This is a genomic window from bacterium (assembly GCA_035691305.1).
In the GTDB taxonomy this organism is placed as follows: Bacteria; Sysuimicrobiota; Sysuimicrobiia; order Sysuimicrobiales; family Segetimicrobiaceae; genus DASSJF01.
Window position 1 is genome coordinate 1 of the sequence record DASSJF010000019.1, and the last position, 53,920, is coordinate 53,920.

The 53,920-nt window shown below is 70.9% G+C and carries 46 protein-coding genes and 1 pseudogene; 25 read left to right on the plus strand and 22 right to left on the minus strand.

The features are described 5' to 3' along the window. The 16 genes and pseudogenes from VFL28_03460 to VFL28_03535 all read right to left on the minus strand — a co-directional run. The coding region (locus VFL28_03460) for a MazG family protein (GenBank protein HET7263701.1) at positions 1-607 on the minus strand (607 nt) is incomplete at its 3' end. Beyond that, entirely contained in the window at positions 604-4,020 is a 3,417-nt protein-coding gene (gene mfd, locus VFL28_03465) for a transcription-repair coupling factor (GenBank protein ID HET7263702.1), read from the minus strand. The genes VFL28_03460 and mfd, both read right to left, overlap by 4 nt. 73 nt (positions 4,021-4,093) lie before the next feature. Next, entirely contained in the window at positions 4,094-5,869 is a 1,776-nt protein-coding gene (locus VFL28_03470) for an NAD+ synthase (GenBank protein ID HET7263703.1), read from the minus strand. A 24-nt stretch (positions 5,870-5,893) separates the two neighbouring features. Beyond that, on the minus strand, positions 5,894-6,556 hold the full coding sequence (locus VFL28_03475; protein HET7263704.1) for a LysE family translocator: 663 nt from the start codon (positions 6,554-6,556) through the stop codon (positions 5,894-5,896). Continuing rightward, on the minus strand, positions 6,553-7,344 hold the full coding sequence (locus tag VFL28_03480; GenBank protein HET7263705.1) for a serine hydrolase: 792 nt from the start codon (positions 7,342-7,344) through the stop codon (positions 6,553-6,555). Before VFL28_03480 ends, VFL28_03475 begins: the two co-directional genes overlap by 4 nt. A gap of 12 nt (positions 7,345-7,356) precedes the next feature. Next, on the minus strand, positions 7,357-8,181 hold the full coding sequence (locus VFL28_03485; GenBank protein HET7263706.1) for an ABC transporter permease: 825 nt from the start codon (positions 8,179-8,181) through the stop codon (positions 7,357-7,359). Beyond that, the gene (locus VFL28_03490; protein ID HET7263707.1) at positions 8,178-9,122 is read right to left on the minus strand and encodes an ABC transporter permease; all 945 of its coding nucleotides are present in this window, start codon (positions 9,120-9,122) and stop codon (positions 8,178-8,180) included. Before VFL28_03490 ends, VFL28_03485 begins: the two co-directional genes overlap by 4 nt. Before the next feature lie 52 nt (positions 9,123-9,174). Further along, positions 9,175-10,749 carry an ABC transporter substrate-binding protein gene (locus VFL28_03495; protein HET7263708.1) on the minus strand — a complete coding sequence of 525 codons (1,575 nt, stop codon included), beginning with the start codon at positions 10,747-10,749 and terminating at the stop codon, positions 9,175-9,177. A 159-nt stretch (positions 10,750-10,908) separates the two neighbouring features. Continuing rightward, the gene (glnA, locus tag VFL28_03500; protein HET7263709.1) at positions 10,909-12,348 is read right to left on the minus strand and encodes a type I glutamate--ammonia ligase; all 1,440 of its coding nucleotides are present in this window, start codon (positions 12,346-12,348) and stop codon (positions 10,909-10,911) included. A 235-nt stretch (positions 12,349-12,583) separates the two neighbouring features. Continuing rightward, the gene (locus VFL28_03505) at positions 12,584-12,913 is read right to left on the minus strand and encodes a VOC family protein (GenBank protein HET7263710.1); all 330 of its coding nucleotides are present in this window, start codon (positions 12,911-12,913) and stop codon (positions 12,584-12,586) included. 196 nt (positions 12,914-13,109) lie between these two features. After that, positions 13,110-13,574, minus strand: coding sequence for an SRPBCC domain-containing protein (locus tag VFL28_03510; GenBank protein HET7263711.1), 465 nt, complete (start codon positions 13,572-13,574; stop codon positions 13,110-13,112). Positions 13,575-14,817: 1,243 nt separating this feature from the next. Further along, positions 14,818-15,384: pseudogene (locus VFL28_03515) on the minus strand (response regulator). A 1-nt stretch (position 15,385) separates the two neighbouring features. Next, on the minus strand, positions 15,386-17,038 hold the full coding sequence (locus VFL28_03520) for a GAF domain-containing protein (protein ID HET7263712.1): 1,653 nt from the start codon (positions 17,036-17,038) through the stop codon (positions 15,386-15,388). Continuing rightward, positions 17,035-19,401, minus strand: coding sequence for a sodium-translocating pyrophosphatase (locus tag VFL28_03525; protein ID HET7263713.1), 2,367 nt, complete (start codon positions 19,399-19,401; stop codon positions 17,035-17,037). The genes VFL28_03520 and VFL28_03525 overlap by 4 nt, the downstream gene beginning before the upstream one ends. A 142-nt stretch (positions 19,402-19,543) precedes the next feature. Further along, positions 19,544-20,062, minus strand: a complete 519-nt coding sequence (locus VFL28_03530; protein HET7263714.1) for a DUF192 domain-containing protein — start codon at positions 20,060-20,062, stop codon at positions 19,544-19,546. A 40-nt stretch (positions 20,063-20,102) separates the two neighbouring features. Then, positions 20,103-21,728, minus strand: a complete 1,626-nt coding sequence (locus VFL28_03535) for a hypothetical protein (protein ID HET7263715.1) — start codon at positions 21,726-21,728, stop codon at positions 20,103-20,105. Positions 21,729-21,794: 66 nt separating this feature from the next. Here VFL28_03535 and VFL28_03540 point away from each other — a divergent pair, with 66 nt between their 5' ends. The 7 genes from VFL28_03540 (at position 21,795) to holB (ending at position 29,486) form a co-directional block, all read left to right on the plus strand. Next, positions 21,795-23,033 (plus strand): NAD(P)/FAD-dependent oxidoreductase, encoded by a 1,239-nt coding sequence (locus VFL28_03540; GenBank protein ID HET7263716.1) that lies wholly within the window; start codon positions 21,795-21,797, stop codon positions 23,031-23,033. Positions 23,034-23,052: 19 nt separating this feature from the next. Then, the gene (locus tag VFL28_03545; GenBank protein HET7263717.1) at positions 23,053-24,336 is read left to right on the plus strand and encodes an endonuclease Q family protein; all 1,284 of its coding nucleotides are present in this window, start codon (positions 23,053-23,055) and stop codon (positions 24,334-24,336) included. Between the two features lie 58 nt (positions 24,337-24,394). Further along, positions 24,395-25,591, plus strand: coding sequence for a class I SAM-dependent rRNA methyltransferase (locus tag VFL28_03550; GenBank protein ID HET7263718.1), 1,197 nt, complete (start codon positions 24,395-24,397; stop codon positions 25,589-25,591). 209 nt (positions 25,592-25,800) lie between these two features. Next, entirely contained in the window at positions 25,801-27,348 is a 1,548-nt protein-coding gene (locus VFL28_03555; GenBank protein HET7263719.1) for a R3H domain-containing nucleic acid-binding protein, read from the plus strand. Positions 27,349-27,370: 22 nt separating this feature from the next. Next, positions 27,371-28,051 (plus strand): dTMP kinase, encoded by a 681-nt coding sequence (tmk, locus tag VFL28_03560; GenBank protein ID HET7263720.1) that lies wholly within the window; start codon positions 27,371-27,373, stop codon positions 28,049-28,051. Next, positions 28,048-28,377 carry a cyclic-di-AMP receptor gene (locus VFL28_03565; GenBank protein HET7263721.1) on the plus strand — a complete coding sequence of 110 codons (330 nt, stop codon included), beginning with the start codon at positions 28,048-28,050 and terminating at the stop codon, positions 28,375-28,377. Before tmk ends, VFL28_03565 begins: the two co-directional genes overlap by 4 nt. 29 nt (positions 28,378-28,406) lie before the next feature. After that, positions 28,407-29,486 carry a DNA polymerase III subunit delta' gene (gene holB / locus VFL28_03570; protein HET7263722.1) on the plus strand — a complete coding sequence of 360 codons (1,080 nt, stop codon included), beginning with the start codon at positions 28,407-28,409 and terminating at the stop codon, positions 29,484-29,486. Here the strand turns inward: holB and VFL28_03575 are convergent. Together VFL28_03575 and VFL28_03580 are read right to left on the minus strand one after the other, a co-directional pair. Continuing rightward, the gene (locus VFL28_03575) at positions 29,431-29,652 is read right to left on the minus strand and encodes a B-box zinc finger protein (GenBank protein HET7263723.1); all 222 of its coding nucleotides are present in this window, start codon (positions 29,650-29,652) and stop codon (positions 29,431-29,433) included. The two genes, holB and VFL28_03575, sit on opposite strands and share 56 nt — an antisense overlap. Then, positions 29,649-30,590: a deoxyribonuclease IV gene (locus VFL28_03580; GenBank protein HET7263724.1), complete on the minus strand. Its 942-nt coding sequence runs from the start codon at positions 30,588-30,590 to the stop codon at positions 29,649-29,651. Before VFL28_03580 ends, VFL28_03575 begins: the two co-directional genes overlap by 4 nt. Before the next feature lie 51 nt (positions 30,591-30,641). On the opposite strand from VFL28_03580, the gene VFL28_03585 reads away from it, so the two are divergent. After that, positions 30,642-31,571, plus strand: coding sequence for a DMT family transporter (locus VFL28_03585; protein ID HET7263725.1), 930 nt, complete (start codon positions 30,642-30,644; stop codon positions 31,569-31,571). After that, on the plus strand, positions 31,558-32,742 hold the full coding sequence (locus VFL28_03590; protein ID HET7263726.1) for a PLP-dependent aspartate aminotransferase family protein: 1,185 nt from the start codon (positions 31,558-31,560) through the stop codon (positions 32,740-32,742). Before VFL28_03585 ends, VFL28_03590 begins: the two co-directional genes overlap by 14 nt. Here VFL28_03590 and VFL28_03595 read toward each other — a convergent pair. After that, positions 32,739-33,488 (minus strand): HAD family hydrolase, encoded by a 750-nt coding sequence (locus VFL28_03595; GenBank protein HET7263727.1) that lies wholly within the window; start codon positions 33,486-33,488, stop codon positions 32,739-32,741. The two genes, VFL28_03590 and VFL28_03595, sit on opposite strands and share 4 nt — an antisense overlap. Positions 33,489-33,554: 66 nt before the next feature. Here VFL28_03595 and VFL28_03600 point away from each other — a divergent pair, with 66 nt between their 5' ends. From VFL28_03600 to VFL28_03610, 3 genes are read left to right on the plus strand one after another with little or no spacing between them, the layout of a single operon-like run. Continuing rightward, the gene (locus tag VFL28_03600; protein ID HET7263728.1) at positions 33,555-34,727 is read left to right on the plus strand and encodes a D-alanine--D-alanine ligase; all 1,173 of its coding nucleotides are present in this window, start codon (positions 33,555-33,557) and stop codon (positions 34,725-34,727) included. Between the two features lie 2 nt (positions 34,728-34,729). After that, a complete protein-coding gene (gene dapF / locus VFL28_03605; protein ID HET7263729.1) occupies positions 34,730-35,605 on the plus strand; it encodes a diaminopimelate epimerase in 876 nt (291 codons plus the stop codon). A 41-nt stretch (positions 35,606-35,646) separates the two neighbouring features. Next, a complete protein-coding gene (locus VFL28_03610; protein ID HET7263730.1) occupies positions 35,647-36,927 on the plus strand; it encodes an alkaline phosphatase family protein in 1,281 nt (426 codons plus the stop codon). Here the strand turns inward: VFL28_03610 and rlmD are convergent, their stop codons facing one another. Beyond that, entirely contained in the window at positions 36,928-38,325 is a 1,398-nt protein-coding gene (gene rlmD, locus VFL28_03615; GenBank protein HET7263731.1) for a 23S rRNA (uracil(1939)-C(5))-methyltransferase RlmD, read from the minus strand. A gap of 57 nt (positions 38,326-38,382) precedes the next feature. Here rlmD and VFL28_03620 point away from each other — a divergent pair, with 57 nt between their 5' ends. The 13 genes from VFL28_03620 (at position 38,383) to VFL28_03680 (ending at position 51,447) form a co-directional block, all read left to right on the plus strand. After that, the gene (locus VFL28_03620; GenBank protein ID HET7263732.1) at positions 38,383-39,678 is read left to right on the plus strand and encodes an ABC transporter substrate-binding protein; all 1,296 of its coding nucleotides are present in this window, start codon (positions 38,383-38,385) and stop codon (positions 39,676-39,678) included. 3 nt (positions 39,679-39,681) lie between these two features. Then, positions 39,682-40,656, plus strand: coding sequence for a sugar ABC transporter permease (locus VFL28_03625; protein ID HET7263733.1), 975 nt, complete (start codon positions 39,682-39,684; stop codon positions 40,654-40,656). Beyond that, the gene (locus VFL28_03630; GenBank protein HET7263734.1) at positions 40,653-41,531 is read left to right on the plus strand and encodes a carbohydrate ABC transporter permease; all 879 of its coding nucleotides are present in this window, start codon (positions 40,653-40,655) and stop codon (positions 41,529-41,531) included. Before VFL28_03625 ends, VFL28_03630 begins: the two co-directional genes overlap by 4 nt. A 261-nt stretch (positions 41,532-41,792) precedes the next feature. After that, positions 41,793-42,554 (plus strand): FadR/GntR family transcriptional regulator, encoded by a 762-nt coding sequence (locus VFL28_03635; GenBank protein ID HET7263735.1) that lies wholly within the window; start codon positions 41,793-41,795, stop codon positions 42,552-42,554. 56 nt (positions 42,555-42,610) lie between these two features. Beyond that, positions 42,611-43,801, plus strand: coding sequence for a 4Fe-4S dicluster-binding protein (locus tag VFL28_03640; protein ID HET7263736.1), 1,191 nt, complete (start codon positions 42,611-42,613; stop codon positions 43,799-43,801). Next, positions 43,801-45,033: a pyruvate ferredoxin oxidoreductase gene (locus VFL28_03645; protein ID HET7263737.1), complete on the plus strand. Its 1,233-nt coding sequence runs from the start codon at positions 43,801-43,803 to the stop codon at positions 45,031-45,033. Before VFL28_03640 ends, VFL28_03645 begins: the two co-directional genes overlap by 1 nt. 18 nt (positions 45,034-45,051) lie before the next feature. Next, entirely contained in the window at positions 45,052-46,080 is a 1,029-nt protein-coding gene (locus VFL28_03650; protein ID HET7263738.1) for a thiamine pyrophosphate-dependent enzyme, read from the plus strand. Between the two features lie 566 nt (positions 46,081-46,646). Further along, positions 46,647-47,507: a sulfurtransferase gene (locus VFL28_03655; protein ID HET7263739.1), complete on the plus strand. Its 861-nt coding sequence runs from the start codon at positions 46,647-46,649 to the stop codon at positions 47,505-47,507. Between the two features lie 83 nt (positions 47,508-47,590). Next, positions 47,591-48,028: a large conductance mechanosensitive channel protein MscL gene (mscL, locus tag VFL28_03660; GenBank protein HET7263740.1), complete on the plus strand. Its 438-nt coding sequence runs from the start codon at positions 47,591-47,593 to the stop codon at positions 48,026-48,028. 88 nt (positions 48,029-48,116) lie between these two features. After that, entirely contained in the window at positions 48,117-49,577 is a 1,461-nt protein-coding gene (gene proS / locus VFL28_03665) for a proline--tRNA ligase (GenBank protein ID HET7263741.1), read from the plus strand. A gap of 37 nt (positions 49,578-49,614) precedes the next feature. Further along, a complete protein-coding gene (locus VFL28_03670) occupies positions 49,615-50,274 on the plus strand; it encodes a TlpA disulfide reductase family protein (protein HET7263742.1) in 660 nt (219 codons plus the stop codon). A 112-nt stretch (positions 50,275-50,386) separates the two neighbouring features. Continuing rightward, on the plus strand, positions 50,387-50,941 hold the full coding sequence (locus VFL28_03675; protein ID HET7263743.1) for a cytochrome c: 555 nt from the start codon (positions 50,387-50,389) through the stop codon (positions 50,939-50,941). Next, complete coding sequence (locus VFL28_03680; protein ID HET7263744.1) at positions 50,938-51,447, plus strand: YbaK/EbsC family protein; 510 nt, start codon at positions 50,938-50,940, stop codon at positions 51,445-51,447. Before VFL28_03675 ends, VFL28_03680 begins: the two co-directional genes overlap by 4 nt. Positions 51,448-51,457: 10 nt before the next feature. On the opposite strand, the gene VFL28_03685 is transcribed toward VFL28_03680, so the two are convergent. Further along, positions 51,458-52,654 (minus strand): MFS transporter, encoded by a 1,197-nt coding sequence (locus VFL28_03685; protein HET7263745.1) that lies wholly within the window; start codon positions 52,652-52,654, stop codon positions 51,458-51,460. Between the two features lie 37 nt (positions 52,655-52,691). Then, positions 52,692-53,579 carry a serine hydrolase gene (locus VFL28_03690; GenBank protein ID HET7263746.1) on the minus strand — a complete coding sequence of 296 codons (888 nt, stop codon included), beginning with the start codon at positions 53,577-53,579 and terminating at the stop codon, positions 52,692-52,694. Positions 53,580-53,920: the final 341 nt, after the last annotated feature.

Here is a 53,920-nt window from a genome sequence, read left to right on the forward strand (position 1 = left end):
CCGCGGCGCGCGCGCCGGCGTCCTTCGGCCCGCCGCCGTCCGCGCCCGCGGCGTCGCGGGTGAGGCCGTCGGGCGGGCTGAGGCCGGCGCGTCCGGCGCGCACCAGGATCTGCTGCACGAGCATCAGCGCGGGGAGCGTTCGAGCCAGTCCGGCCAGAGCGCCGGGCTCCACGTCCCCGGATTCCCCCGCCGTGTCCGCGTCGGGCTCGCCGGCCGCGCGCGCGCCGGCGCGCTCCGCCTGCTTGATCGCCTCCCACCGCGTCACGACGGCGTCGGGTGTGGCCGCGGTCGCGCCGCCGAAAACGTGGGGATGGCGGCGGATCAACTTCTCGACCAGCCCGGCGACGATGTCGTCGATCGTGAAGGCCCCGCGCTCCGCGGCGATTTCGGCGTGGAAGACCACCTGCAGCAGCAAGTCGCCGAGTTCTTCTTTCAACCGCGCGGGCGCGCCGCTGTCGATCGCCTCGAGCGTCTCGTAGGCTTCCTCGAGAAGAAACGGCCGGAGCGACGCCGGCGTCTGCGCGCGGTCCCACGGGCAGCCGCCGGGGGCCCGCAGCCGCGCCATCGTCGCAACCAGATCCGAGAAATCGGGGCGCCGCGCGCTCATTGCCTCACCCCGCGCACCGCCGCCGCGGGCGCCGGAGACGAGCCGACGGGTTCCGCCGGCGCGTCCGAGCCGTGCCGCGTCTCCGCGGCCAGCCACTCCACGAAGCGCGCGACCGTCTGGAGCAGGGTTGCATCGTCGCGGCCCGCCGTGGGAATGACGATGCCTTCCGCGGTCCACCGCAGGCGGCCGCGTGACTGCGCGATCCGCGTGTGCACGCGCGGGCCGGCGGCGGCCGGGTTCAGGAGGCGCAGGAGGACTCCGCCCGCGCCGCGCGAGACCGCCGCGACTCCCGCGCCGCGTGCGAGCGCCCGCAGGCGGATGATGTCGCCGAGGCGCTGCGCGGGCTCCGGCGGCGGGCCGTAGCGGTCGCGCAGCTCGTCCATCGCCGCCGCGGCGTCCTCGGGGGTGCGCGCCTCCGCGAGTCGCCGGTACGCCGCGATGCGCTGCGCCGGCACGTCCACGTACGGCTCCGGGAGGTAGGCCGGGACGCCGAGGTCGACGGTCGGGTCGGGCGTCTCCTCGACGATCTCGCCGCGCAGCTCGCGGATCGCCTCGTCCAAGAGTCGCATGTACAGATCGAACCCGACCGCGGCGAGGTGCCCGTGCTGCTCGGAACCGAGGATGTTGCCGGCGCCGCGGATCTCGAGATCCCGCATCGCGAGCCGCATCCCGGAACCGAGCTCCACGAACTCCCGCATCGCAACGAGGCGCTGCTCGGCCTCGGGCGTGAGACGCGCCTCGCGGGGATGCAGCAGGTACGCGTAGGCCTGGCGGTCCGCGCGGCCGACGCGGCCCCGCAGCTGGTAGAGTTGCGCGAGCCCCAGGAGGTGGGCGTTCTCGATCAAGATCGTGTTGACCCGCGGGATGTCGAGGCCGATTTCGACGATCGTCGTGCACACGAGCACGTCCGCCCGGCCGCCGAGGAACTCGAGCATGATCCGCTCGAGCTGCGTCTCCGGCATCTGGCCGTGCGCCACCACCACCCGCGCCTCCGGCACCAGCCGGCGGATCCGCTCTGCGGCGCGGTCGATCGTCTCGACCCGGTTGTGCACGACGTAGACTTGGCCGTCGCGGGCCAGTTCGCGCCGGATCGCGTCGGCGACGACCGCGGGATCGTCCTCGTGGATGAAGGTGCGGATCGGCTGCCGGGCCTCCGGCGGAGTCTCCATCACGGACAGGTCCCGCAGACCGGCGAGCGACATGTGCAGCGTGCGCGGGATCGGCGTCGCGGTCAGCGTCAGCACGTCGACCTGGGTGCGCAGCTGCTTGAGGCGCTCCTTATGGCGGACGCCGAACCGCTGCTCCTCGTCGACCACGACGAGCCCGAGGGAGCGGAACATCACGTTCTTGTTGAGCAGCGCGTGCGTCCCGATGACGACGTCGATCGTTCCGTCGCGAAGGCCCTCCAGCACCGCCTTCCGCTCCGCCGGCGACCGGAAGCGGCTCAGCATCTCGACGCGAACGGGGAAGGGCGCGAAGCGCTCGTGGAACACCGAGTGGTGCTGCTGTGCGAGCAGCGTCGTCGGAACGAGCACCACGACCTGGCGGCCGTCCATCACCGCCTTGAAGGCGGCGCGCAGCGCCACTTCCGTCTTGCCGTAGCCGACGTCGCCCGCGACCAGGCGGTCCATCGGGCGCCCGGACTCCATGTCCCGCTTCACGTCCTCGATCGCCCTGCGCTGGTCCGGCGTTTCCTCGTAGAGGAACGTTTCCTCCATCTCGCGCTGCCACGGCGTGTCGGAGCCGAAGGCGTGGCCGCCGGCGCGCTCGCGCGCCGCGTAGAGGTCCAACAGCTCGCGGGCCATTTCGCGGGTCCGCTCGCGGACGCGGCGCTTCTCGCGCTCCCATTCCGTGCCGCCGAGGCGGTTGATCTGCGGCGCCTGTCCGTCGACGCCGACGTAGCGCTGGACGAGGGCGATCTGGTCGGTCGGCACGTACAGCGCGTCGCCCTGCGCGTATTCGAGGTGCAGGTAGTCGCGCGCGCCGCCGTCCATCGCGAGCCGCTCGAAGCCGCGGTAGACGCCGATGCCGTGGTGCACGTGGACGACCAGGTCGCCGGGGACGAGCTCGGTCCAGCTGGCGAGGCGCGCGCCGTCCCGGAACCACCGCGGCCGGCTGCGCCGCCGGCGCCACCCCAGGATCTCGCTGTCGCTCACGACGACGAGATCGCCGATCGTAAAGCCCTGCGTCAGCGGCCGCCCGACGACGGCCGCCGTGCCGGGCTCCGGCGGGACGTCGAGCGTGTCGCGTTCGGCGGCGACGACGCCGTGTTCGGCCAGCAGCTCGCGCACCCGGTAGGCCTGGCGGCTGGCGACGACGATCCGCTGGCGCGCGGCGATCCACCGCTGCGCCTGCTCGGCAAAGCCTTCTACCTGTCCGGCGAACGACTCCACCGTGCCGAACGGCACGGGCGCCGCGACGTAGCGGCTCGGGTCCGGCGGCGTCCGCAGCGTGGAGATCGCCGCTCCCCGGCGGGTCTCGAGCGCCGCGGCGACGTCCTCCCACGCAAAGACCGCGAGCGGCGTGCCTTCCGGGATCTGCTCGGTCTCGACCGCGTGGTCGCGCGCCGCCTGCGCCTGCTTGACCAGCGCCGCGCCCTGTCGCGCCACTTCATCCGGTTCGTCGAGCACGACGACGGCCTCGTCGTCGAAGAGCGCCGGCAGCAGCGTCCCGCCGGGCGCGCCGTCCCGGCCCGCCGGGGCGGGCCCCGTGTCCCCGCGTGCCGGGAGGATCATGGCCGCCTCGATCGTCTGGGTCGTGCGCTGGGTCTCGGGGTCGAAGAGCCGTACGGATTCGATCTCGTCTCCGACCCACTCCGCGCGCACCGGATGATCGTAGGCCGGAGGGTACACGTCGAGGATGCCGCCGCGGACGCTCATCTCGCCGGGCACGTGGACGAGGTCCACGCGTTCGTAGCCGCCTCCGGCGAGTCGCGCCGTTGCGGTCTCGAACCGGAGGTGCGCCCCGGCGCGGAGATCGACCCGGACGGCGTCGAGCCACCGGGGATCCGGCATCGGCACCGCGAGCCCGGCGGCCGACGCGACCGCGATGACCGGATCGGCGCGGCTCAGGGACTCGAGGAGACGATGGCGCGTGCGCTCGGCGTCGAGCGACAGCGGCTCGCCGGGGAGCGGGGGATCCCACACCTCGACGACGTGCACCGGCGGCGCGTCCGCCGGGAGGAAGGCGGCGAGATCGTCGGCGAGGCGCTCGGCGTGATCGCGGTCCGGGGCGACGGCGAGCCAGGCGGGGACACGCGGGCCGAGGCGCGTGATCAACGCGGCAAGCAGGCATGCCTTTCCCGCGCCGGCCGGGCCCGTGACCCACGGGCGGCGGCCGGCCTCGACGGCCTCGCCAACGACAATAAACTCCCGTCTGCGTTGCAGGACCGGGAGCACACCGGACAGGGACATCACGCGGCCTCCGCCCGCCATTGTACGAGAGGGCGGCAAAACGCGTCAAATAAGATGCGGTCGGCGCGGGAACTTACGAGCGCGTCGGTCGGGGGCGAGCCTCCTCCGTTACTCGGCGGCCCCGGTACCAATTCGTGATCGGCAGTCGGCGGTCGCGGCCGAAGGCCTTCGGCGTGATCTTGATTCCGGGCGGCGCCTGCCGGCGCTTGTATTCGCTCGCGTCCACCATGCGGATCACGCGCGCCACGGTGGCCGGATCGAAGCCGCGCGCCGCGATCTCCTCGGCGGAGCGATCGTCCTCGACGTAGAGGCGCAGGATCGGATCGAGGACCTCGTACGGAGGCAGCGTGTCCTGGTCGGTCTGCTGCGCCCGCAGTTCGGCGGTTGGCGCGCGCGCGATGACGCCGGCCGGGATCACCTCGCTCGGTCCGCGCCCGTTCCGCCAGCGCGCCAGCCGCCAGAGGAGCGTCTTGGGCACGTCTTTGACGACCGCGAACCCGCCCGCCATGTCTCCGTACAACGTCGCGTAGCCGACGCTCATCTCGCTCTTGTTGCCGGTCGTGAGCACGAGCCACCCGAACTTGTTCGACAGCGCCATGAGGAGCGTGCCGCGGATTCGCGCCTGGACATTCTCTTCGGTCTCGTCGGGCGCCCGGCCGGCGAACGGGTCCGCGAGCGCGGCTCCGTACGCGTCGACGATCGGTTCGATCGGCAGTTCGACGGTCCGGATGCCGAGCGCCTGGGTGAGCGCCGCGGTGTACCGCCGGCTTTCGTCGGAGGTGAATCGCGACGGCATCGGCACGCCGGTCACGGCCTCGGGGCCGAGCGCGTCGACCGCGATCGCGGCGACCAGCGACGAGTCGACGCCGCCGCTGAGCGCAACGACGACGCCGCGGAACCGGTTCTTCCGGACGTAGTCGCGTGTCCCGAGCACGAGCGCGCGGTAGACTTCCTCCACCTCATCGGGCGGCGTGTTCTCGGCCGCGGCGGGCAGCGCCGGGCGCGCGGGGTCGGACGGTTCGGTGGAGAGCGTGTACACCGGCGCCCGCAGGCCCTCGTCCGCCGGCGCGTCGGCCGTGCGGATTGGATTGTAGCGGCGCAGCGTGCGGATCGCCTCGACGTCGATGTCGGTGACGATCAGGCTCTCCTCGAAGGCCGGACCCCGCGCCGGGATGTTGCCGGCCGCGTCGACGACGAAGCCCAGGCCGTCGAAGACAAGTTCGTCCTGTCCGCCGACCATGTTGTTGTAGGCGATCGCGATCGCGTAGTCGCGCGCGCGGATCCGCAGCATCTCCTCGCGCTGCCGCCATTTGCCCATGTGGTAGGGCGACCCGTTGATGTTGACGGCGACGAGGGCGCCCGCCAGCGCCTGGGCAAGCAGCGGGCCGCCGGGCGACCAGACATCTTCGCACACCGTCACGCCCACCGGTACCCCGCGGACGACGAAGACCGGCGCGTCGGCGCCGGGTTGGAAGTAGCGCTTCTCGTCGAAGACGCCGTAGTTCGGGAGCCGCATCTTACGGTACATCCCGGCGATCCGGCCGCCGGCGAGAACCGCGGCGGCGTTGTACAGGTGCTCGCCCGAATCCACGCAACCCACGACCGCGGCGCTGCGGGTCGCGTGCCGGGCGATCTCCTGGAGGCACGCGGAGCTTTCTTCGATGAAGTCGGCTTTGATCAGCAGGTCTTCGGGCGGATAGCCGGGGACGGCCAGTTCCGGGAACGACACCACGTCGGCCCCGAGGGCCTGCGCCTCGTCGAGGCGCTCGATGATCTTGCGCGTGTTGCCCTCGAAGTCCCCGACGGTGGGGTTGATCTGGGCCATCGCGATCCGAAATCGCGGCGTCATGGCGCCTTCAATTATAACACGGGCCTACCGGCCCTCCTCCGCGGCGAGCCGCAGGCCCGCGCCGATCAGCACCGCGCCGGTGACGCGGTCGAGCGCGCGGGCGACCGCCGGACGGCGCAGCAGCCGGCCCACCGAGCGGGTGGCGACGATCAGGAGGCCGAGCCAGAGCACGCTGAGCCCGACATGCACGGCCACGAGCAGCGCGATCCACGGCGCCACGGCGACGCCGGCCGGTACGAACTGGGGCAGGAAGCTGATGAAGAAGACACCGACCTTCGGGTTGGTCACGTTGGACAAGAGGCCCCGCCAGAACCAGACGCGGTCGTGGTCATCGCCGCCCCCGGTCGGGCCCGCGGCGCGCGGAGAGACCGCGGCCGCGCCGGGGTCCGCCGGCATCCGCGGGCGGCGCACGAAGACGGTGAGGCCGAGCCAGACGAGCCAGGCCGCGCCGGCCGCGCGCAGCGCCGCGTACGCGGTGTGCGAAGCGGCCAGTACCGCGCTGATGCCGAGCGCCGCCGCGAGGCCCCACACCAGCAGTCCGGTGCAGATGCCCGCGGAGGTATAGGCTCCGCGACGCGCGCCCTCGACGGCGGCGGTGCGCAGGACGAGCGCGGTGTCGGGGCCGGGCGTCGCGATCAGGACGCCGCCCGCGGCGACGAATGCCATCAGCGCGATCAGCGGGGTCACGACGCGCCGCCCGCCGCACAAAACTCCACGATCGCCCGCCCGATACGCTGGATCGCCAGCCATCCGAGGGGCGGCGCGCCGATCTCGTTGATGTACACCGACGCCACCACGGGGCCGGAGGGCAGGTACAGGATGCCGCTGTCGTTCTCGACGCCGGTCATGTTGCCGGTCTTGTTCGCCGCGGGGGTATCGGGCGGCAGCCACGCCGGGAGCTTGTAGAGCAGCTGCTGTCGGCGCAGCATCGTCAGCGCCACCTCGGTGGAGGCCGCCGACAGCAGCGTCCCGGCCTGGAGCCGCGCGAGCAGATCGGCGGTTTCGCGGGGCGTCGAAACGTTGTCGCGGCCGCGGGTGCGGGCCTCGAAATCGAACATCCGCCGGCCGAGAATCGTTCCCGGCCACCCGGACGTCCGGCAGTACTCGGTGATGCGGTCCAATCCCAGCAGGTCGATGATCATGTTCGTCGCGCGGTTGTCGCTCACGATGATCATGAGCGTCGCGGCGTCGCGCAGCGTGTACCCGCGCGGCGAGAGGTACTGGATCACGCCGCTCCCGGCGGCACGGTCGCCGGCATTGACCCGTACCGCCTCGTTCCAGCCGTGCTCGCCGCGGTCGACCGCCGCCGCGAGCGCGGCGAGGATCGGGACCTTGATCACGCTGGCGGTCGAAAAGCGCTCGTCGGCCCTGTGGGACGCGAACACCCGCCCGCCGGGGTCGCAGATGTGGCACCCGAGCCGTCCCGGCGTCTCCTCCGCGACCTGGCGCACGACGTCGATCAGGGCCGGCTTCATCGGTCTGCCTCCCTAAAGTCGGGGGTCGAGGATGTCCCGCAGTCCATCCCCGAGCAGATTGAATCCCAACACGGCGAGCGAGATCGCGAGCCCCGGGAACACGGCGACGTGCGGGGCCGAGACCATGAACTCCCGCGCTTCGTTCAGCATCGTGCCCCAGTCCGGCGCCGGCGGCGGCGTGCCCGCCCCGAGAAACGAGAGGCCGGCGTCGATCACGATCGCGCTTGCGAACCCCAGGGTCGCCTGCACCAGCACCGGCGCCACGCAGTTCGGCAGCACGTGCCGGCGCAGGATCGCGGCGTCCGTCTGGCCGAGCGCGCGGGCCGCCTCGACGTACTCTTCCTGGCGGCGCACGAGCACCGCGCCGCGGGTCACGCGCGCGAACACCGGCACGTAGACCACGCCGATCGCGATGATGCCGCTCACCGTGCCCAACCCGAGTGCCGCGACCAGCCCGATCGCCAGCAGCAGGCCGGGAAACGCGAGGATCGCGTCCATGCAGCGCATCACGAGGGCGTCGAAGGCCCCGCCGATATATCCCGCGGCCGCACCGAGCGGCACGCCCGACGCGGTGGCCAGGAGCATCGAGGCGAGGCCGACCGTGATCGAGAGCCGCGTGCCGTAGACGACCCGCGACCAGACGTCGCGCCCGAACTCGTCGGTGCCAAACCAGTGCTGCGCCGTTGGGGGCTGGAGCGCCTGGGACATCTGCATGCCGAGCGGGTCCTGGGTCCGCCACCAGGGCGCCCCCGCGGCGGCTGCGAGCATTACCGCCACCACGACCGCGCCGGCGATCCCGAGGCGGTGGCGGAGGAAGCGGGCCCGCCGCCGCTTCATCCGAAGCGGATCCGGGGGTTCATCACGGCGTACACCAGATCCACGAGCAGCTGGACGGCGGCCGCGAGTACGGCGACGACGAGAATGCCGCCCTGCAGCACGGGGTAGTCGCGGCTCTGCACCGACTGGACGATGAGCTGGCCGACCCCGGGCCAAGCGAAGATCTGTTCGGTGATGACTGCGCCGCCGAGCAGCACGCTCACCTGGACCCCAAGCACCGTAAGCGTCGGCAGGAGCGCGTTGCGGAGGATGTGGCGGGCGATGACGCGCGCGAACCGCAGGCCCTTGGCCCGCGCGGTGCGCACGTACTCGCGCCCGAGCTCTTCGAGGATGTCCGAGCGTACCATCCGCGTCAGCGCCCCGGCGAGGCCGAGCCCGAGCGTCACCGCGGGCAGCACCATGTGCCGCAGCGCGTCGCCGGGGTCGCGGCCGACCGGCACGTACCCGATCGACGGGAAGACGCGCCAGTGCAGCGAGAACAGCAAGATCAGCATCACGCCGAGCCAGAACGACGGAATCGACACGCCGCCGAGGGCGATCGCCATGGCGCCAAGGTCGAGGGCCGAGTTGCGGCGGACGGCGGCCAGAACGCCCGCCGGCAGCGCGATGCAGAGCCCGACGATGATCGCCGCCGCGGTGAGTTCGAGCGTGACCGGCAGCTTCTGGCCCAGAATAACCGACACCGGCTGGTGCGTTCGCACCGACTCGCCGAGGTTGCCGCGCAGGGCCCCGCCGACCCACCCCGCGTACTGCTCGAGCAGCGGGCGGTCGAGGCCCATGGCGTGGCGCAGGCTCCGCTGCGTCGTCTGGTCTACCTCCGTGCCGAGGATCGCGACGACCGGATCGCCCGGGATGAGATGGACGAACGAAAAGACGATCACGGACATCAAGGCGAGGACCAGGGCGAGGGCGAGCAGGCGGCCCCGCAGGTAGCGGATCACGGGTCAGCGTGACGGGGAGCCGCGACGCGGCTCCCCCGGTCACACGGGCGCGTTACTTCGCCAGCCATGCCTCCTGCAGGCCGCCCCCGGCGTAGGACAGGGCGCCGATCAACTGCGGCGCGTAGCCCTGCACGTTCGAGCGCCAACCGGACGCGGAGTGGCCGCTGCCGAAGATCAGCATGGACGCCTGGTCCTGGAGAATCTCGACGACCCGCGTGTACGTGGTTTTGGCCTTCGCGACGTCGGCCTCCGTCCGGCCCTCATCCAGCAGCCGGTCGAGCTCGGAGTCGTTCAAGTAGCCGCTCAGCTGCCAGACGCCGCCGTTGGAATGCGAGTAGCGGTAGTACGCGTCATCCGGATCGACCTTGGCGAAGAAGCCGGTGAGGTCGATATCGAAGTTGCCGGTGTTGATGCGGTTGGCCCAGGACGGTACGTCGTAGACTTCGATCGACACGTCGACGCCGATCCGCCGCATCTGGGCCTGGAAGACCTGGGCCACGGCCGGTTGACCGTAGCCGTTCGCGATCGAGATCGTGATCTTGAAGCCGTTCGGCATGCCGGCCTCGGCCAGAAGCGACTTGGCGTGCGCCACGTCGAACGGGCGGTCCTTGACCGGGAGGTACCACGGCGAGGTCGGGGAGAAGTTCTGGTTGTCGGTGACGCCCCAGCCGCGGTACGACGCGTCCACCATCTCGCGCTTGTTCATCCCGTAGGCGACCGCCTGGCGAATCTTCACGTTGTCGAACGGCTTGTGGCGCGTGTTCAGCACGATCACGCCCTGGCCGCCGCCGCCGCGCACGAGCCGGACGACGTAGTCGCGCGACGGTTGGGCGAACAGCCCCTGCAGGCGCGCCTGCGGCACCGAGTCGATGAGCTGCACGTCGCCGGTCTGCAGCGCCGTGAGCCGCACCGTCTCGTCCGGAATCGGCTTGAGCGCCACCTCGTCGAGGTACGGTTTGCCGGCGTCCCAGTAGCCGTCGAAGCGGCGCATCGTCAGATGGTCGTTCGTCACCCACTCCACGAACTGAAAGGGCCCGGTGCCGATGGGTTTTGTGACGTTGTTGCCCGTGTCGACGGCTTCCTGCGGAATGATCGCCTGGTACGACGTAGCCAGTTTGTTCGGGAAGAAACCGAACGGCGACTTCAGCCGGAAGACGACCGTGTTCGGGTTCGGCGTGGCGATCGACGTGATGGCGCTCAGGTCGCCGCGGCCGCGGGCGCCGGTCTTGGGGTCGAGGATCCGTTCGATGCTGAACTGTACGTCGCGCGACGTAAGCGCCTTCCCGTTGTGGAATTTGACGCCGCGCCGCAGGTTGAACGTCCAGGACAGTCCGTCCCCCGAGACCTGCCACGACGTCGCGAGCCGTGGACGGAGTTCGAGGTTGGGGCCCAGCTCCGTCAGCGCCTGGTACATCGGCGAGAGCGCCACGTAGGAAATCGTGAGCGCAGAGCGGTGCGGGTCGAGGTGCGGAATCTCGGCCTGCACGCCCGCCACGAGCCGTCCGCCGCGGACCGGGGCCGCCGCCCCCTCCGCCGCGCCGGCGAGCCAAGGGGCGGCCGCGAGGCCGGCGCCGGCCGCCGCCGCGCCGCACACGAAGTCCCTCCGTGTCAGCCTGCCTTGCGCCATGCAATCATCCCCCTCTCACGCCGCCGATCGTATCGTCGATCGAAGCGACGAAACCTTTCTGTTCGGTCCCGCGCCGCGAGGCCCTTGTCGCCGGCTAAAGGCCGAGGCCCGGGGCGCGCGCCCCGGGCCTCGTGCCGCGCCCGGTCATGCCGCTACCGGTTAGACGTCGTAGTAGAGGAAGAACTCGTACGGCACCGGCCGGATGTTGACCTCGTGCACTTCCTTGGTGCGCTTATAGTCCAGCCACGTATCGACGAGGTCGCGCGTGAAGACGTCGCCCTCCAGCAGGAACTCATGGTCGTTCTCGAGCGCGTCGAGCGCGGCGGCGAGCGAGCCGGGCACGCTCTTGATCTTCGCGGCCTCGTCCGGCGGCAGTTCGTACGTGTTCTTGTCGAGCGGACCGAAGCCGGCCTTTACGGGGTCGATCTTCCGCTTGACGCCGTCGAGGCCCGCCAGCAGCATCGCCGAAAACGCGAGGTACGGGTTGCAGGTCGCGTCCGGGCAGCGGAACTCGATGCGCTTCGCCGACGCGCCGGCCGGACCGCTGTGGTACATCGGGATCCGGATTGCCGCGCTCCGGTTGCGCTTGCTGAACGCGATGTTGACCGGCGCCTCGTAGTGCGGCACGAGGCGCCGGTAGGAGTTGGTCGTGCACGCGCAGAGCCCGAGCAGCGCGTCGACGTGGGTCAGCACGCCGCCGATGTAGTAGAGCGCCTCCTGGCTGAGCTCGGCGTAGCCGCCCTCGCTGTAGAACAGGTTCTGGCCGCCCTTCCAAATGCTCTGGTGGCAGTGCATGCCGGTGCCGTTGTCGCCGAAGAGCGGCTTCGGCATGAACGTCGCGGTCATGCCGTGGCGGCGTGCGACGTTCTTCACGATGTACTTGTAGGCGAGCAGGCTATCGGCCATCCGGGTCAGCGTGTTGTACTTCATGTCGATCTCGCCCTGGGAGCTCGCGACCTCGTGGTGCTGCATCTCGACCTCGATGCCCCACTTCTCCATCTCGAGCGACATCTCGCTGCGGATGTCGAGCTGCGTGTCGGCGGGCGGAACCGGGAAGTACCCTTCCTTCGTGCGGATGCGGTGTGCCATGCCCGGCTGGCCGGAGTTCCAAATCCCCTCCGGCGAGTCGATGCTGTAGCCCATGCGGTACGGGTGGACGTCGTACTGGACGTTGCTGAAGAGGAAGAACTCCGCTTCGGGCCCCCAGTAGCTCACGTCGCCGACGCCGGACGCCTTGAGGTAGTCCTCGGCCTTCTGGGCGACGTAGCGCGGGTCACGCGTGTACGGCTTGCCGTTGATCGGGTCGAAGATGTTGCAGATCACCGACAGCGTCGGGATCTCGGCGAAGGGATCGGGCCGGGCGGTCGCCGCGTCGGGCATGAGGAGCATGTCGCTCTCTTCAATCGCCTGGAAGCCGCGGATGCTGCTGCCGTCGAACCCGATGCCGCGTTTGAACGTCTTCTCGTCCACCTGGCTCGCGGGGATCGTGGCGTGCTGCCACGTGCCGGGCACGTCGACGAACTTGAAGTCGACCATCTTGACCCCGCGATCCTTGATGTACGCGACGACGTCCTGCGCCGTCATCTCCTTGCCCGCCATGCCTCACCTCCCGGGAGGATGCGGTGCCGCCCAAAAACAAAGACGCCCTCTGGAAATCCCAGAGGGCGTCCCGGCCCGCGGTACCTCTTGGTACCGCCTCAAGATATACCACGGGGGCAGAGCGCCGTCAACGTCATCTCTACCGAGATTTTTGGCCGTTTCCTGTCGTTCGGCCTACCCGATCAACCTCGGCTTGCCAGCAGCGCGCGCAGCGTAGCGATCTTGTCGACGGCGGTCACTTGATGATCCCGATGCGGTTGCCCTCCGGATCCGTGAACACGGCGAACGTGACCATGTTGGGAATCTCCGTCGGCGGCACGACCGTGCTGGCGCCCAACTGCCCCGCTTTCCGCAGCGTGGCGTCGAGGTCGGCGACCCGCACGTAGAAGGTCACGTGCGACGGGCCGCCCTGGGCGGGACCGATCCCGCCGTTGATCCCGTCTCCGCCGGCCGTGACGAGTCCGTAGCCCATCGGGTTGTCCGCGTTGATCTTCCAGCCGAAGAGATCCCCGTAGAACGCGTGCAGCGCCTTCGGGTCCTGGGCGTTGATCTCCCAGTGCACCACCGGATGGCCCGCGGCGCCGCGGCGTCCCTTCGGCGGGCGCCGCGAGGCCCGGGTGCGCGATCGGGTGCCTGTCGCCCGCTTGGGTGTCCTTCGTGCCGGTCGAGAGCGGCGCTGAGCCATCTACATCACGCTCCTGTTGAAAACGATTTGGGCGGATCTGTCGAGCGGAGGCTGCGTTGAGTCTCCCTCCAGTGTGTCACGAATCTGTCGCGTCCGCACCCCAGGGATCCGGACCCGGATCGCGCCCGGCGGCCGCCGTCGCGAGCCGCGGCAGGTAGTGATCCCAGACCTCGGCGTGGCCTTCGCGCGCGGCGTCGGGCAGCCCCGCGTGGGCCACCGACAGCAGCGTCCCGCCGTCTTGGGCGGCCAGGTCGAATTCGACGGCGCTGGACCCGGGCGGGATTCGCGGGCTGTCGACCCAGCCCCACGTGCAGACCACCCTGCGGTTGGGGAGCACCTCGACGTACGCGCCGCTCACGACGTGGCCCGCGTTGATCACGGTGCGGTGCGCGCCCCCCGGACGGGGGTCGCTTTCGGTCTGCGCGCCGGCCCAGCGGATTCGCCTTAGGGGGTCGGTCAGGAATGCGAAGACGACGTCGGGAGGCGCGGCGATCCACGCTTCGCGGCGGACGGCCGGGGGTGCCCCGGGCGTTGATTGCATCGCGGCGCCGCGGTCCACGGTGACCTTACCGGCGGCGGGCGGTGCGGCGGCCGGGGGCGCGCGCCCGCGCGGGGGCGCGGCGTGTCGCCGCTTTCTTGCGAGCGCGGCCCGAAGAGCGCTTGGCGGGATTCCGGGATGGCTTTGCCGCCTTCGCCCGCGCCTTCTTGCGCCGCGACTCGGCGCGGCGGCCCTTTGCGGCGACCGTGCGCGCCGCCGGCGCGGGCGGCACGCCGCCCACCGGCACCAACTCGAACCGCGCCGTCGGCGCGGGCACCCCGGCCCCTTTCACGGTTCCCGGCAGGATCCGGAAGACGGGGCAGAGCACGACGTCGATGCGCCCGCCCCCCGGCGCAAACAGCGCCGGAATCTGCAGCGTGCGCTGTCCGACGAGCGTCATCGGTCCGGTCGGCGGGGCCGACAGCCACCGGCGCACCATATCGTAGGCCGGCGTGTCGGGGACGGCGACCGCGGTGACTCGAGTACGCCCGGGCGCGTCGCCGAAGGCGAACAAGAACGGACGGCCCTCGACGAACTGGCTGCGCCCGCCGTAGAAGCGTCCCGTCATGTAGACGTAGGCGGTCTCCTCGGCGGGCGCGTGCCGGAACGTCAGCGCCGCGCCGGTGATCGCGAGGCGCGTCGGCGACTGGAAGTCCGGGAACGGCATCGGGTGGACCGTCTCGATCTGCGTCCACTCCTCGCCGCCGGGCGCGTCCAGGGCGATCGGCGGGAAGACGAGCCCTCGCTCCGTCGTCACGCTGCGCACCGGGTGGATTTCCAAGAGGTGCGGCAGGTCGGGATGGTCCGCCGACGCGTGGTCGGGCAGAATGCGGAGAAAACCGCTGACGGTGACGCGCTGCTGGGTCGTGATGATCTCGTCGAGCAGTTGCGCGTAGGCGCTGTGCGCCGTTCCGCCCGCCTCGAGCGCGCCCGGCCGCACGGCGTTCTGGATGACGGCCGCGACGATGCCCTCACGCTCGCCCGGCGACGGCGCGAGACCGAATATGATGCCGAGCCCGTACGCGCCTTCGGCCGTCCGGCCGGTGACGTACCCTTCGACGGTCACTTCCGCTCCCGGCCCCAGGCGCAGGTACCCGAGCGGCTCGAGTCCGGAGCCCATGATATCGGTCTCGGCCGAGCCGCCCGGCACGATCCGGATGCCGGACAGGACCCGCAGGAGGTCGGCGGGCGTGCGGATGACGATGCGGGTCGCGGGCTGCGAGGGCACCGTGCGCCGCAGCTCGTCGGAGACCAGGATCGCGCGCGCGATCTCCCGCATCGGCGTCCGGGTGTTGCGGCTCTGGCGTTGGATGCGCTGGAAGGCCTCCTGTTCGTCGATGCCTTCCCGCGACATCAGGATGCCCTTGGCGCGCTCCACGAGCTTGCGGGTCTCCAGGGTGTCCTTGAGGTTGCCGACCTCCGCCTGCAGCGTCCGCAGCTCGGCGAAGCGGGCCATCGCGATCTCGATCGCCGGCACCAGCTCGGCCTCCCGCACCGGCTTGACGAGGTACGCGAGCACGCCGGCCTCCTGCGCGCGCTGGACGAGGTCGCGCTCGCTCCACGCGGTGAGCAGGATGATCGGCCGCGGCGAGCGCGACATAATCGTCGCGGCCGCGGAGATGCCGTCGAGCCCCGGCATCTTGATGTCCATGAAGATCAGGTCGGGCGACGTCTTGTGCGCCAGCGCGACGGCCTCTTCGCCGTCCGGCGCCTCCGCGACGACCTTGTACCCGTGCTCCTCCAGCATGGCCTTGAGGCCCATGCGAATCACGGGCTCATCGTCGGCGATCAGGATCTTCAGCGCGTCCGGCATCCTACGCCGCCGCCGGGCGGGGCATCGTGATGACGACGCGCGCGCCGCCGGCGTTCGTGAACCAGATGCGCCCCTTCAGATCGTCCTGCACCAGCGTGCGCACGATCTCCAGCCCGAGGTCGCTCGACCGCTCGAGCGCGAACCCGTCGGGCAGCCCGACCCCGTCGTCGCGCACCTCGACGCGCAGCGCCTCCGGCCCGAGCATCAGCACGATCACGACCTGGCCGGCCGCGCGTCCGGGGAAGGCGTGCTCCATCGCGTTCTGCAGCAACTCGTTCACGACGAGCGCGAGGGACGTGGCCTGCTGCGTCGGGAGATGCACGTCGTCGCCGCTGACGCGCGCGTCGAAGCGGAAGCCCGGCGGCGCCATCGTCTGCGTCACCGTGTGCACGACCCGGTCGAGCATCTCGCGGACGCTCACGGTCCCGAGCCCTTCGGCGGCCAGGATCTCGTGCACCGCGGCGATGCTGAGGATCCGGTTGATCGTCTCGGTCAGCACCTCGCGGCCGGACACTTCGCGCCCGTCCCGCATCTGCAGGCGCAGCAGCATGGCGATCATCTGGAGGTTGTTCTTGACCCGGTGGTGCATCTCGCGCACCATCGCGGACTTGACGACGAGGCCGGCGTTCTCGATCGCGAGCGCGGTCTGGTTGGCCAGCGTCTGGAGCATCGTGGTCTCCGGCGGCGTAAACACGTGCGGCCGGCCGAGGTAGACCGTCACCACGCCGAGCGTGCGGTCCCGAACCCGGAGCGGGACCGCGAGCGCCGAGCGTGCCGGGCCGCGGCCGAGCATCTCCCCCGGCGCGACGCGCCGGTCGCCGGCGGCGTCCTCGCTGCTGAGCGGCTCGCCGGACTGCGCGGCGCGTCCGGGCAGGCCTTCGCCGAGCCGGAGCGTGACCCGCGGACCCGGCGCCGCCTCGGGTTCCGTCGGATGGGCGGCGGCGAGGGCCAGCCCGTTGCCGTCCGCGAGCATCAGCGTGCACAGCGACGCGTCGAACACCCGCGCCGCCATTTCCACCAGCAGCCGGAAGATCTGTTCGAGGTAGAGAGGCGAGGTGAGCGTTTCGCTCACCTCGGCGAGGGTGCGCAGCTCGAGAATCTGGCGCCGCATGCTGTCGTGGAGCCGTGCCTTCTCCAGCGCGCCGCCGGCGAGGTCGGCGATGATGCTGAGCAGCTCCACTTCGTCGTCCGCCCAGGCGTGGACGCCCGTCGTCTGGACGTTGACCGCGCCGAGCACCCGCCCGGTCACCGTCAGGGGCAGAGCCAGCAGCGACTGGAACAGCGTTTCGTGCGTCTCCGGCAGGTACTTGAAGCGGGGGTCCGCGGTGGCGTTGCTGGAGGCGACCGCCTCGCCGTGCTCGGCGGCCCAACCGGTGAGGCCCTCGCCGTACCGGAGGCGCGCGCGGCCCACCGCTTCCGCCGCCAGCCCGGTCGTCGCCCTGAGGACCAGGTACTCGCCGGACGCGTCGAGCAGGTAGATCGAGCAGCTGTCGACCCGCATCACCTCGGCGGTCTTGCGCGTAATCAGCGTGAGGGTGGTGTCGAGGTCGACCGCCGCGCCGATCGCGCGGCTGATCTCGCGCAGCGCGGAGAGCTCCTCGGCCTTGCGCGCGAGCTGCGCCTCGGCGTCGGCCGCCACGCGCTGCGCCGTCAACGCGGTCGCGGCCTCGCCGAGACGACCGGCGTCTCGGCCACGCCCCGCTCCGCCGCGGCCATGTCTGCCGGCGAAACGGAGCTGCGCCGGTTGATCGCGACCGCCCACGCCATCAAGGCCAGCGTGAGGACGACGACCGCCGCCCGCACCCCCCAGCCGATCGGCAGGATCACGACGGGCGCGACCAGGATGCTGACGAGGTTCATGACTTTGATCAGCGGGTTGAGGGCCGGGCCCGCGGTGTCTTTGAGCGGGTCGCCGACGGTGTCGCCGATGACGCCGGCCTTGTGGTACTCGGTACCCTTGCCGCCGAGGAAACCGTCCTCGATCTTCTTCTTGGCGTTGTCCCAGGCGCCGCCGGTGTTGGCCATGAAGACCGCCATCAACTGACCGGTGAGGATCGCCCCGGCGAGGAAGGCGCCCAGCGGCGCCGCGCCGAGCGCGAACCCGACCATGATCGGCGCGCAGATCGCCACCACGGCGGGAGACAGCAGCTCGCGCTGCGCGGCTTGGGTCACGATATCGACGCAGCGCTGGTAGTCCGGCCGGCCGGTGCCCTGCATGATGCCGGGGATCGTCCGGAACTGCCGGCGGACTTCTTCCACCACGTCGAACGCCGACCGGCCGACGGCGCGGATGAGGAACGCGGAGACGAGGAACGGGACGGCGCCGCCGATCAGCATGCCGATGAAGACCAAGGGCAGGTTGACCTGGATGCCGACGCGCTCGAGCGCCGCCGTCATCGCCTCGCCGCCCCGCGCGAGCACCGCGCCGACCGCCCCCGCCGACGGCAGCAGCTGCGCCTGGTCGACGAACGACCGGAACAACGCGGTCGCGGCGATCACCGCGGTTGCGATCGCGAAGCCTTTGGTGAGCGCCTTCGTGGTGTTCCCGGCCTGGTCGAGGTGGGCGATGATGCGGCCCGGCTCCTCGCCGCCCACGCGGGACATCTCGAAAATGCCGTTCGCGTTGTCGACGATCGGGCCGAACGTGTCCATCGCCAGGATGTAGCCGGTGACCGACAGCAGCCCGAGCCCGGCCAGCGCGATGCCGTAGCCCGCGAGCGCGACGTCCCCCTGGAAGATCGTGAACGACGCGAGGATCGTTGCGCTGATCGCGAGGATCGCCCATACCGACGACTCGAGGCCGAAGCCGAGGCCCGACAGAATGAGCGTGGCCGGGCCGGTTTTGGTGGCGTAGGCCATCTCGCCGACCGGATGGCGGTTCGCGCCGGTGTACTGATCGGTCAGCCAGCGGATCACGCCGGCGAGCACGAGGCCGGTGAGCGTCGCGAACGTGAAACGCCAGTCGGGCGCGCCGGTCCGCGGGTCCGTGAGATAGAAGGCGTTGACCGCGGCGAAGCCGATCACCGACGCCGCGCTGGCGACCCAGAAGCCGCGCGTGATCGGACGCATCGGGTCGGCCTCGGTCTCGCGGGCGCGCACGGCCCAGGTGCCGATGATCGAGGCGAAGACGCCCATCGCCTGGACGAGCAGCGGGAAGAGGATCAGCTTGAGCGCGAAGCCGCCGGCCGCCGCGCCGTAGGTTGCGCGGAAGTGCGGGTCGAGCAGCGTTCCGGCGCCGAGGATGATCGCGGCGACAAGCGTGACCTCGTACGATTCAAAGACGTCCGCGGCCATGCCGGCGCAGTCGCCGACGTTGTCGCCGACGTTGTCGGCGATGGTCGCGGGGTTGCGCGGGTCGTCCTCCGGGATGCCGGCTTCGACCTTGCCGACGAGGTCGGCGCCGACGTCCGCCGCCTTCGTGTAGATGCCGCCGCCGATCCGCATGAACGACGCGACCAGCGACCCGCCGAACCCGAAACCGATCAGCACGCGCGTAGCGTCCCCGCGGAAAATGACGAAGATGATCGTTGCGCCGAGCAGGCCGAGCCCGACGGTGAACATCCCCGAGACGGTGCCGGCCTGGAACGCCGTCTCGAGCGCCTCGCGGAAACCTCGCGTCGCGGCGTGCGCGGTCCGGACGTTGCCGCGGACCGCGAGCTGCATGCCGACGGACCCGGCGCCGTAGCTCGCGAGGCAGCCCATCAAGAACGCGAGCGCGATGCCGATGGAGAGGGCGGGATTGGTGTAGATCGGACGGTACAGGATGTAGAGGACGATCGTGATGGCCACGATGAACAGCGCCATCGTCCGGAACTGCCGCGTCAGGTACGCGCGCGCGCCTTCTTGGATCGCGGCGGCGACATTCTGCATCGACGCCGGTCCCGGGCTGCGGCGGAGGACCCTCGCCACGAGCCACCATCCATACAGGAGGGCGGCGGCCGCGGCGGCAAGGACCAGCCACAGCAGCAGTGACTCGAGGCCGCCGAAGGATGGCAGGGTAATGGCGGATTCGCTCATTCAGGCCTCCCGAACGAAACGTGCGCGGCGCATTTCATCATAACAATGGAGCCGGGCCGCTTCAAGCAATTTTGGACCAAAAACGTCGAAAATCCGCGATTTTACGCCGTCCGGCGCGGCTTTTCGGGCTTTCGAGGCCGGGTTACGGCTTAGGCGGTTCGGTGGGGGTGAATCGCACCACGGCCCGGTCGTCGAGGCCGTGCGCCTTGAAGAACCCCTGGTTCACTTCGAGCGCGTAGCGGTAGGCCTTGTTGGGCGCCCACAGGTCGCTGAGCGGCGGGTCCGCGGGGTTGGGCGCAACGCGCATGTCGTCGAGGCCGACCACGTGCCAGCGATTGTCGAGAAACGCGATCGAGAGCGGGATGAGCGTGTTCTTCATCCAGAACGGCGCGCGCGTCAGGTCCGCGAAGATGAACAGCATGCCGGCGTCGGGATCGAGGGCGCGGCGGCACATCAGGCCGACCTCGCGCGCTTCCTCGGTGTCGGCGATCTCGACGCGCACGCCGGCCGTCGTGCCGTGCTCCGTGAACGAGACGACCCCGTGCCGGTACCGGAACGCCGGCACCGTGCAGTCCTCGGCGCCGGCGGGACGCGCGGGCAAGACCGCGCCCGCCGCGGCGGCGAGCGCGGCGAGCGCGGCGAGGATGCGGCGCAGCCTCATGTCGCGAACAACGCGGCGGCACAGGCGAAAGTTCCGCGTCTCATTCGCCCGTCCGGCGCGCCGCCCCCGGCAGCCAGTCCGAGATCTCGCCGACCGCCAGGTTGTCGACCGCGTCCTCGATATCGAGATGCGAGTACTGCGGGAAGACCTTGATGCGCACGCGGCCGCGGGGCGTGGCGATGTGGTTCAGGTAGAAGTTCGCCAGGCCCGGCGACCGGATGAGGCCGCGCCCCGCGCCGAGCAGCAGAATCGGCACGTTCACGTACTGCACCTGCGTCAGGCTGACGTACCGGCGCGCGAAGTCGCCGCTCGTGTCGAGGTTCAGCGAGAGGCCGAGGTCGAGCACGAGCCGCCACGGCATATACCACTCGGTGAAGTCGCCGTCCGGTCTCAAGATCGCCGCCTCCAGCGCGCGCAGGTCGACGAGACCGCGCGGCGTGCTGCGGTCGTAGGGGATCCACTTGATCAGACGCTCGCCCGGGACCGGCCGTCCGGTCGAGAGCTTGAGAAGTCCGTTTGGTGAGATGTTGGCGGGATCGGGCATCCGGTCGAAGACGCCGAGCGGGCTGCCGATCGAGGCCCGAATGAACATGTCCGGCTCCATTTGGTCGGACAGGATCGCGGCGAGCAGCGCCTCGTTCGTGATCGACAGGCCGTTGCGCGGGTAGCCCGGGATCGTGCTCGGCGCGTCCGGGCGCAGGTACGCGTACACCGCGAGGGTGTCGAAGAGGATGCTGTCCTGTGTCCGCGCGATGCTCGAGGTGTCGGTAAAGGGGCTCACCCGCTTGTTGGGGTCCTGGGCGAGCAGCGCGTTGATGCCCGGGACCCGCCCGACGAGCGGGATCGCGAGGCCGTCGAGGTACTGCAACGGCTGAAACGAGACGGGCAGGTGGAGCGGGATGCCGTCGATCAGGACGAGGCCGTCGATGTCCTTGTAGCCGGCCTGCGGCGAGGGCGCGATCTTGTCCCCGATTATCGCCACCGGCTGCGGGCCCGGGACGCGCCCGAAGTCGTAGCCGGCGTACAGCGCCGCGTACATCGCCCCAAGGGAGTGGCCGCCGAGGAACAGCCGCGCGTACGGGAACCGCTTGCGTACCTCCGTCACCACGACGCGCACGTCGCGCAGGTGCAGGTCGAGGCCCCAGTACGCCGCCGACGGCACCGTTTTCGGATCCAGCGCCTTGAACCTCTGTCCGTCGATCGCGAGGTCGCCGTAGTAGTAGCCGAGCGCGAAATCCGGGTTGCGGGCGGCGAGCGCCGCGATGACGCCCCGGCGGTCCTGCAGGATGCCGGACCGCGGTTCCGCGATCCATACTTCGAGGGTGGGGTCGCGGCTGACGAGGGCGCGGGCCAACAGGTCGAGCGTGTTGGGTCCGGAATTGAGGCCCGGGATCAGGACGAGCACGGTGTCGGGCCGGCCGTTCAGGTTGGCCGTCAGATCCGCCGCATAGCGGTAGGCGTCCACGCGGTTGAGGGCGGCCGGAGTGTGCGGCTCCTCGGCGCCCCGGAAGGACAGCCGCTCGCGTTGGACGCTTTCGGGGGTAACGGCGGCGGCCTGTGCGGGCCGCATCGGCCCAGCCGCGCCGGCGAGGGTCAGCGCGAGGAACAGGCAGGCCGCCGGCGCAGTGAATCGCGCGAGAACACCCGCCCGGCCGGAGTACACCATGCGCTCATTCTAACGTAAGCGTAAGGGCAGGAAATGCCCTCGTGTTCTATCGAACCCGGTTGCCCCGTGGCGGGCTATGACGTCGTCGTCGTGGGCGGCGGGCCCGGGGGAGCCGAAGCGGCCCGGGCCGCGGCGGGTCAGGGTCTCCGGACGCTGCTGGTGGAGGAGCACCACACCGTCGGCATTCCCACGCACTGCACCGGCAAACTCTCGCTGCACGCATTTCGCGAGTTCGACCTGCCCCGGACGCTGGCCGTGAACGCGCTGAGCGCCGCCGTCTTCCACTCGCCGGGCGGAGTCGCCGTGCGCGTCCGGCGCGCGTCCGCCGATTCGTACGTCGTCGACCGCATCGCGTTTGATCAGTGGCTGGTCGCGCGCGCGGCGCGGGCCGGCGCGGAGGTCGTCACCGGCGTGCGGGTAACGGAGGCCTCCGAACACGACGGCCGGCTGCGCGTTGCCGGCTCGTTCGCGGGGCGGTCCGGCGCGTTTCAGGTGGAGGCGCGCACCGTGATCGACGCCGAGGGCGCCTCTCCCCGGCTGCCGGCCGCGCTCGGGCTGCGCCTGGTGCGAACGTACGCGAACGGCCTGCAGTACGAGATGCGCGGCGTCGGCGGTCTGGAAGCGGACACGCCCGAGATGTTCTTCGGGCGCGAGATCGCCCCGGGATTCTTCGCGTGGCTGCTGCCGGTGGGCCGGGATCGCGCGCGGGTCGGCCTCGCGGTGGATCCGCGGGAGACCCGGTACGCGCCGGTGCACTTTCTCGAGCGGCTGCTGGCCACGCACCCGGCGCTGCGCCTGCGGGCCGCCGGCGCGTCGGTGGTACGCAAGGTGGCCGGCCGGATCCCGATGCTGACCGGCCGCGCGCCCGCGTCGCGCGGCGGCATGCTGGTGGTCGGCGATGCCGCGGGCCAGGTCAAGGCGACGTCGGGCGGCGGCATTTACTTCGCGATGATCGCCGGCCGCCTCGCCGGGACCGCGGCGGCGCGGTACGCGGCGGGCGACCGAGGCGCGGCCGCGGCCTACGACCGCGCGTGGCGGAGGGCGTTCGGCCGCGAGGTGGCCTTCACGGCCCTGGGCCGCCGCGTGATCAACCGGGTCGCGGATCGGGAGCTCGACCTCGTGATGCGCTTCATTCACGCGAGCCCCGCCGTGCGGGCGAGCGTGGAGGCCGACGGCGACACGCAGTATCAATCGCGGATCTTTGTGCCGCTGCTGCGCTCGCTCGCGGCCGCGGCGCTCAGGCGCCCGGCGCTGCTGCCGGTCGTCGGGCAGGCGCTCGTGCACGGCATGCTCGTGCAGATGTAGAGGAGAAGATCTCCACCGCGTGCAACCATCTCACATGCAGGGGTCTCAAAGAGTCATCGCCGACCTGCACCTCCACTCGAAATTCAGCCGCGCCACCAGCCGGGACATGGACGTCGAGAATCTGGCCCGGTGGTGCGGGTTCAAGGGCATCACCGTCGTCGGCACGGGCGACTTCACGCACCCGGTGTGGCTGCGCGAGCTCAAGGCGAAGCTCAAGCCCAACGGCCGCGGCCTCTTCACGTACGGCGAGCAGCACTTCATGCTGACCGTCGAGGTCAGCAACATCTATCCGCAGGCGGGACGGTTGCGGAAGATCCACATCGTCATCCTCGCCCCGAGCTTCGAGGTCGTGGACAAGATCAACGCCGTTCTGGCCCGGTTCGGCAGCCTGATGGCGGACGGCCGGCCGACGCTGTCGCTCCCGAGCAACAAGCTGGTCGAGTACGTGATGGAGATCTCGCCGGACTGCATGGTTATTCCGGCCCACGTCTGGACCCCGTGGTTCTCGCTCTACGGCAGCAACTCGGGGTTCGACGCGCTGTCGGAGTGCTTCGGGGACCAGGCGCGCCACATCAAGGCCGTCGAAACGGGGCTCAGCAGCGACCCGCCGATGAACTGGCGGCTCTCCCAGCTCGACGGCGTGATGCTGGTCAGCAACTCGGACGCGCACTCGCCCGCCAAGCTCGGACGCGAGGCGAACGTCCTCGACTGCGAACTCGACTACGCGGACATGCTGCGCGTGCTGCGGGGCGAGGACCGGACGCGGTTTCTGTTCACGATCGAGTTCTTTCCCGAGGAGGGCAAGTACCACTTCGACGGCCACCGGGCGTGCGGGCAGCGGCTGTCCCCGGCCGAGACGCGCGCGGCGGGCGGCCGGTGCCCCGGCTGCGGCCGGCCCGTCACGGTCGGCGTGATGTCGCGCGTGGACGCGCTCGCGGACCGGCCGGAGGGCGGCGGCGCCGAAGGACGCATGCCCTTCCGGAACCTGATTCCCCTCGAGGAGATCATCGCCGCGGCCTTCGGGTCGCAGCCCGGCACGGGCGCCGTGCGCGAGGAGTACTTCAAGATCGTCCGCTCACTCGGCGGCGAGTTCAACGTGCTGCTGGACGTGCCGCTCGGCGAGCTGGCGCGGCACACCCGGCCGCGCGTCGTCGACGGCGTGCGGCGCGTGCGCGAGGGGCGGGTCGAGATCCGCCCCGGGTACGACGGCCTCTTCGGCGAGATCAACGTTTTCGGAGGAGCGGCGGACGACGAACGCCGCGCCGCGGCAGCGGCGCAGCCGGCGCAGACCAGCCTCTTCTAAGGAACCCCGCGAAGGCGGCCGAGACAGGACCTCGATCCGTCCGCAGACGCGCCCGACCGTGGTGCTCCGGCCCGGGCGCGAGGCGCGGCTGCGCGCCGGCCACCTCTGGGTCTACCGGGGCGAGATCGCCCGCGTGCTCGGCGACCCCCGGGACGGCGACGCGGTTACCGTCCACGACGCCGGCGGCCGCCACCTCGGCGCCGGCTTCATCAACACCCGCTCGCTGATCACCGTCCGCCTGCTGACCGCCGACGACCGCGACCTCGACGAGGCGTTCTTTCGGGAGCGGCTCGAGCGCGCGGCCGCGTTCCGGCGCGACGTGGTCGTGGACACCGCCGCCTACCGGCTCGTGTTCGGCGAAAGCGATCTGCTGCCCGGGCTGGTCGTCGACCGCTACGCGGGCACGCTCGTCGTGCAGACGCTCACGGCCGGCATGGACCGCCGAAAGACGATGCTCGCGCGGCTGTTGCTGGAGGTCACCGGCGCCGCGTCGGTCTACGCCCGCAACGATCCCGCGGTGCGGCGGCTGGAGGGGTTGCCGCGCGAGCGGGGCTGGCTCGCCGGCGCGCCGTCCCGGGGGGCGCCGGGCGGCATGACCGCCACCGGCGGGCCGATCGACGTCGTGATCGAGGAGGCCGGGGCGACGTTCGTGGTCGACATCGCCGGGGGCCAGAAGACCGGGTTCTTCCTCGACCAGCGCGAGAATCGCGTCTACGCGGCGGGGCTTGTGCGCGGCGAGGTGCTGGACGTCTTCGCCTATACCGGCGCGTGGGCGGTGCACGCGGCCCGCCGCGGCGCGGAGGTCACCGCGGTCGAGATTTCCGACCCGGCCGCCGCCGCGATCGCCCGGCACGCGGCGTTGAACGGGGTGGGAGCCCGGTGCCGGGCGGTGACCGCGAACGCCTTCGACGAGCTCCGCCGCCTGGACCGCGGGCGGGCGCGGTTCGACGCGGTCATCCTCGACCCGCCGGCGTTTGTGAAGACGCGCGCGGCGCTCGAGCGCGGCCTCGCCGGGTACAAAGAGATCAATCTTCGGGCGCTCAAGATTCTGCGCCCCGGCGGGTGGCTGGTGACGTGCTCGTGTTCGTATCACGTCGACGAGGCGGCGCTGGAGGCCGTCGTACAGGACGCCGCGCGGGACGCCGGGCGGTGGGTCCGGCTTGTGGAGCGCCGCGCCCAGGCACGCGACCACCCGGTTTCGCTCGGGGTGCCGGAGACGCGGTACCTCAAGTGCCTGATCTTAGAGGTGGAATAGCCGGCGGGTGGAAAATCGTTGCAGGGCAGGGCGGGGAAACCTATAATGATGATAGCGATGTTTCGCCGATATCGGTGGACTCGACGGGAGGAGAACCCGCGTGGTTCTCCTCCTTGTCTTTTCCGAGGCCCCGCCGGCCCGTTTCCCGGCCGGCAATCGTAGCACCTCGACGCCGCCGGGGCATCGAAGACGAACTGGTGAGGTGACAGATGGTGGTGGCAAGCCACCAGATTCGGATTACCGATAACCTGGATCTGTTGCTCGAAATCCTGCCGCCGGAGATCCGCCGGCAGATCGAAATGCAGGGCGATCTCGATACGCTGCTGGAGATCGTGCTGGATCTGGGCCGCGAGCCCGAGGCTCGCTTCCCGACGCGAGTGGTTCGGATCTCGGACGGATTCGTCTCCCGTGAAGACCTCCACCACGTCGCCAGCCGCGTCGGCGCCTTCGGCAAGGACAACCGCGCCGGCATCGAGCGCACCCTCCACCGCATCTCCGCGATCCGCAACCGCGCCGGCGACGTGATCGGTCTTACGCTGCGCGTCGGCCGCGCGGTCTTCGGCACCGTCGACATCGTGCGCGACGTGATCGAGGCCGGGCAGAGCGTGCTGCTGGTCGGACGCCCCGGCGTCGGCAAGACGACGCTGCTGCGCGAGGCCGCGCGCGTGCTCTCCGACGAGGCGGACAAGCGCGTCGTGGTCGTCGACACCAGCAACGAGATCGCCGGCGACGGCGACATCCCGCATCGCGGCATCGGCCGGGCGCGGCGCATGCAGGTGCCGTACCCTGAACTGCAGCACGCGGTGATGATCGAGGCCGTCGAGAACCACATGCCCGAGGTCATCGTCATCGACGAGATCGGCACCGAGGCGGAGGCACAGGCCGCGCGGACGATCGCCGAGCGCGGGGTGCAGCTGATCGCGACCGCGCACGGGAACACACTCGACAATCTGCTCCAGAACCCGACCCTGTCGGATCTCGTCGGTGGGATTCAGGCCGTGACGCTCGGCGACGAGGAAGCGCGGCGCCGCGGGACCCAGAAGACCGTGCTCGAGCGCAAGGCGCCGCCGACGTTCGATGTGGTGATCGAGATCCAGGACAAAGACCGGCTCGCCGTGCACCACGACGTGGCGCACGTCGTGGACCGGTTCCTGCGGGGTGCCTTGCCGCGGCCGGAGATCCGCACGCGGACCGCGGAGGGCGAGGTGCGGATCACGAGCGGCGAGATGGCGGCGGAAGCCGCCGCGGCCGCAAACGGCAACGGCCAGAACGGGCATCACGCGCCGGTCGCGCCGCCCCAAAAGGTCGTGCGCATCTACCCCTACGCGGTCAGCCGCAACCGGCTCGAACGGGCGATCCGCGAGCTGCGGGTGCCGGCGATGATCGCCGAGGCGCTGCACGACGCCGACGTGCTGCTGACGCTCAAGTCGCAGGAGCGGCGGCAGCCGAAGCGCCTGCGCGAGGCCGGGACCCGGGGTCTCCCGACGCACATCATCAAGAGCAACACGCTGTCGCAAATCGAGGGCGTGCTGCGCGAGATCTTCGGCGTGCAGGACCGCATGAGCCCGGAAGAGCAGGCGATGCGGGAGGCCGAAGAGGCGATTTCGGAAGTGATGGCCGCGGCCCAGCCGGTGGAACTGGGCCCGCAGAACTCCTACCTCCGCCGGCTGCAGCATCAGCTGATCCAGCGGTACGGTCTCGCGTCGGAGAGCAAGGGGACCGACCCGTTCCGCCGCGTGGTGATCTATCCCCAATAGCGAGCGGGCGGCCCCTCGCGGCGTGTTCATCACGCTCGAGGGGCCCGACGGCGCCGGCAAGACCACGCAGGCGGCCCTCCTCGTGGAATATTTGGTCGCGGCGGGCCGCGACGTCGTGCCGGTGCGCGAGCCCGGGGGGACCGCGATCGGCGAGCAGATCCGCGCGCTCCTGATCGACCCCCGCCACGCCGAACTGACCCCCCGGACGGAAATGCTGCTCTTTGCCGCCTCGCGGGCGCAGCTCGTCGCCGAGGTCATCGCGCCCGCGCTGGCGCGGGGGCGGGTCGTCGTCTGCGAGCGGTACGTCGACGCGTCGCTCGCCTACCAGGGGGTGGCCCGCGGTCTGGGCGTCGACGTCGTCCGTGCCGTCAACGACGCGGCGACCGGCGGGCTGCGGCCGGACCTGACCCTCCTCCTCGACCTGGACCCGGAGACGGGCCTGCGGCGGGCCCGCGCCGCCACCGCCCGCACGCGGCCGGAGGGCGCACGGGCCGCCCGCTGGGAGGGCGGGGACCGCCTGGAGCGCGAGACGCTCGCGTTTCACGCGCGGGTCCGGGAGGGGTTTCTCACGCTTGCCAGAATTGACCCGCAACGCATCCGGGTGCTCGACGCTCGCCGGCCCGTCGCGGACGTGCAGCGGGAGATCGCGGCGGCGGTCGACGGTGTGCTCCGAGAGCGGGCCCGTGCGGGAGGCGCGTCGTGAAGCTGATCCTGGCGATCGTGCAGGAAAAGGACCAGCGCCGGCTCATGGAAGGCCTCGTCGCCGCCGAGTTCCAGGCGACGATGCTGGCCAGCACGGGCGGGTTCCTCCGCGAGGGCAACGCGACGATCCTGATCGGCGTCGAGGAGCACCGCGTCGAAGACGTGATGGCCGTGATCCAGAAGTACTGCCACGTCCGCGAGCAGCTCGTGAGCCCGCTGCCGCCGGTCGTCGAGCCCGTCGACTCGTACATCTCGTACCCGGTCAAAGTGCAGGTCGGCGGCGCGATCGTCTTCGTGCTCGACGTCGAGCGTATGGTGAAGGTGTAGGCCGCGCTCCACCGCCCGGCCCGCCCCGCATGTTCTTTCGCGACCTGATCGGCCAGCGCGACGCCCGCGCGGTGCTCCAGGGCGCGCTTCGGAGCGGATGCGTCGGACACGCGTATCTGTTCGTCGGCCCGGAGGGCGTCGGCCGGCGCGCGGCGGCGCTCGCCTTCGCCCAGGCGCTGCTCTGCGAGACCGGCGGCGACGACGCGTGCGGGCGCTGCGCCGCCTGCCGCAAGGTGGCCGCGGGCGCGCATCCGGACCTAAAGATCGTCGCGCCGGGCGGGAGGACGGAATCGGGGGCGGAGCGGCGCGCGGTCGGAATCGAGCAGATCCGCGACCTGAAGCACGACGCCGCGTACCCGCCCTACGAGGCGCGGTGGAAGGTATTCGTCGTCGAGGACGCCGAGGCGATGCGCGCCGAGGCGGCCAACAGCCTCCTCAAAGTGCTCGAGGAGCCGCCCGCGCACAGCGTGATCATCCTGATCTCCGAGTCGGCCTCCGCGCTGCTGCCCACGATCGTCTCCCGATCGCAGATCGTTCGCTTTACCTTCGTGCCGGCGGCGGAGATCGCCGCCGCGCTCACCGAGCGGGCGGGCGTGCCCGCGGAGCAGGCGCCGTTCATGGGCGCGCTGGCCGGCGGGCGGCCGGGGCTCGCGCTGCGCGAGTCGGCCCAGGCCGCGGCGGCGCTCGAGTTCCGGCAGGACGTGGTGAAGACGCTCGGGGCCGTCGCCGGCGGGGGACCCGTCAAGCGGCTCGAGGCGGCCGAAGCGGTCTCGCGTCAGAAGGACGAGATCGAGCGGTGGCTCGACACGGCGCTCCTCTGGGTCCGGGACGTGGCGGTCTGGCAGGCGGTGCGTGACGCGGGGCTGCTCGTGAACCTCGATCGCCGCGATCAGGTCGCGGCGTGGGCGGAGCGCGCCCGGCCGGACGGGGTGCGCGACGCCGCCGCGGCGATCGAAGCGGCCAAGACGCGCCTGCGCGAGAACGTGAACCCGCGTCTCGTGCTCGAGCACCTCTTCGCCGGCATCCGGCTGGCCCCGGACGCGGGCCGGCCGGTCAGTGGACCACGACCCGCACCAGCACGAACAGCGCCCCCGCCCCCGCGACAATAAGCCACCACGGTACGGCGCGCCGCGGCCGTGCCGCGGCGCCTGGGTTCGCGCACGTGTCGCAGAAGTTGCCGGTCGAGAGCCGGACGAGGCATTCCGAGCACAGCGCTTTCCCGCAGCTCGAACAATAGCCGAGCGCGTTGCGGTCGGGGTGGTTTGCGCACTTCATCGCGCGCGTCCCGATCCCGCCGCCCGAAGCGGGCGCTTCGCCGCGGCGGTGTTCCTCGCGGACGCGGCTCTTGCCGGACGGGCCGGCCGCGCCGCGCGCACCGCCGCCGCCCGGAGCGTCTTCAGGATCATGACGTTGCGGCGGTCCGGGCCCTGCCGGTCGAACCCCGGCGTCTCGATGAGGCCGGGCAGCTCGCGCAAGGCGGGGTGCCGGAAGACCGCACGGAATCCGCCGCGGCCGATCTGGCCTTCCCCGATATTCTCGTGCCGGTCGAGCCGCGACCCGAGCGCGCTCTTGGAGTCGTTGAGGTGCAGCACCCGCAGCCGCGGCAGCCCCACGCGGCGGTCGAAGGCGTCCACCATCCCGGCGACTCCCGCCGGGGTACGGATGTCCCAGCCGGCCGCGAAGAGATGCGCGGTGTCGAGGCAGACGCCGAGGCGCGGGCTGCCGCCCGCGGCGTGGATGATCTCGCGCAGCTGCTCGAACGTGCCGCCGATCGTCGCGCCGGCGCTGCCCTCGAGGAGCACCAGCGTTTTCGAGGTCCGCGCGAGCACGGTGCGCAGCGCAAGCGCGACCCGGTCGCAGCACTCGTTCCACCCCGTGCCGAGCGTGCTGCCGAGATGCGTGACCGCGCCCAGCCCGCCGAGCATTTCCATTCCGCGCACGGTGTGGGTCAGCGAGTCGACCGACCGGCGGAACAGCTCCGGGTCGGCGGTGGCGAAGTTGACGAGGTACGACGCGTGCGCAACCAGCGGGTCGAGGCCGGCGCGTGCGCGGCGCCGCCGGAACTCCGCGGCGTCGGCCGGATCGTAGTCGACGAGGCGCCACTGCCGCGGGCTGCCGACGAAGATCTGCAGACACTCGCAGCCGATCGCGACGGCGCGCGGGATCGCGTCGTGGACGCGGCCGGCGATCGATACGTGCGCGCCGACGGGCATGGCGGGGGCTTCGCGGAGGAGCGACGTTTGGACCTCCCGAACTGCGCTCCTATGTCTCCACCGGTGCTGCGTGCCGCCGCCGCGCTGTCGCTGGCGGGCGTCGCGGTCGTGTGGGGCGCGACGTTTCCGCTCGGCAAGCTCGTGCTCCGCCACCTCGGTCCGTTTCAGTACCTGGCCCTGCGCTTCGGTCTGGCCGCGCTGCTGATGGCGCCGCTCGCGTGGCGGGGCCGCGGACGCCTGGGCGCGCGCGGTCTGCGCGCGGGCGCGCTCGCGGGCGCGGTGCTCTTTGCCGGGTACGCGCTGCAGACGGTCGGGCTGCGGCTGACCACCGCGAGCCACGCGGGTCTCATCACCGGGCTGAACGTCGTCATGATTCCGCTGATGCTGCTGGCCTGGCGCCGCCGCGCGCCGGGCCCCGCGCTCGGTCCGGCGGTGCTCCTCGCCGTCGCGGGGTTATGGCTGCTGCTCTGGCAGGGTGGCGGGCTGGGCGCCGGCGATGTGCTGGTGCTGGGGTGCGCCGCCGCCCTGGCGCTGCAGGCGATCCTCGTCGGGCGGGTCGCGCGCGACGTGCCCGCGGCCGCGTTCGCCTGTGCGCAGGTCGCGACGGTCGCCGTGCTCGCCGGTCTGTGGGCCGCGGCCGCGGAGGCGGCACCCCGGACGGTGCCGGTCGCGGCGGCCGCCGCGATCGCGTTCATGGCCGTGGCCGCGACCCTCGGAGCGTACGTCGCGCAGGCGTGGGCCCAGCGCGCCGTTTCGCCGACCCGCACCGGCCTGCTGTTCGCCATCGAGCCCGTAGCCGCCGTCGGGTTCGGCGTCGCGTGGCTCGGAGAGCCGCTCGGCTCGCGCCAGGCGGCCGGCGCGGTGCTGATCCTATCGAGCGTGGTGATCGGCGCACTGGGGCGGGATGCCGCCTTCGACGCGGTCGCGTCCGCGTCGCCCCCGGCGGCCGACAAAGGAGGACGCATCCATGGCATCGCGTGAACGGCGCGGCTTTACCACGACCGCGATCCACGGCGGGCGCATCGAGGATGCCAACAAGTCGGTGGTCGCGCCGATCTATCAGACGGCGACGTTCAAGTACGACAGCGTCGAAGACGGCGCGCGGCTCGCCGCGGAGAAGGGGCCGGGATACCTCTACACGCGCTGGGGCAACCCGACGACCGATCTCTTCGAGCAGAAGGTCGCCCTGCTCGAGGGCGCCGAGGCCGCGCTGGCCGCGTCGTCGGGCATGGCGGCGATCGCGACGGCGGTCGTCGGGCTGCTCAAGCGGGGCGATCACCTGATCGCGCCGAAGGCCGTGTACCAGGCGTCGTTTCAGCTCTTTACGGACGTGTTGCCGCGGTTCGGGGTCGAGGCGACCGTGCTCGACGACCCGGACGTGTCCGCCTACGAGCGGGGGCTGCGCCCCAATACGCGCCTTCTCTACATCGAGACGCCGAACAACCCGCTGCTCGGCATCATCGACATCGCCGGCGTGGCCTCGCTCGCCCGGGCGCACGGCGCGCGCACGGTTGCGGACAACACCTTCGCAACCCCGTACAACCAGCGGCCGCTGTCGCTCGGCGTGGATCTCGTCTGCCACAGCGCGACGAAGTACCTCGGCGGCCATCACGACGTCACGGCCGGCGTGATCGCCGGCTCCCGCGAGGCGCTCCGGTCGTGCGTGGCGACGCTGCGCGTGTTCGGCGGGGTGCTCGACCCGTTCGCCGCGTTCCTGCTGACCCGCGGCGTCGCCACGCTGGGACTCCGCGTCGAGCGGCACAACGCGAACGCACTCGCGCTCGCGCGCCACCTCGCCGCGCACCCGAAGGTCGCGCGCGTGCACTACCCGGGGTTGCCCGGCCATCCGCGGCACGAGATCGCGGCGCGGCAGATGCCCGGCGGCTTCGGCGGGATGATGAGCATCGAAGTGAAGGGCGATGTCGCCGCGGGCGCGCGCTGCGTCGAGGCGCTGCAGGTCGCGAAGCTCGCCGTCAGCCTCGGCGGGATCTGCACGCTGGTGACGCATCCGGCCTCGACGACGAGCGTCAACATGCCGCGCGAAGTGCGGCTCGAGGCCGGCATCAGCGACGGCCTGATCCGGATTTCAGTCGGGATCGAGGATATCGACGACCTGATCGGCGATTTCGATCAGGCGCTCACAACGGTCTAGCCCCGCCGTCCGTCCTCGTCGCGGTTCCACTCCTGGATCACCGCCGGGATCTCGTCGAGGCGCGTGACCGTTACGTTGGGCCGCGCCCGCGTCGCGAACCTCGGATTGTCCGGATTCGGCTCGATGTCGACGAGGATCGCGCGCATCCCCACCGTGTTCGCGCCGAGCACGTCCGCCCCCAGGGTGTCGCCGATCATCACCGCCGCCCCGGGCGCAATGCCCCAATCCTCCAGCACATACCGGAAGATGCCCGGGTGAGGTTTCGGACGGCCGAAGCCCATCGAGGTGACGATCGGGTCGAAATAGCGGTGGATGCCGTGCCGGCGCGCGATGTCGACCACGAGCTGATGGCTCGTGGCGTTGCTGATCATCCCGAGGCGCAGACCCATCCCCGCCAGCGCCTCGAGCATCTCGACCGCCGACGGGTACAGGCGGCTCATCGTCAGCTCCGGCTCGAAGAAGACCGCCTCCGCCCGCGCCAGGACGTCGTCGGTGATCTCGAGGCCCGACGCGGTGAACGCTTCCACGAAGGCCGCCGCGGCCGGGACCTCGACCAGCTCCGCCTCGGAGCGTTTCCAGCCGGCGAGCCGGATCTCGAGCAGGCGCGCCGCGAACGCCTCGGGCTCGCGGCATCCGCAGTCGGACGCGGCGTACGACGCGAGCGCCGCGCACTTTACGCGCTCGAGCTCGAGGCCCGTCCGGCGGATGAGCGTGCTGCCGAGGTCGAAGATCGCTCCGCGAATCATGATCGCCCGTCTCGTACGCTGCCGGAGGGGAACCGTCCTTTGTCCCCGAATACGGCGGCGCATCCCATGGCATCGGCTTCCCAGCGTTCGTCACGGCGGCGGCTTCGCGTCGCCGTCTTGTTTGGCGGCCCGTCGGCCGAGCGGGAGGTCTCGCTGTGGAGCGGCACCCGCGTGCTCGGCGCTCTCGATCCCGCAAAGTACGACGCGCTGCCCGTTGAGATCACGGTCGAGGGGAAGTGGCTGCCGCGGCCGGATCTGCTGAAGCTGCCGGCACCGGGGTCCGGCGGCGCCGGCGGGCGCAAGTCTCCTCAGCACGGCTCCTTCCAACCGAGCCCATCGTCCGCGGTCCCGACGCTCGCCGCCGCGTCCCATCACATCGATGAGGTCGTGCGCGAAGGCGAGGTCGACGTCGTGTTTGTCGCACTGCACGGGCAGTACGGTGAGGACGGTACCGTGCAGGGATTGCTCGAGCTTCTCGGCATCCCGTACACCGGCTCCGGCGTGCTCGCGAGCGCGCTCGCGATGGACAAGCTGCGCAGCCGGCAGGTGCTGCAGGCGAGCGGCCTCCCGGTGCCCGCGTGGATCCAGCTCGACGGCGATCAGTGGGCCGCCGGGCCCGCGGAGCTTGCCCGCCGCGTGGCCAGGGACCTCGGCTATCCGTGCGCCGTCAAGCCGAATGCCCAGGGATCGAGCATCGGCGTGACAATCGTGCGGGACGAGGCCGGACTCGGCGCCGCCGTCGCCGCCGCGCTCGAATTCGGGAACGTCGTCCTGGTGGAAGAGTACCTGCGCGGCACGGAGCTGACGTGCGGCATCCTTGAGGACCCGGACACCGGTGTTCCACAGCCGCTGCCGGTGATCGAGATCGTGCCGAAGCGCGAGTTCTTCACGTACGAGGCGAAGTATCAAGGCGCGTCCGAGGAGATCTGTCCCGCGCGCATTCCCGGCCCGATGGCCGAGAAGGCGCAGCAGCTCGCGCTGCGGGCGCACCAGGTGCTCGGCTGCGAAGGATTCTCACGCGTGGACCTGTTTCTCTGCGGCACCGACGTGGTCGTGCTCGAGGTCAACACGATCCCGGGTCTGGCGGAGGGCAGCCTCATCCCGCTCGCGGCGCGGACCGCGGGCATCGAGTACGCGGACCTGCTGGACCGGATGGTGGCCGCGGCGCTCCGGCGCGATCGCGTCCGGCGCCGCAGCCGCCGGGGCGGACCGCCCTCCGGGTCCGCCGGCACGTCCTGACCATGCCGCGCCTCCGCCGCGACGAGTACGTACGCTCCCACGCGCTCGGCAACGACTACCTCGTGATGGACCCGCGCACGCTCTCGCTGCGCCTCACGCCCGAGCGTATCCGCGCGATCTGCGACCGGCACCACGGGGTCGGATCGGACGGCATCCTGACGCTCGAGCGGAGCCGGCGCGCGGATGCCGGCCTGCGGATCTTCAATCCGGACGGTAGCGAGGCGGAGAAGAGCGGCAACGGCATCCGGATCTTCGCGAAGTGTCTGTGGGACCACGGCTACGTGCGGCGGCGGTCGTTCACGATCGACACGAAGGGCGGCATCGTCGGGGTGGCGCTCCACGTCCGCGCTCGCGCGGTGCGGTCGATCACCGCGGAGATGGGCCGCGCGACGTTTCGGAGCCGGGAGATCCCGGTGGCCGGCCCGGACCGCGAGGTCGTGGGCGAGACGATCGAGGCCGCGGGTGAGCGGCTGGAGTTCAGCGCCGTGTCCGTCGGCAACCCGCACTGCGTCGTTTTCGTGGACGACCCGGCCGCGGTCGACCTCGCGCGCCTCGGGCCCGCGCTGGAGCACCACCCGATGTTTCCCAACCGCATCAACGTGCAGTTCGTGCGCGTCGACGCCCCGGGGAAGGTGACGATCCGGATCTGGGAGCGGGGGGCCGGCGAGACGACGGCGTCGGGCACGAGCTCGAGCGCGGTGGCCGCGGTCTGCGTGCGGCGGAGCCGGACCGGACGGGATCTCGCCGTGCACAGTCCGGGCGGGGTGCTGCGCGTCGAGGTGGAGCCGGACTACGCGCTGCGGCTCACCGGCCCGGTCGAGGAAGTGTCGCGCGGAACGCTGAGCGCGGACCTGCTGGCGCGGCTCCGGCGCCGTTGAAGACATAGTGGCCGGCGAGTCCGCCGGCAGGCGGTGACCTGATGGCGCACATTCTGTATACGGTGCTCGACGGGCTCGGCGACCGGCCGGTCCCGGCCTTCGACGGCCGCACACCGCTCGAAGCGGCGGCCGTGCCGTTTCTCGGCGCCTTGACCCTCGACGGGCGCACCGGGCTCGTGCAGACGGTCGGACAGGGCATCGCGCCGGAGTCGGACGTCGCGGTGATGGCGATCCTCGGTTACGATCCATTCAAGTACCACACCGGCCGCGGAGTCTTCGAAGTCGTCGGCTCCGGCATGCGCTTCGGCGACGGGGATCTCGCCCTGCGCGGCAACTTCGCGACCGGCGGCGAAGGGCGGACGATTCTGGACCGCCGCGCCGGCCGAAATCTGTCGACCGAAGAGGCGCACGCCCTCGCCGACGGGGTGACCCGCGAAGTCCGTCTCACGGCCGTCCCGGCGGAGCTCGAAGTGCGCGGCAGCGTGGCGCATCGGGCCGCGGTCGTGATCCGGCGCCGCGGCGGCCGGCTGTCGGCCAACATCTCCAACACCGACCCCGCGTACGCCCGCGTCCAGGGCCTCGGCGTCGCCCGCGAGCACGTCGGCAACGAGGTCGAACGCTGCGAGCCGCTCGACCAGAGCGAGGAAGCCAAGGTGGCCGCCGCGCTCGTCAACGAGTTCACGGAGCAGGCGCACCGCATTCTGGACGCGCATCCCGTCAACGCGCGGCGCCGGGCGGACGGCCGGCCGCCGGCGAACCTGATTCTCGTCCGCGACGCGGGGGACCACGCGCCGCAGCTGCCGCCGATCGCCGAGCGGTTCGGGGCGCGCTTCGGCTGCTTCGTCGAGATGCCGGTCGAGCGGGGAATCGCGCAGCTCACCGGGATGCAGGTCATCCCGGTCCCGCCGAGCGGCGCCGACAAGGAGCGGGTGTACCGAGAGTGGGCGGAGACCGCGGCGCGGGAGTACGCGAATTTCGACGGCCTCTACATGCACCTCAAGGGTCCGGACGAGCCCGGGCACGACGGGGACGCCGAGGCGAAGCGCGCCGTCATCGAGTTGATCGACCGTGCGTTCTTCGGCACGCTGCTGGAACGGGTGCCGCTCGACGACGTCGTGGTCGCCGTGACGGCGGATCACGCGACGCCTGTTACGCTCGGCCGGCACTCCGACGATCCGGTGCCGCTTCTCGTCGCCGGCGACGGCGTTGAGCCGGACGGGACACGGGTCTTCAACGAGAAGGCCTGCGCCAAGGGCGCGCTGGGGATGCTTAAAGGGACCGATCTGATGCCGCTGTTCGTCCGGCTCGCGCGCGGCGGATAGCTACCCGCGTTCCGCCAGCACCACGCACTCGACGTGGTAGGTGTGCGGAAATAGATCCAGCGGCTGCGCATGCCGCGCGATGTAGCCCGCGGCGATCAGTTCCTTGAGGTCCGGCGCAAGCGTCGTCGGATTGCACGACACGTAGACGATGCGGCGCGCGCCGGTGGCGGCGACCTTGCGCATCACCCGGCCTCCGGCGCCGGAGCGCGGCGGGTCAAGGACGAGCACGTCGGGCCGGCCGGCGCGCTCGAGTATCTGCGGCAGCATCAGCCGCGCGTCGCCGCTCGCGAACTCGGCGTTCGCGATCCCGTTGAGCACCGCGTTCTCGCGCGCGGCCTCGATCGCCGGCGCGACGATCTCGATCCCGAGCACCCGCGCCGCCCGGCGCGCGAGCGCCAGCGAAAACGTGCCCACCCCGCAGTAGAGGTCGAACACCGTCTCGCCCCCCCGGAGACCGGCGTCGGCCTCGACGGCCCGGACGAGGTGCTCGGCCTGGACGGTGTTCGTCTGGAAGAACGTCTCGAGCCCGATCCGGAACGTGAGGCCGGATAGGATCTCGCGGATGTGCGGCCGCCCGGCGACGATCGTGACGTCCGTGAGCGGCACGCCGTCCGACGGCCCGGCGTTGATGCCGTGCGCCACGCTCACGATCTCCGGGACGGCGGCGCGCAGCCGGTCCGCGAGCCCCCGGAGCCCGGGCACTTCGCGCGCGGCCGTCACGAGGGCGACCATGACCTCGCCGGTGTTCTTGGCCTCCCGGATCACCACCTGGCGGAGCATGCCCGTGTGGGTGCGCGGATCGTAGCACGAGAGGCCCGACGTCCGGGCAAACGCGTCGACTTCCTGGAGAATGATGTTGGTGCGCGGCGACTCCAGGTAGCAGGATGCGATCGGCACGATCTTGTCGAACGCGCCGCGCCGGTGGAGGCCGATGCCGCCTGGATGGAACGAAAACTCCATCTTGTTGCGGTAGTACCAGGGCGCGGCCATGCGGACGATCGGCCGAACCTCGACGTCCCGCAGGCCTCCGAGATGCGCGAGGCTTTCGCGGACGATCGACTCCTTCGCCGCCGTCTGCGCGTCGTAGGTGAGATGCTGCCAGGTGCAGCCGCCGCACGGCCCGAAGTGCGGGCAGGGGGCCGCCGTGCGGACGTGCGAGGGGGACTCGATCCCCACGAGATCGGCCTCGCCGTAGCCGGACCGTACCCGCCACAGCCGCGCCCGTACCCGGTCACCCGGCGCCGTATCGGGCACGAAGACGACGAAGCCGTCGAGCCGTCCGACGCCGCGCCCCCCGTATGCGAGCCGGTCGATCGTCAGCGTGATCTCGTCGCCGCGCCTCGGCCGCGGCGCACGTGATGCCGCCGCCGTTCGCTGATCCCGTTCTTGAACGCTCATTGCGCAGCCATCATAGCGCGCGTAGGGGATATAGGTAAGTGCAGGAGGTGATGCCGCGTGGCGACGGAACGCCGCACGGCTCTCGCATTGGTGTCCGCCTTGACGGTCCTGCTGGCCGCGGGCGCCGGCAATTCCGCCGCGGCGGGCCAGATGGGCGGGACGGTCAGCGTGCTGGCCACCTGGGGCGGGGCCGAGCTCGACAGCTTCAACGCGATGGTCAAGCCCTTCGAAGAGCGCACGGGCGTGCGCGTCGAGTTTCAGGGTACGCGCGATCTCAGCGCGGTGCTGCAGACGCGCGTCCAAGGCGGCAATCCGCCGGACGTGGCCGGGCTGCCGAACCCCGGCGCGCTCCCGTCGCTGGCGCGGTCGCACGCTCTCAAGCCGCTCGCGGGGGTACTCGACATGGCGCACGTGGACCGCGACTATCCGGCGGCCTGGCGAGACATCGGTCGGATCGGCGGCCGGCCGTACGCGATCGTTGTCAAGGCGGCGCTGAAGGGCCTTGTCTGGTACGATCCCAAGACACTTGCATCCGAGCACGTTGCGCTGCCGCCGACGTGGGACGCGATGATGGCGCTGACCGGCCGGTTGGCGGGTCGCGGCACGACGGCTTGGTGCCTCGGGCTCGGCAGCGGCGCGACGACCGGCTGGCCGGCCACCGACTGGATCGACATGCTGCTGCTGCGCGCCTCCGGGCCCGCGGCACACGACGCCTGGGTGCAGCACAAGGTCGGGTGGGATTCCGCCCCGGTGCGGCAGGCGTGGCAGCAGTTCGGGCGGATCGCCACCAACCCGAAGTACGTCTACGGCGGGCCGCAGGCGGTCCTCGCGACCGACTTCGGCGAGGCCCCGTTCCCGATGTTCGCGAAGCCTCCGCGCTGCCTCTTCCACATGCAGGCCACGTTCGTCGAGGACATGATTCAGAAACAGTTCTCATGGGTGCGGCCCGGCAGCGACCTGACGTTCGTGCCGGTGCCGCGGATCGCGCCGCAGTACGCCGGGGTCGCGCAGATCGCCGGGGATGTCTTCGGCATGTTCCACGATACGCCGCAGGCCCGCGCGCTCATCCGCTATCTCGTCTCCGCCGAAGCGCAGGCGATCTGGGTGAAGCGCGGCGGAGCGCTGTCCGCCAACAAGGGCGTGCCGCTCGGCGACTATCCCGACGTGCTCAGCCGCCGCGCGGCGGACCTGCTGGTCCACGCGTCCGTGGCCCGCTTCGGCGCCGCCGATATGATGCCGCCGGAGATGACGGCCGCGTTTTACACGGGCACGCTCGACTACGTCTCGCATCCGGATCAGCTGCGCAGCATCTTGGGACACCTCGAGGCCGTCGCCCGGGACGCCTACAAGTAGACGGTGCGCGCGCTGCTGCTCGCCGTAGCGGCGCTGGCCGGCGCCCCGGCCGCGTCGGTGGCGTACATCCTGACGGTGGAGTGGGCGCTTGCACGGCTGCCCGCCCGCCGCCGCCGCACGCTCCGTCCGTGGGCGTGGCTGTGTCCCGCGCTGGCCTTCCTCGCGGTTTTCCTCGTCTATCCCACGCTCGATACCATGGCGCTGAGCCTGCGCGACGCGGGCGGCGCCGCCTGGGCGGGGTTCGGCAACTACGCGTACGCGTTCCAGAGCCGGGAGGCGCTCCTCGCGCTGCGCAACACACTGCTCTGGCTGGTGCTCTTTACCGGGCTGGTCGTGGCCGGCGGGCTCGCCGTCGCCGCGCTCGCCGAGCGGGTGCGATACGAGGCCGCCGTCCGCGGTATCGTCTTTCTGCCGATGGCGCTGTCGTTTACCGCGGCCGCGGTGATCTGGAAGTTCGTCTACGAGTTCAGGCCGGCCGGTGCGCCGCAGATCGGCTTACTGAACGCGGTGCTGAGCACCGTCGTTCCCGGCTTCGAACCGCGCGCCTGGCTGGTCGGCGCGCCGTGGAACACGCTCCTGTTGATCGCCGCCGGCGTCTGGATCTGGGTCGGGTTCGCCGCGGTCGTCTTCGCCGCGGCGTTGAAGGCGGTGCCGGCCGGCATCGTCGAGGCGGCCCGGGTCGACGGCGCCGGAGAGTGGCGCGTCTTCCGGCAGGTCACGCTGCCGGTGATCGGTCCGACCGTCGGGGCGGTGGCCACGGCGATGGTCGTCACCGCGCTCAAGGTCTTTGACGTCGTCTACGTGATGACGAGCGGCAACTTCGACACCGAGGTGCTGGCGACGCGGATGTACCATGCGCTGTTCGTGGATCAGCACCTCGGCCGGGCCGCGGCGCTGGCCGTGATCCTGCTGGCGGCCACGGTGCCGGTCATGGCGGTCACCCTGCGCCGGTTGCGCCGCGAGGAGGCGGCCCGATGACGCGCCCCGGGGGCGCGGGATCGGCCGTCGGGAGGCGACGGCGTCGCTCGCTGCGCGCGCTCCCCGTGCATCTCGTGCTGTGGCTGGTGTGCACGGCGTGGCTCGCGCCGGTGGTCGGGCTCTTGGTAAGTTCGCTGCGCCCCGCGGCCGACGTGGCGGCAAGCGGCTGGTGGACCATCCTCCGGCATCCCGCCCTGACCCTCGACAACTATCGGGCCGTGCTCGGGACCCAGAGGCTCGCCGCGGGTTTCTTCAACAGTATGGTGATCGCGGCGCCCTCAACCGCGATTCCGCTGCTCATCGCGGCGTACGCGGCCTACGCGCTGTCCTGGATGGAGTTTCGCGGACGCGGCGCCCTGTTTGCGGTGATCGTCCTCCTCCTCGTCGTCCCGATCCAGACGACGCTCGTCCCGGTGCTGCGGCTGTTTACGGCGGCGCGGCTGACGGGCACGTTTCCCGCGCTGTGGCTCGCGCACGCGGGCTACGGGCTCCCGCTCGCCGTCTTTCTGTTGAGAAACTTCGTCGCCGGACTGCCGGCCGACGTGCTGGACTCCGCGGCGATCGACGGGGCGGACGCCGTGCAGACGTTCTTTCGGATGGTGCTGCCGCTGTCGTTGCCGGCGCTCGCCTCGCTCGCGATCTTCCAGTTTCTGTGGGTGTGGAACGATCTGCTCGTCGCGCTGAGCTACCTCGGCGGCCGGCCGAGCGTGGCGCCGCTGACCGTGACGATCGCCGGGCTGGTGAGCTCGCTCGGGAGCGGGTGGAACCTGCTCACGGCCGCGGCGTTCGTCTCGGTGGCGCTGCCGCTCGCGGTGTTCTTCGCGCTGCAGCGGTACTTCATCCGCGGTCTCGTTGCGGGCGCGGTCAAAGACTAGCGGCAAACTGCTTCCGTCCCGCGTGTAGAATGGTTCCCGCGCGCACATATGTTTCAGCTGGCCCGCGAGCTATGAGGAGGGTAGGCGGCCTATGTCGAGTTTGGCCCTGTCGCGAAAAGATCAGTGAAACTCGATAGAGATGCCACTTTATGACTTCGTCCATCATTAGGCCTGTTGACTTGACCCAGCCAGTCGGGCATACTGGGGCCAGCAGCAGTGGTCTGACCACCGGGCCAGTGTTAGGGCTCGGTGCAGGGGGCGGTGTCGATCGCGTCCGGCACGGTGTCATCCATTCAAGCCGATCTCGGCCCGGTCCGGAAGACCAAGGTCTATGCCGAGGTCGCGGCGCAAATTCATCGCCTGATCGCCGAGGGCCGTCTCAAGCCCGGCGACAAACTTCCTCCCGAACGTGAGCTCGCCGAGATCTTCGGCGTTAGCCGTAGTTCCGTCCGCGACGCGATCCGTGTCCTCGAAATGCAGGGGCTCGTCGAGCCGCGCCACGGCGACGGCACGGTCGTGCGTGAGATTCCGATCGACCGGATCGTGCGGCCGCTCGCGGACGCGGTGAGCGCCGGCAAGGACCAGGTCGCGGACCTCTTTGACATGCGCAAGATGCTGGAACCACCCCTTGCGCGCGCCGCGGCCTTTCGCGCGACGGACGAGGACGTACACGCGCTCGAGCAGATCGTCGAGCGCCAGACCCGGCGCATCCGCGCCGGGGAAATCGCTCTCGAGGACGACAGCGAGTTCCACTATCGGATCGCCGCCGCCGCCAAGAACCAGGTTGTCTTGCGCACCATCGACACCCTGATGGATCTGCTGCGCGACAGCCGGGTCCGTTCGTTGCAGGGTCCCGGCCGCGCGGAGAAGTCGCTCCAAGGCCACCGCCGGATTCTCGACGCGATCAAACGGCGCGACCCCGAGGCGGCGGCGCAGCAGATGCGCCGGCACATCGACGAGATCGAAGGCACACTGTTTCCGGACAGACGTCAGGCGGAATCGACAGCCGGTTCGCGCGGGTAGACGGGCGACGCCCGCGCATGCCGCGGGCTCGTAACCGAAGGATGGAGGAGACAGGGATGGCTCGGACGATTTCGGTCGAGGTGGTCTACCGGGGTATCTTCCAGACCAACCTCGCCAAGAACATCTGCCGCGGCATCGTGCTCGCGGCACGCAAGGAAGGCAAGATCGGGATCGCCTTCGGCCGCTACGGCGACTCGCCGCAGCGTAACGGCATCCCCGCGAAGAACTTCGCGATCGTCTCTCCGGACGAGGAAGAGCTGCAGCTCAGCATGGCGCAGTACGAGCCGGCCGAGACCGACATCACGATCAACCTCGACGACATGCTCTGCAAGGGCGTCGAGTCGTGGGCCTGGTACGGTCTGCAGCCGATCAACGAGAAAGTGCGCGAGAACGGCGTGCTGATTGTGACCTCGACGCTGCCGGCGGACCAGATCGTCAAGTTCTGCCACACCAGGAAGACGCCCTACCGCGTGGCCGTGCTGCCGGCGCTCCCGAGCTTCTCCGGCCTCTGGGTCTACAAGGACGACCACACCGACGTGCGGGTGCTCGGCTCGCTGCCGAAGCTGTGCCCCGAGCTCGTCAGCGTCGACGCGATGCTGGCCGCGGTGAAGGAAGAGTGGAAGGACGATCTCAAGGTCGCGTCGGCCCGGCGCGCCTACGAGTCGATCGAGGGGCAGACCGTGCCGGCCGGCCGGGGCAACCCCGAGGTGCCGTACAAGTTCGATCTACCCGGCTGGACGAAGATGCGCGAGGGCGTGACGATCGACAGCATGACCCTCGGCGAGCCGATCAAGTTCGGCGACCAAGTCGGCGGCTACCGCCCGGCGCGCAACCCGTACTTCAAAAAGTACTCCACGCGCACCATGCGCCCGGTCGTCGACTTCGACAAGTGCATCAAGTGCACGCTGTGCTGGCTGCAGTGCCCCGACTCCTGCTTCGACGTGACGCCCGACCAGACGTACGACCTCAACGCCGAGGCGTGTTGCGGCTGCGGCGTCTGCGAGGCGGTCTGTCCCGTCGACGACTGCATCACGATGGTCAACGAGCAGGCCTTCGCGGACAACAAGAGCCAGTGGGAAGCGTACAAGACCGACAAGAAGACGTACGCGAAGTGGGTGCAGAGCAAGATCCAGGACCGGCCCGAGCGGTCGCACGGGTTCCGGTACAAGGGCCAGTACCAGCAGGAACTCGCCCAGGCGGAGGGCCCGGGCGCGGGCCGGGCCGGGCTGTCCGGAGGTGAGGAATAGTGGACGCGGATAGCGCAACCGCCACCCGCACCGCGGTTGCCGAGCAGGAGGCGCTGATCAGCGGGAGCGAGGCCGTCGCCGTCGCCTCCAAACTCGCGGACGTCGACGTCGTCACGGCCTACCCGATCCGGCCGTACGATACGATGATGCAGTTCGTGGCGAAGCAGATCGCCAACGGCGAACAGGACGCCGAGTACATCGTCGCCGAGAGCGAGCACAGCCAGTTCGAGATCGCCAAGCACGCCAACGTCACCGGCGCCCGCACGTTGTGCGGCTCGAGCGGCGTCGGCTGGTGCTACGCGTTCGAGGCGATCGCGGTCACGCCAGCACTGCGGCTGCCGATGCTGGCGATGGTCGGCAACCGCGCGCTCGACGACCCGGGCGCCTTCGGCACCGAGCACAACGACGCGCTGGCCGCCCGCGACCTCGGGTGGATGCACATCTGGGTCGACACCGCGCAGGAGGCGCTCGACACTACGCTGATCGCCTACCGCGTCGCGGAGGACCGGCGGGTCTTTCTGCCGTGCGCCATCAGCACGGACGGAGCGTTCCTCACCCACTCGCAGTCGCTGGTCAAGATCCCGCCGAAGGCGTGGGTGGACGAGTTCCTCCCCAAGTATGACCGCCGGGACCTCCGGTTCCATCCCGACAACCCGATCACGATCGCCCCGCAGGTCAACGAAGACTGGCTGATGGAGATCCGCCGCCAGACCGACGCGGCGATGCGCAACGCGCGCACGGTGGTCGAGGAGGCCTACCGTGACTTTGAGCGGATCTTCCATCGCGGCTACGGCAATCCGTTCTTCGAGGAGTACATGACCGACGACGCCGAGATCGTGCTCGTCGGCATGGGCACGCTCTCGATGCCGGTGAAGGTCGCGGTCCGCAAGATGCGCGAGAAAGGCGAGAAGGTCGGGTTCGTGCGCATCCGGTGGTTCCGGCCGTTCGACTACGAGCGGTTCGGGGCGCTGCTCTCGCGGTTCGCCGCGATCGGCGTCGCGGACCGGGACTTCTCGATGGGCTCGCCCTTCAACAGCGGCGTCGTCGCGAACGAGGTCCGCGCCGCGCTGTACAACCAGCCGAAGCACCCGCCGGTGGTGAGCTTCATCACCGGGCTCGGCGGCCGGGAGGTCACGATTCCCGGCATCCGGGAGATGTTCGAGCACACGCGCAAGGCGGCCGAAGCCGGCCGCGCGCCCAACGACACGCTGTGGATCGGCGTGCGGGCCTAACCAGGGAGGGGACGAGCAATGGACAGTCCTGAACTCACGGCGATGCCCATTCCGGTGCTGGAGCCGATCAAGGGCGTCAAGCGCGCGCCGCTCGAGGAGTACTTCACCTCCGGCCACCGCACGTGCCAGGGATGCGAGTCGGCACTCGTGATGAAGCTGATGGTGAAGGCCGCGGGACCGCGCACGGTCGTCCTCGGCAGCACGGGCTGCATGTACGTCGCAAACACGACCTACTACAGCACGCCCTGGGTCGTGCCGTGGATGCACACGCAGCTCGGCTCGTCCGGCTCCGCGGCGGTCGGCACCGCGGCCGGCTACACCGCGCTGATGCGCAAGGGCCGGATCAAGAAGGAGCCGATCAACATCATCTCGTTCTGCGGCGACGGCGGCGGGGCGGACATGGGGCTGTCCGCGATCTCCGCGGCGCTGCAGCACGTCGACTACAATCACCTGATTCTCCTGTACGACAACGAGTCGTACGCCAACACCGACATTCAGGCCTCCGGCAGCACCCCGTACGGCGCGCACACGACGTTCTCGCCGCCCGGCAAGGCAAAGCGGATTCTCCACAAGCGCTGGAAGAAGAACATGGCCGCGATGCTGGCGGCGGGGCATCCCGAGTGTAAGTACGTCGGCACGGTCGACGCGTCGTACGCCGTCGACTTCATGAACCGTATCCGCAAGGCGCTCAGCATCGGCGGGCCCACGTTCATCCATTCGCTGGACCCCTGCCCGAAAGGCTGGGACTACGATCCGATGCTCTCGCACGAGCTCGGCGAGCTCGCCGTGCTGTCGGGCGTGTGGCCGCTGTTCGAAGTCGAGAATCACGTGCTCAAGCTCTACGGCAAGAGCAAGGCGATCGTCGAGGGGCGCCAGAAGCGGTTGCCGGTGCGAGATTACCTCCTCAAGCAGGGCCGGTTCGCGCACTTCACCGAAGACGACCTCGACTACTTCCAGGCCAAAATCGACGACATGTGGACGAAGTGGCTCGTGCCGGGCGTGCTGCCGTTTGCGACCGAGGTGTTGAACGACAAGCCGCCCGCCTGATGTCTCGCCGCCGCAAGGCGGGAGGCCGCGGGTGTGGACCGCCGTGGCGCCGAGGGGCCACGAAACTGGAGAACGGTCCGGCCCCCACAACTGAATAGTGCGTGATGCGGCAACCACGACGTGACCGCATGATCGCCGTGTTCGAAGGGCTTCCGCGCGACGTCCGGGGGGACCAAGAGTTTCTTCCGGCTCGACGGGAGCCCTTTGACGCTCCGGGGGGACGCGGCCTGGTCCGGAGACGGAGGGGCGGCGCAAGCGGGGCGGCGGGACGCACGCCCGCTGTTGCCTTGACAGGCGTCCGATCGGTTGCTAGGTACTAGGTGACCATGACACGCGTGCGATCGGCGTACGTTCCTCGTCAATGTATCTGTCCTGAGCGGAGGCCGGACTAGCCTTCGCCGGGACCGACGATCCCCCGTCTGTCCCTCGCTCGGCGGTTTTCGAAGGTACCCTGACGGTCCGGTCTCCGCGCCTACGTTGCCGGGGCGGCGGGTTCGTCCGGCGTCGAGGTCACGCGCGCCGGCGCCCGTGCGGAAACCTGCGATTTCCCAAGGAGGAATGAATCGATGCCACACGGCTACGCGCAGGACGTGCTGGTGGAGACCGGCTGGCTCGCGGAGCACCTTGACGATCCGGCCGTCCGAATCGCCGAGATCTCCGAGGATACGACGCTCTACGGGCAGGGCCACATCCCGGGGGCGGTGCACTTCAACTGGCAGTCGCAGTTACAAGATCCGGTCCGCCGGGACTGGATCGATCAGGGGCAGGTCGAGGCGCTGCTCGGCGGGCACGGGGTCGGCAACGGCACGACGCTGGTGCTGTACGGCGACAAGAACAACTGGTTCGCGACGTATACGTTCTGGCTGTTCACGATGTACGGCGCGGACAGGCTGCGCGTGTTGAACGGCGGCCGGGCGAGATGGATCGCGGAAGGCCGGGAGCTCACGACCGAAGTGCCCGCGCATCCCAAGGCCCGGTACCGTGCCAAGCCGGCCGATCAGAGCATCCGGGCGTTCCGCGACCAGGTGCTGGCCGCGATCGGCAAGTCCGCGCTCGTAGACGTGCGCTCGCCGCAGGAGTACAGCGGCGAGTTGATCGCGATGCCGGCCTACCCGCAGGAGGGCGCGCAGCGCGGCGGCCACATCCCGAGCGCCCAGAGCATCCCGTGGGGGCAGAACGTGCGCGACGATGGGACGTTCAAGTCGCCGGACGAACTGAAGAAGCTCTACGAGGGGAAGGGCGTCACGCCGGATAAGCCGGTGATCGCCTATTGCCGGATCGGCGAGCGCTCGTCGCTCACGTGGTTCACGTTGAAGTACCTGCTCGGGTACCCCAACGTCCGGAACTACGACGGCTCGTGGACCGAGTGGGGCAGCCTCGTCGGGGCGCCGATCGAGAAGCCGGCCTCGGAGTCCGTGAAGCGGTAGGGGAGCCCGGGCGATCGAGGGATGGGGGGCGGGGGCGGCGAAGGCCGCCCCCGCCGCGTTATCACAAACGAGGAGGGCCTACGGTGCTCAAGGAGTTTCGCGAGTTCCTGATGCGGGGCAACGTGGTAGACATGGCGGTCGGCTTCATCGTCGGCGTGGCGTTCGGCCGGGTCGTTACGTCGCTGGTCAACGATATCATCATGCCGCCGGTCGGTCTCGCGCTCAAGGGCATCGACTTCGCCAATCTGTTCATCGCGCTGCGCGGCGGGCCGTACCCGTCGCTCGCTGCGGCAAAGGCCGCCGGCGCTCCGACGATCAACTACGGCGTCTTCATCAACACCGTCGCGGATTTTGTGATCGTCGCGGCGGTGATCTTCCTGCTGGTGCGGTCGATCAACCGCCTGCATCCGGCGCCGCCCGCCGCCGCGCCGGCAACCCGCGAGTGTCCGTACTGTCTGTCGCAGATCCCGGTGAAGGCGCGGCGCTGCGCCTACTGCACTTCGGAGTTGCAGCCCGCCTGACGCGCGTGCTAGAATCGCCGTGTTCCAGAGGCCTCCCCGTCCCCGGGGGACGTGGAGGCTTCGTTATTGCTTACGCGGAGGCGCCGTGATGTCGCGGCCGGCCGCTCGTCCCGAGGATGAGCGTGAGTTCGTCAAAGAGATTCCCTCGAAGGCCGAGCACTTTTCCGACTGGTACACCGCCGTCGTGCTCAAGGCCGAGCTGGCGGACTACTCGCCGGTCCGCGGCTGCATCGTGGTCCGGCCCTACGGCTACGCGATTTGGGAGCAGATTCAGCAGGGTCTCGATCGCCGGTTCAAGGCCACGGGCCACGTCAACGCGTACTTTCCACTGTTCATCCCGCGCAGCTTCCTCGAGCGCGAGGCGAAGCACGTCGAAGGGTTCGCGCCCGAGGTCGCGTGGGTCACCCGCGGCGGCGGGGAGGAGTTGAGCGAGCCGCTCGCAGTCCGTCCGACGTCCGAGACCGTGATCGGGCACATGTACGCGCGATGGATCCGCTCCTACCGCGACCTGCCCGTGCTGATCAACCAGTGGTGCAACGTGGTGCGCTGGGAGAAGGCGACGCGGCCGTTCCTGCGTACGATGGAGTTCCTCTGGCAGGAGGGGCACACCGCGCACCGGACCGCGGACGAAGCGGAGGCCGAGGCGCGCCAGATGCTGGAGGTCTACCGCGACTTCGCCGAAACCGACGCGGCGATCCCCGTGCTCTCGGGGCGCAAGCCCGAGAGCGAAAAGTTTCCTGGCGCGGAGCGCTCGTACACGATCGAGGCGCTGATGCCCGACGGACAGGCGCTGCAGTCGGGCACCTCCCACAACCTCGGCCAGAACTTCGCGCGGGCGTTCGACATCAAGTTCCTCGACAGCGACAACGTCGAAAAGCACGCCTACACCACCTCGTGGGGGGTGAGCTGGCGGATCTTCGGCGGAATGATCATGGTCCACGGCGACGACCGCGGCCTGGTGGTGCCGCCCGCGCTCGCACCGTTTCAGGCGGTCGTCGTGCCGATCCTGACCGGACCGAAGCGCGACGACGTGCTGGCCGCGGCGCGCGACCTCACGAAGCGGCTGAGCGCGACCGCGCGCGTGCGGCTCGACGACCGCACGGAAGTCACGCCCGGCTGGAAGTACAATGACTGGGAGATGCGCGGCGTGCCGCTGCGGGTCGAGATCGGGCCGCGCGATCTGGCGCAGCAGCAGGTGGTGCTCGCGCCGCGCGCCGGGGGCGCGAAGCGGACGGCGCCGCTCGACGGGCTCGACCGGGCGGTGCCCGCCGCGCTCGCGGAGGTCCAGCGCGCGCTCTTCGATCAGGCCCGGGCCTACCTCGACGCCCACATCGTCCCGGCTTCGTCGCTAGCCGAGCTGGTCGAGGCGGTCGCCGCCCGGCGCGGGTTTGTGCGCGCGGTGTGGTGCGGCTCGGCCGCGTGCGAGCAGTCGATCCGCAAGGCCAGCGGGGCATCGCCGCGCGTCATCACCGAGGAGCGCGCGGGCGGACCGTGCATCGCCTGCGGCGCCGCGGGCAAAGATGTCGTCTACTTCGCCCGCGCCTACTGAGACCGCGGGCACGCCGCGCCGAGCGGGCCGCCGCTTTGTGGTGCTGCTCGCGATCGCGGCGGCCGCGGCGGCCGGCGCCGCCGTGTTGTGGGTGGCGCCGCCGCACACGCGCTCGCTGCGCGGCACGCCGGGCGCCGTCATCGGCGAGCCCGGCAGCCCCGTTCCGCCGGGCCTGATTCCGCCGGGTTCGGCCGGCGAGGTGAAACCCGTTCCGGCCCCCGCGTTTGCGCTGACCGTGCTGTCCCGCGGCGCGCCGCCGTCCTCGCCGTCCACCGGTCCGGCGGCCGCCGTCCCTGCGGCGGGGTCGCGTCTTGTGTTGTCCGCGCTGCGCGGCCACCCGGTCGTCGTCAATTTCTGGGGATCGTGGTGCGCCCCGTGCCGGGCCGAGATGCCGCTGCTCGTCAAAGCGTGGCACGCCTACGCGGCCCGCGGCGTGATGGTCGTCGGATTGGACGTCGACGATACGCCCGGTGAGGCGCGCCGGTTCCTGAACGAGTACGGCGTCGATTACCCGATCGTCACGGTGCCGGACGACCGGTTGCCGCGCGCCTACGGCGTGATCGGCCTCCCGACGACGGTCTTCGTCGACGCGTCGGGGATGATCCGCGCCCGGCAGCTCGGCGGTTTCGTCGGCGCGGACGGTGAGAAAACGCTCACGCAGCGGCTCGAAGCCCTGCTCGCGGCCGGTCGCCGCTAGCACGGCCGTCGCCGAGCGCAGGGAAGTCCTGCGCCGCCGTCTAAGATCGTGTCCCGGAAACCCGCGCACGACTTTCGTGTGCCAATCCTCGCGTGACGATCGGGGGTGAGGGATGTCTTCGCGCTCGCTGGCGGGGGCGCTGTTGCTCTTGTGTGCCGGCTTGACTGGGTGCACGGGGCGGCAGATCCAGTCGATGCGCGAACGCCCGGCGCAGGCGCCGGGCGGCCCCACCGCCGCGGGCACCGCCAAACCGTGGGAAGGGCCCGCCGTCGTCGCCAACAGCAACTATCCCAAGGACATCAACGCCGCGCGCCCGACGCCGCCGGCGCAGTTTGCCTCGATGAAGAACCCGCTGCCGCCGTCGCCGGACAACCTGGCGAAGGGCAAGGAGCTGTTCAACGCCAACTGCGCGCCCTGCCACGGCGCGAACGGGGCCGGCGACGGACCCGCCGCCGCCTCGCTCAACCCGAAGCCGGCCGATTTCCAGACGCCCATCCACCAGAAGCTGCCCGACGGCTACTGGTTCTGGCGGCTGTCGGTCGGCGGCACCGTGGCGCCGTTCAAAGACGTCGGCTCCGCGATGCCGCCGTGGGAAGGCGCGCTCGACGAGCAGCAGCGCTGGCTGATCATTCTCTACGAGCACACGTTTTCAGCCCCGTCGAAGTGACGGCCCTCGACCGCGCCGGAACGCCGGGTGAGCAGGTCCGGTCCGACGCGGTGGCGCGTGTGCGGGCCGCGCTCGCGGCCGCCGGCGTCGAGGCGAGGGTCGTCGAGTTCGCGGAGAGCACGCGCACAGCGCGGGACGCCGCGCGCGCCGTCGGGACGTCGATCGGACAGATCGTGAAGTCCCTGACTTTCCTCGCGGACGGACGGCCGGTGCTCGTGCTCGCGTCGGGCGCCAACCGCGTCGACACCGCCAAGGTGGCGCGGCTGGCCGGGGCTGCGCGCGTCGAAAAGGCCACCGCCGACGCGACCCGCGAGGCGACCGGCTTCAGCATCGGCGGCGTGCCGCCGGTCGGACACCGCACCGCCCTCCCGGTCTACGTGGACGCGGCGCTGCTCGCGTACGACGTCGTGTACGCCGCGGCGGGCACCCCCCACGCCGTCTTTCCGATCGAGCCTTCCGCGCTGGTCCGCGTCACCGCGGGCACCGTCGGCGACATCGCCGAGTAATTCCCCGCCGTCACGACGGAGCCGCGGCGCCGGCGGCCGCCGCGTGTGCGCGCTCTTCGCGCCGCAGCGCCACCGCCGGCGCGAACCCCGCCGCCGCGATGCCGAGGCCGAGCAGCCAGACCGGCGTGAAGCTGTGCGTCGCGTCCAGCACGTAGCCGAACAGCACGCCGGAGATCGTCGAGGCGACCTGGCCGACGGCGAGGTTGAGTGAGACGGCCACGCCGGCGCGGTGGATGCCGAACAACTCCGTCGTGAGCGTCGTGAGGACCGGTAGCGTCAACGCCAGGCCGGTTCCCGCCAGCACCGCGCTCGCGGCGACACCCGGCGCCGTGCGGACGCCGGCGAGCAGCGCAAAGGACGCCACCAGCACCCCGAAGCCCGCCAGGATGACCGGGGCGCGCGCGCCGAGGCGGTCCGAGACGTTGCCCGCGAGGGGCGACGCGGCGAGAAGCGCTACGTTGACGACCGCGGCGAGGCCGCCCGCCGCCGTACGGTTGAACCCGAAGACGTTGGCGAGATAGGTGGGCAGCCATGCGGTGATGCCGTAGGCGCTGAAGAGCGCGAGAAACACGGAGCCGGACAGGGCGAGGAACGTCCGCCGTCCCGCGATGCCCGCGATCTGACGCAGCGCGGGCTCTCCCCCCGGGCCGCGCGGCGCGCCGGGCGGGAGCCACAGGGCGCCGCCGGCGAGAACGGCGGCCGTTGCGGCCGCGAGCGCCAGAAACGCCGCGGGGACGCCGGCCCATCCGCTCACGAGCGGCATCAAGAACAGCCCCGCCACCATGCCGGCGCCCGCGCCGGATTGGAGGACGCCCATGGCGGCGCCGCGGTTTCGCGCCACGCCCAGCATCAGCTTGACCGTCGAAGAGTAGAGCGCCGCCGCGCTGAGGCCCATCAGGAACCGCAGCACGAGCGCGGCCGCGTACCGGCCGGTCAGCGCGAAGAGCGCCGAGGTGAGCGTCATGCAGGCAAGTCCGGCCACCGTGACCCGGCGCGCCGGCACGTTGTCCGCGGCGAGGCCCGCGGGGATCTGCGCGAGCACGTAGCCGAGGAGGTAGGCGGAGAGGAGTCCCCCGACCCCGGCGTAGTCCACGTGGTAGGCGGCCCGGAGGTCGTTGAAGAACGGGACGACGTCGATCCGCTGCGCGTTGGCGATGAAGAGCACGCCCCACCCCGCGGCGGCGGCGGTCCGCAGCGGTTCGCCCATCACGCCGACGTTGCCGCCGCGCGCGGCGGACGTCCGGTCAGGCGTAGGCGTCGTAGACGGCGCGGCCTACCTCCGCGATCGCCAGTCGTCCCTTGAGATCGTCCGCCAGGTCGCGGGTGAAGACGCTCACCACGCACGGCCCGGCGGCGGTGTACAGCACGCCGGCGTCGTTGCTGACGCGCGTGAGCGACCCCGTCTTGTGCGCCATTTCGATCCCCGGCGGCAGCAGCAGCGGCAGCCGGTCGCGTACCTGCTGGCGGCGCATGATGTCGAGCATGAGGCGGCACGCCTCGCGCGGGATCGGCCCGTCGGTCCCGTTCCCGAGGACCGGCCGCACGATCAGCTCGATCAGGCGTCCCATCTCGCGCGGCGTGGTCATGTTCGCGCGCGCGTCGTGGTAGACGCGCGCGTTCCAATCCAGCTGCCGGAGGCGGAGGCGCTCCGCGGCGAGCCGGCGGGTCTCCGACGTGTCCGGCGCGTCTCCGAGTCCGACGAGGTCGCGGAGCAGGCCGCGGCAGCCCATCGTCACGACGGTGCGGCGCAACCCGCAGGCCGCGAGCCGCGCGTTGACGGCGTCCGCGCCGATGAGGTCGAGCAGAATGTCGGTCGCGGTGTTGTCGCTGACGATGATCATCAGCACCGCGAGATCGCGGACCGTGAGCCGCGTGCCGCCGGACAGCTCCTTGAGCACGCCGGAGCCGGGCGCCTTCATGTCGTCGGTCACGGCGATCTGTTCGTCGAGCGACCGCCGGCCGGCCACCGCCTGCGACATCAGCTCGGCGAGGAGCGGTACCTTGAACACGCTGGCCATCTGGAAGGGCCGGTCCGCCTCGAGCGCCACCGTATCGCCGCGCGTGAGGTGATGAACGTACACGCCCATCGTGCCGTCGAGTCGACCGGCGATGCGGCGAACGCGGGCCAGCAATCCGTCCGGCCCGAGCGCGCCGGCGCGCTTCGCCCCCGCGCTCTCCGTCGCGGCGCGAGATCCCCGCGCGGCGGGTCGTGGTGCGTGTGTTCGCGCCGCGCGCGATCGCGGCGTGCGGGTCTTCGACGTGCGCCGTGCGGAGGTTCGCGTGCGTCGGGGCGTCGTCATACGCGCGTGCTTCGTCTCCGCCGGGCCGCGCTCCCGCCCGCCGCCGGTTGCCCGCGGGCTTTCGCGCGTGCTATAGTGTCTACACAACTGAAGAGAACACGCCACGGACCTTCGGGGCAGGGTGAGCCGGGGATCTCGCGCCGCGAGGCGCGCCCGGCAATTCCCGATCGGCG

Bases quoted from the DNA above. Each gene is read 5' to 3' on its own strand.
- glnA (HET7263709.1), bottom strand. From the start codon at position 12,348: ATGGCGGGCAAGGAGATGACGGCGCAGGACGTCGTCGCGTACATCAAG.
- VFL28_03495 (HET7263708.1), bottom strand. From the start codon at position 10,749: ATGGCGCAAGGCAGGCTGACACGGAGGGACTTCGTGTGCGGCGCGGCG.
- VFL28_03535 (HET7263715.1), bottom strand. From the start codon at position 21,728: ATGGTGTACTCCGGCCGGGCGGGTGTTCTCGCGCGATTCACTGCGCCG.
- proS (HET7263741.1), top strand. From the start codon at position 48,117: ATGTCGCGGCCGGCCGCTCGTCCCGAGGATGAGCGTGAGTTCGTCAAA.
- VFL28_03650 (HET7263738.1), top strand. From the start codon at position 45,052: ATGGACAGTCCTGAACTCACGGCGATGCCCATTCCGGTGCTGGAGCCG.
- VFL28_03575 (HET7263723.1), bottom strand. From the start codon at position 29,652: ATGAAGTGCGCAAACCACCCCGACCGCAACGCGCTCGGCTATTGTTCG.
- dapF (HET7263729.1), top strand. From the start codon at position 34,730: ATGCCGCGCCTCCGCCGCGACGAGTACGTACGCTCCCACGCGCTCGGC.
- VFL28_03485 (HET7263706.1), bottom strand. From the start codon at position 8,181: ATGAAGCGGCGGCGGGCCCGCTTCCTCCGCCACCGCCTCGGGATCGCC.
- VFL28_03630 (HET7263734.1), top strand. From the start codon at position 40,653: ATGACGCGCCCCGGGGGCGCGGGATCGGCCGTCGGGAGGCGACGGCGT.
- VFL28_03685 (HET7263745.1), bottom strand. From the start codon at position 52,654: ATGGGCGAACCGCTGCGGACCGCCGCCGCCGCGGGGTGGGGCGTGCTC.
- VFL28_03590 (HET7263726.1), top strand. From the start codon at position 31,558: ATGGCATCGCGTGAACGGCGCGGCTTTACCACGACCGCGATCCACGGC.
- VFL28_03470 (HET7263703.1), bottom strand. From the start codon at position 5,869: ATGACGCCGCGATTTCGGATCGCGATGGCCCAGATCAACCCCACCGTC.
- rlmD (HET7263731.1), bottom strand. From the start codon at position 38,325: ATGAGCGTTCAAGAACGGGATCAGCGAACGGCGGCGGCATCACGTGCG.
- VFL28_03675 (HET7263743.1), top strand. From the start codon at position 50,387: ATGTCTTCGCGCTCGCTGGCGGGGGCGCTGTTGCTCTTGTGTGCCGGC.
- VFL28_03600 (HET7263728.1), top strand. From the start codon at position 33,555: ATGGCATCGGCTTCCCAGCGTTCGTCACGGCGGCGGCTTCGCGTCGCC.
- VFL28_03480 (HET7263705.1), bottom strand. From the start codon at position 7,344: ATGAAGCCGGCCCTGATCGACGTCGTGCGCCAGGTCGCGGAGGAGACG.
- VFL28_03510 (HET7263711.1), bottom strand. From the start codon at position 13,574: ATGCAATCAACGCCCGGGGCACCCCCGGCCGTCCGCCGCGAAGCGTGG.
- VFL28_03610 (HET7263730.1), top strand. From the start codon at position 35,647: ATGGCGCACATTCTGTATACGGTGCTCGACGGGCTCGGCGACCGGCCG.
- VFL28_03580 (HET7263724.1), bottom strand. From the start codon at position 30,590: ATGCCCGTCGGCGCGCACGTATCGATCGCCGGCCGCGTCCACGACGCG.
- VFL28_03530 (HET7263714.1), bottom strand. From the start codon at position 20,062: ATGAGGCTGCGCCGCATCCTCGCCGCGCTCGCCGCGCTCGCCGCCGCG.
- VFL28_03640 (HET7263736.1), top strand. From the start codon at position 42,611: ATGGCTCGGACGATTTCGGTCGAGGTGGTCTACCGGGGTATCTTCCAG.
- mfd (HET7263702.1), bottom strand. From the start codon at position 4,020: ATGTCCCTGTCCGGTGTGCTCCCGGTCCTGCAACGCAGACGGGAGTTT.
- VFL28_03655 (HET7263739.1), top strand. From the start codon at position 46,647: ATGCCACACGGCTACGCGCAGGACGTGCTGGTGGAGACCGGCTGGCTC.
- VFL28_03555 (HET7263719.1), top strand. From the start codon at position 25,801: ATGGTGGTGGCAAGCCACCAGATTCGGATTACCGATAACCTGGATCTG.
- holB (HET7263722.1), top strand. From the start codon at position 28,407: ATGTTCTTTCGCGACCTGATCGGCCAGCGCGACGCCCGCGCGGTGCTC.
- VFL28_03595 (HET7263727.1), bottom strand. From the start codon at position 33,488: ATGATTCGCGGAGCGATCTTCGACCTCGGCAGCACGCTCATCCGCCGG.
- VFL28_03525 (HET7263713.1), bottom strand. From the start codon at position 19,401: ATGAGCGAATCCGCCATTACCCTGCCATCCTTCGGCGGCCTCGAGTCA.
- VFL28_03585 (HET7263725.1), top strand. From the start codon at position 30,642: ATGTCTCCACCGGTGCTGCGTGCCGCCGCCGCGCTGTCGCTGGCGGGC.